The organism is Clostridium sp. D5, assembly GCF_000190355.1.
GTDB lineage: Bacteria > Bacillota > Clostridia > Lachnospirales > Lachnospiraceae > Faecalicatena > Faecalicatena fissicatena_A.
Genome location: NZ_GL870811.1, coordinates 194,514 through 235,154 on the forward strand (window position 1 = coordinate 194,514; position 40,641 = coordinate 235,154).

Consider the following 40,641-nt stretch of genomic DNA (forward strand, 5'->3'; position numbering starts at 1 on the left):
GAATAGAAAATATGAATGTGGATTCGACCATGAATCAATCTATAAAGTTGCAAACTCAAGACTTGGATGGTACAGACAGAGTGGAATGAACGTAGTTAATTTTATCATTAGCCCAATGGTGCTTGAAACAAAAATAAAGGACGGAGCTGGTTTGCTCAATCCTTTAAATTATTATCTAAGATAAGTTGGAATATAAGTTGTAGAGCCGTATACGAGACCCGTACGTACGGTTCAATGAGAGGGAAATAATGCTAGCCATTATTTCCCTACTCTATTAACCAGATTCTGTTTCGGACCGTTTCCGTACAGTGATTACACCGAAAAAAATAAAATTTTATGATAGACTATCCCCGTGTTTATACGTAATAATAGGTGTAACAATATTTTGTAAGCTTACAATTACAGAAAAGGACGCAGATTATGAAAATTAACGATGAAAATTATATCAGGGAGCTAAAGCAGCATAATGAATCCGCCCTGGCCTATATTATTGAAAGGTATGGAGGGCTTGTGAAATCAGTTGTCAGAAAGCATCTTTACGCTTTGCCGCAGTATCAGGAGGAGTGTATGAATGATATTTTCTTCCAGGTGTGGAATAATATCCAGTATTTTGACTGTATGAAGAACTCTTTCAAGAACTGGATTGCGGGTGTGTCGCGGTACCGTGCTATTGACTGCCTGCGCAAACATCGCAGGGAGCTGGAAGTGGAGAATATTGAGGACATACCTGCGGCAAAAGAGGAGGTGGCTTATCAGGAGCTGATCGGAAAGGAGATATCCGAGGAGCTGGAACAGATGCTTTCCTGCCTGACACCGCGGGATCAGGAGCTTTTCAGGCGGCTGTATATCGAGGAACAGGATATCAGCCAGGTAAGCAGGGAAATGGGGATGCAGGAATCTGCAGTTTATAACCATGTATCCCGCGGAAAACGTAAAATCAGAAATCTGTATCCGAGAGAGCAGAAGGAGAGATGAATATGAAGAGTAATATTTATATGATGTTAAATGATATAGATTCCGAGGCCGATGAATATCAGGAGGAGTGGACGGAACTGGAAGCAAAAAGGCTGAAGAAGAAGGTACTTGGCAGGGTTCACAAAAAGAGCAGGAAGAAAATCGCAATAGCAGGTGTCTGCGCGGCAGCAACTTTTGCTCTGCTGGCAGCGGTGCCTTTCAGGGGTGCGGTGGCGGATGCGGTTGAACAATTGTCCTACCGGATCGGGGATTTTCTTGGAATTGACAAAAATCTGGCACCATATGAACAGATTGTCAACCAGTCTGTAACGGAGGGCGGGATTACGGTTACTCTGAATTCGGTGGTACTGGACGTGGACGAACTGATCGTTTCCACAACGGAGGTTTATGAAGAGGCTATTACAGAAGGCGGGCCGGGTCTGATGGGAAATGTTTACATTAATGGTGTGCGTGCATCCGGCGGCGCTGGCGGCGGTTCCTATACGTCAGATGAACATACGAGAGAGGTTGTGATGAAATATTATCTGGATCAGGTAGATATGGCTGATTTGGAACAGGAGGTAAACTTCGCTGTCCGTTTCAATGATTATGAGGAAAACAGGGGCAGCTGGGAGTTTAAATTTAGTGCCAGCGGAGAGCAGCTCTCAGCAGATACGCAGACCATTGATCTCACATATCAGTGTCAGCTTCCGGATGGTTCCAATATCACATTTACAAAATATACGAGTAATGCTATAGGGCAGAAAATATTTTATACAACCGATGGGAATAAGAATGACTATGATATGAAGCTGGAGGGCACGGATAATCTGGGGAATCCGGTAAGCTTTTATGTGAGTTCATCCAATAAAGAGGGGGGGAGATTCGTGATTGATAATTCTGCTGAAAATTTGAGCGATGATGCAGAAACACTGACATTAACTCCTTATGCGGTAAAATTCCCGGAAGAAAGCGGTAGAATGAGTAACGATTATGAGCAGGTTGGGGAACCCTTCACGATTGAGGTTCGATGAAGGAGGGGCGCTCCGTGTAATGTGGGGCGGTAAGCCCTTCACATACACACATGGCGGTTTGAAGGGCGGTCGCTTGTTAAGCAGCAGTATGGCGGAAAAGAGCAGAATTGCATGACACCACGGACATTCAGCGTGTAAGCCGATGCTTACATGCCTCAGGTCCGCTTGAATCCTGATTCGGAATCAGGGTTCAGTCACGCAATTCTGCTCTTTCCCGCCTTACTGCTGCTAAACGTGCTGGGAGCTCTTCAAACCGTCATGTGTGTATGTGAAGGGCTTACCGCCCCACATTTCACGTCGCTTATGTGCATCCGGGCGGGAGGACAGAATTATGGAGTATTGTTGCTATTGGAGGGCAGTCTGATTATAATGGGGGATAGATGGGAGGGATTGGGAAGACGGTGAGTGATGGGTATCCTTTGAAATCTAATTATTTTCTTACGGATCGTGGAGAAAAGATTTTTGAAGCTGTTTCTATTATGCAGAGTGTTGGGATTGAGATGATGCTTGAGGATAATAGGGAGGAGTTCCTGAAGGAGAAAGGGCTGCTATAGTTACAAAAAAGTAACTGATTTACTGTGCCGCCGGATTCACTTATAATAGGAGTTAGGACAAGGAGGTGCTAAGATGAGAGATTCAGTGAAAACAATTGGTAATTTGATTGATAAGCAAGGTGTGTCATTTATCAGTTCTGTGGATGAGGAGGGATTTCCGAATACGAAGGCTATGCTGCCGCCGCGGAAAAGAGAGGGGATAAAGGTATTCTATTTTACTACGAATACATCTTCCATGAGGGTAAGGCAGTATAGGGATCGTCCTCAGGCGTGTATTTATTTTTGTGACAGAAGATTTTTCAGGGGGGTTATGTTAACTGGGACGATGGAGGTGCTGGAAGATCCTGTGTATAAAGAAATGATATGGCAGGAAGGGGATACTATGTATTATCCAGAAGGTGTGACCGACCCGGACTATTGTGTTCTTCGTTTTACCGCCAGTCAGGGGAGATACTACAGCAATTTCAGTTCTGAAACTTTTGATATTGAATAATATTCTTTTACACTTGCTATGGTCTATGCGGTATGTAAATGTGCGAATGAGATTGAAGCCTTCAGATATCGGTTTTTAGATGGGAAGATCGTTTTGTTTGATAAAATAGATACCGCATTTACCTATTTAAATACCGGGAGTGAATTATTCAAAGTGGTCAATGTTCCAATGCAGAAAAACATAAAGGAATATGTGGAACTGGCTGCCAAAACGGCGGTTGAGCAGAAAGAATATTTTACAGGTCCTTTAGGAAATGATGTTTTTCAATGCTCCCCTATGCCGTGGATCACATATACCCATATTTCCCACACGAATTCGGGCAGGAAAGACAATGCCACTCCTTTGTTTGACTGGGGAAAATATTATGAAAAGGATGGAAGGATCGTTATGCCATTGTCCGTTCAGGCTCACCATTCATTTGTCGACGGCATACACATCGGAAAATTTGCAGATATACTACAAAAATATCTGGAAGAATCATAAAAAGAGTCACTTCGTTTGAATGTGCAGGCATATATAGATGAAGGGGAGGGAATGCTATGAGAATTTTACTTGCGGAGGATGAGCCTGATTTGAACCGGCTGATTATGGATAAGCTGCGGGCGGAGCATTACAGTATGGATTCCTGCCGGGACGGGCGGGCCGCCTTGGACTATCTGGCGGCTGCGGAGTATGATGCGGTGATTCTGGATATTATGATGCCGGTTGTGGACGGGCTTACGGTTCTGAAAAAACTCCGGGCACAGGGGAAGAACATACCGGTTCTGCTGCTGACAGCCAGGGACAGTATTGAGGATCGGGTGGCGGGTCTGGATGCCGGTGCCAATGATTATCTGATCAAGCCCTTTGCTTTTGAGGAGCTGCTGGCCAGAATCAGGGTACTGCTCAGAACGCCCCGGGATACGGGTGGAGTATGCTGCCGGGTGGATGATCTGGAAGTACGTCTGGATACCCATGAGGTAAGCCGGGGCGGGAAGCAGATCACGCTTTCCGGGAAAGAATTTGCGCTGCTGAGGTATATGATCCAGAACGAAGGGATCGTTCTGTCACGGGAAAAGATGGAGCAGCATCTCTGGAACTATGACTATCCGGGCGGCTCAAATGTAATTGATGTGTATATCCGTTACCTGAGAAAGAAAGTAGACGAGGGATATGAAACAAAACTGATCCATACGGTGCGCGGAACCGGGTATGTGCTGAAGGTGAAAAACTGAAAGCTTATGCCGGCTTTACTGGATAATCTGCATTTTTCAGTTGGTATGATATCTTTAAAGACAGGCGGCCGGATTAATTAGGAGGTAACTATGAGAAGATTCTCCCTGAAAATGAAGCTGACTCTTTTATATTCTTCTTTTCTGGTCATTATAATAGGCACGGTTCTGGCGATCCTGTTTTCTCTCAGCAGCAGGGAAGTTCTTCTCTCTGCCCAGGAAACGCTGAAAAGACAGGTGCAGAAGGGTGTAAGAGATATCAGCTATAAGAACTGGGAACTGGAAGTGGATGCAGATTTTTATGATCTGGATCAGAATGTCTATCTTTCACTCTATGACGGTGCAGGCGGATTTCTTTACGGAAAGATTCCCTATGAATTTGAGAAACAGCCAGAATTTCAGGAGCAGAAGCTCCAGACTGTGACCCAGAGCGGACAGGATTGGTATGTTTATGATATGCTGCACAATGATGGAATCCATGGGGATGTATATGTAAGAGGTATTACCTCTGTGGATAAAGTGAAGTACAGCTTCCGCATTACGCAGCGGTTTGCAGCAGTGCTTCTGCCTCTGCTGGCCGTGATCACAGCGGCGGCATGTTATTATTTTACGAGACGGACGCTGCTTCCAGTGAGAAGGATAACTGATACCGTACAGCAGATACAAAAGGACAGGGATATGTCAAGGCGGATTGGACTTGATTCAGAATACAAGAATAGAAACCAGGACGAAATCCACACATTGGCGGTTACTTTTGATCAGACACTGGATCGCCTGGAAGATTCCTTTGAGAGAGAAAAGCAGTTTACTTCTGATGTCTCCCATGAACTCAGAACTCCGGTCACCGTCATACTTGCACAGTGCGAAGAACTTCTGCAGAACGGGGAAATGCCCCAAGATCAGCGCGTCAGAATCCAGGTTGTGGAGCGGAAGGCTAAAGAGATGGCCGCCATGATTTCACGGCTGCTGCTTTTATCGCGCGGTGAGCGCGGGATGCTGGAACTGAACAGGGAATACCTGAATCTGAGTGAGCTGACCTGGATGTGTGTACAGGAGCAGCAGTGTTCTGCCGAGGAACAGGGGATTGTGACGGAAGCGGAAATCGAGCCTGAAGTATATGGCTGGGTGGATGAGACATTATATATACATATGTTGGATAATCTACTTTCAAATGCGGCAGCGTACGGGAGACAGGGCGGATATATCCGGGTTTCCCTCTCTAAAAAGGACGGGCAGATTATTGGTTCGGTGAAGGATAATGGAATTGGAATCCCGGAAGCGGAACTACCCCATATCTGGACGAGATTCTACCGCGCCGATTCTTCGAGGGCGGCAGACGGGCATGTGGGGCTGGGGCTTCCTATGGTGAAGTGGATTCTCGAGGCACACGGCGGGGGCATAGGGGCGGAGAGTAAAGCCGGGGAAGGCAGCACATTTAAATTTTTCTTTCCCGATGGAATAATAAATTGAAAGGTTAGTAACAGATTTAGCGCAGGGGCAGTTTTTATTTATTGTGGTGGCTGGCATACTCTACAGGGTTCGTAAACTCCCGAACTTCTGATAGATGTGTCTCCATTTGTGAATTTAATGCTCGGCATCCAGCGCTTTCTGTTCAGCATTGATTCGCTCTTCTTCAGCCCTTTGTTTAGCCTCTTCAGCAGCTTTATCAATAATCGTTATATTCTTAGTATAGCTTTGTACATTACCATTCGCCCTAAAGAATAATGCTGCGTTGCCAGCTTGCTTAAATGTAATCACGGCTTTACCATCCGAGTAATCTAGGTCGGCAATACTATTTTTGGAAAGCTCAAGAGTTTTTATTTTAGCATCTGATGGTGATGGAGTTATTTTTACTTCGGTAGTTTCCCCAACCGAAAACTCTTCTTTTCCCCAATCGACAGATATAGAATCTAATGTCTTCGGACCATTAAGCCACACATAAACAAGTAAAGATGTCACTATGACTAAACCGCATATGATGGAATTTGTTATTCTATATTGTCTTAATTTCTTAGACGAAAGACAATATATTAAAAAGGGTATGGCTGGTATCCAGCAGTAGGAATATAATGCAATGGCAATAGATATTAGTATAATAATACCAATCCATTTATGACGTACGATACTTCTTCCTTCAAAATTATGATTACTCACTTTATTTCCCTCTTTTCTCATTTTTGAAATTCCTTCCTCTGTTTCTGCGTAATGCAAACCAGTTCCGGAAACCCCAAATATTCTTTACTTTAGAATCTTTACAGTATCCGAACAAATCAAATTTCACTAATTAATTTATTTCGGACAAGAGTTTAATCAAACGCATTTTTTGTTCTGTAGAAAAATTTTTACCGCTGCGTGCTATAAGCAGTTCAACATCCGCGTAGGACGGATCGGATTTTGCCCGCGTTCCTTTTTTCATATTTTCAAGTTCTTCTATTGTAATACCCAGAGTCTTACAAATCTGAATAACATTATCAACACTTGCTCTACCAACACCGTTTTTCGTAATTCCATACAGAGTGGTATATGGAATGCCACATTTTTCGGCAAATGCTTTTAAACTATATCCCTGTTCCTTAATCAGTCTTTCAAGTATTTTGGCTTTTTTCAAACAATTCCACCTCTCTTTTTAAATATGATCTTATTATATACGAAGAAGGATATTATGTAAATGAAAAATATTCGGAAAAACGAATATCAACCTATTCGGTTAGTAACAGATCAATACAAGAAACGCCGTAATTGCGTGGGAAATTATAAGCGGTTTTAATCTTCCTTTAATCTAAGACAGCTATACTGAGAATATCAAAAGAGGAATGCGGAGAAACTAGTACTGTCATAGTGTTTCACGGAGGAGGAGAGAAGATGAAGAAAAAGATTGGCTTGAAATTATATGCCACAGTGCTGTGCACGGTATCAGTGATTTTGATATCCGGATGTTCTGGAAAAGGGATTGGAGAAGAGAAGGCAAAGGAAATCGCTTTTGCGGATGCACAGACCGCGGCGGAAGATGCTTCCAGGATTCAGGTTTCCAGAGAAAGAGAGGATGGGAAAACTGTCTATGAAGTTTATTTTATGAATATGGAAGACAAGATGGAATATGAGTATGAGATTCTGGCCAACGACGGAACTATTCTAAAGTCTGAAAGTGAGAGCACGCATGCGCGCCAGCAGGATGCACAATACAGGCTGGATATACAGACCCAGATTGAGGAGGCTCAGGACCTGATAGAAGGGCTTGAGAAACAGAAACAGCGGCTGGAAGGCCTGCTGGCGCTGAATGAAAAAGATCTGGATAATGAAGAGCTTCAGGAAAATCTGGACAAAATAAATAGCGAGCTGGAATCGGCCTCAAATCATCTGGGGGAACTGCAGACTTACAGGGAGAATAATAAGGAACAGCTTATCAGTGTCGGCCTGGAAGAGGCGCAGAAGATGGCTCTGGAGCGCGTGGAAGGCGCGGGGAAGGACGATATTGTGATTGCGCTGGAGTATGATGATGGTGAGTATAAGTACGAGGGAGACATCGTATACGGCAGCAGTAAATACGATTTTGAGATTCATGCCATGACCGGAGCATTTCTGGAATGGAGAAAAGAATAATGTAAAGCAGAGAATATGATAAAGTGAGGGCTCCTGTCATATAAATAGAGTGATATCCGTTTATGGGGTTATGGCATGGAGACATTATCACAGATCATGAAATCTATCTACGGGTACCTGTGGGGAATGCCAATGCTGGTGGTTCTTCTGGGTACCCACTTGTATTTTACCGTCAGGCTTGGATTTATCCAGCGGAAGATCCCACTGGGAATCCGGCTCAGTTTTTCGAAAAAAGAGGCCGGTGAAGACGGGATTTCGCCCTTTTCGGCGTTGGCGACGGCGCTGGCGGCTACGATCGGCACCGGCAACATCGTGGGAATCTCGGCCGCGATTGCCATCGGCGGTCCAGGGGCGGTGTTCTGGTGCTGGCTGACCGGGGTGTTCGGCATAGCAACCTGTTATGCCGAGTGTTTCCTTTCCGCAAAATACAAAATAAGAAGGCCGGACGGTTCATATACCGGCGGGCCTATGTACGTGATGGAAAAGGTGTTGCATCAGAAAAGCGCTGCGGTGGTGTTCGCCGTAAGTACAATTTTGGCGTCTCTGGGGATGGGCAGCAGTGTACAGTCGCATTCGATCTGTGCGGCGGTGCGGGTGGAATATCCAATTTCCCCGTCCGTGATCGGGATAATTGCGGCAGTCCTGGTGGGGGCCGTGATGCTCGGCGGTGCAAAACAGATCTCAAAAGTGTGTACATATCTGGTTCCTTTTATGAGTGTTTTTTATTTCGGCGGCTGTCTGTTCCTGATCTGGATGAACCGGGCATATCTGGGAGCGGCGCTTGCTGTTATTGTAGAGTCTGCATTTACCTCAAAATCAGTGTTTGGAGGGCTTGCCGGTACGGCTGTGATGGTGGGAATGCGCACAGGGATCTCAAAGGGGCTGTTTACGAATGAGGCGGGCCTGGGTTCTATCCCCATGACTGCGGCTGCGTCCAGAACCAGTTCCCCGGCAAGGCAGGGGATCATATCTATGACGGGGCCATTCTGGGATACGGTAGTGATGTGTGCGATCACCGGTATTGCGATTGTGAGCAGTATGCTGAGTGATCCTGGGATTTATGCCGGTGCTGCGGATGACCAGCTGTGCTTTCTGGCTTTTGAAAAACTGCCTGTGGGCGGGAGCCTGATGCTGTCGGTGTCACTGGTGCTTTTTGCCTATGCATCTATCATTGGGTGGAGTTACTACGGGGAATGTGCGGTACAGTATCTGTGGGGGAGCCGAAAAATACTTCCTTATAGAATCGCCTATATAGCGGCGGTATATCTGGGCGCTGTGATGTCACTGGACCTTGTATGGACGGTATCGGATCTGTTTAACTCATTTATGGCCATACCGAATATACTGTGCATCTGGATGCTGCGGAAAGTGGTAATCAATGAAACGAGGAAAAGCCGCTTTTAAGAGTTACGGGCTCATGTTATAATAGATCCAGATTCTATGAGAAATCGAATGATAGAAAGAAGCATATTAAAATACAAAACAAGGAGCAAAAAAGATGGCAGGAAAATGGAAGACAGCAATTATCACGCTAAGTGATAAAGGATATGCAGGGGAGCGGGAGGACAAAAGCGGGCCGTTGATCCGGGAGATGATAGAGCAGGAAGGATATGAGACAACGGCGATGATTCTGCTGCCGGATGAGCAGAAAATGATTGAGGAGAAACTGAAAGAACTCTGCGACGAGGGCGGGACAGATTTGATCCTTACCACCGGCGGGACAGGATTTTCACCGAGGGACTGTACGCCGGAGGCAACCCTGGCCGTGGCGGAGAAGAATGCGCCGGGAATTGCCGAGGCGATGCGTTACGCTTCCCTCCAGATTACTCCCCGTGCTATGCTGAGCAGGGGAGCCTCCGTGATCAGAGGAAAGACCCTGATCATTAATCTGCCGGGCAGCCCGAAAGCGGTGAAAGAAAATCTGGAATACGTCTTATCTTCCCTTCCCCATGGTCTGGAGATTATGAAAGGCCTGTCAGGCGAGTGCGGAAGCGATGTGAAGAAACATGAAAAATGATATCTGCGGAAATAGAGAGGGCGGAAGCATCCGGGCTATTTATACAAGGCAGGAGGAAAATTCTGCACACAGCACAGAGAAAAAGAGAACCGGTCTGGCAAAGGCTGCTGCGAGCGTAATGCTCACTGTCGGAGAGGGAATAGAAGGAGACCGGCATGGAAAGAATCGGGAGCGTCAGTTGACGCTTCTGGATGAGGGCACCAGGGATTGGATGCAGGTACAGATGACTGAGGGACTGTGCTTTCAGCGGTTCCAGGAGAATTTTCTGACGCGTGGGCTGGACTATGCAGTGCTTCATGCGGGAACCCGAATCTGCATCGGATCTGCCGAGATTGAGATAACGCAGAAAGGCAAGAAATGCTTTCCGGAATGTGGGCGCAGGCAGTTGGGAATGGAGTGTATGCTCTGCGGCAACGCCTGTTTTGCCAAGGTGGTCCAAGGTGGAACCGTGAAGACTGGAGATGAAATCCGATTATCGGATATATCAGTCTGCGGATACACTGCTGAAGGGGAATCCAGGTACAGCCGTCAGCTGCCTATACTGGGGCTGGGTGAAAGGGGTCAGACCCTTTTGAGAAAATCCTCCGTGCTGGTTGCCGGGGCAGGCGGACTGGGCTGCCCTGCTATCACTGCTCTTGCCGCCGCCGGTGTGGGGCGGATCGGTATCGCGGACGGAGACAGGATCGCCATGACGAATTTGAACCGGCAGTTTCTTTATACGCCGGAGGACATCGGAAAAAGCAAAGCAAAAGCAGCCGGAGAATGGGTGAAGAGATTCCGGCCGGACTGCAGTGTGGATATCTATGAGTTTGAAATGACCGGAGAAAATGTGGACAGGCTGGCGGCGGGATACGATATGATCCTTCTGGCACTGGACACTGTGAAGGCCAGGATGGTTCTGAACGCAGCCGCCCGCAGGCTTAGTCTGCCGCTGGTGGACGGGGCTGTGGATGGATTTTATGGCACGGTAACGGCAGTATTCAGCGGCCTGGACCCCTGCCTGGCCTGTCTGAATCCGCAGGGAAAAGAACCGGAAAGGGAGAGCCTTTCCTTTGGCCCTGTAACAATGCAGGTGGGAGCAGCCGAGGCACAGACAGCCCTGCTGTATCTGGCGGGCATGAAAAAGACAGGCGGAGTCTGGAATTTTGACGGGAAAGCCGGAAGCATGGAGAAAATTCCGGTAAAAAAGAACCCGGATTGTAAAGTGTGCGGTAATCCCGTATAATGGACTACAGGAAAACGAGAAAAGGAAACCGGAGGCTGACATATGACAGACCAGTATGGACGGAAAATAGAATATCTGAGGGTATCTGTGACAGACAGATGCAATCTGCGGTGCGGCTATTGTATGCCCGAAGAGGGGGTGGAACAGGTTACCCACAGTGAGATTCTGACTTACGCAGAGATTGTCAGGGTCTGCCGTATCTGTGCGGACGAGGGGATATCCAGGATTAAGCTGACAGGCGGGGAGCCTCTGGTTAGAAAAGGGATCAGCAGTCTTCTGTATGAACTCAGGCAGATAAACGGTATTGAAGAGGTGACTCTGACGACCAACGGAGTGCTCTTGGCAGAACAGATCGATTCGCTTGCAAAAGCAGGACTGGATGCGGTGAATATCAGTCTGGATACGCTGGAGAGGGAGCAATACGCGCAGATTACCAGACGGGATGAACTTGAAAGAGCACTGGAGGGGCTGGAAGCAGCGCTGCAGTATCCGAATATTCGGGTAAAGGTAAATTGTGTTGCACTTCACGGTGTCAATGAGGCACAGTGGGTACCCCTGGCAGGGCTGGCAAAGCGTGCATCGGTGGATGTGCGTTTCATAGAGATGATGCCCATCGGACTTGGAAAAGCCAGCACCGGCAGCAGCCAGGCGGAGGTGTGCAGAGTACTTAAGGAGGCGTACGGTGAACCCCGGTTTTTATCCGGAAGGTTTGGAAACGGACCAGCAGTGTATGCGGCTTTTCCTGGATTCTGCGGGAAAATTGGTTTCATCAGTGCCATTTCACATCAGTTCTGCGGGGACTGCAACAGAGTCCGTCTGACCGCGGAAGGATTTTTGAAACCATGTCTGCAGTATTCGTACGGAGCGGATTTAAGAGAGCTGCTGAGACGAGAAACGGATGATGCAGGGCTGCAAGCAGTCATTCAAAAGGTTATATTTGAAAAGCCGCGGTGCCATCAGTTTACAACAGAAAAAGAAGCCGGACAGGATATCTTGGATGACAGTGCATTGGAAGAAAAACAAATGTCAAGGATTGGGGGATAATGATGGGGAAAGTAATTGCGGTCTGTACAAGCCCTGCCAAGGGAACGCAGAAGACCAATGTAGGAGAAGCTGTATTTATAGAAGATTTCGGAATAGAGGGGGATGCCCACGCTGGTAAATGGCACAGGCAGGTGAGCCTTCTTTCTTATGATAAGATAGAGGATTTCAGGAAACGCGGGGCGGAAGTAGTCGACGGTGCTTTTGGCGAAAATCTGGTGGTCGCGGGGATTGATTTTAAATCACTTCCTGTGGGAACCCGTTTTCAGTGCAATGAGGTGATTCTGGAGATGACCCAGATTGGAAAAGAGTGCCATCACGGCTGTGAGATTTTCCAGAAAATGGGAGACTGCATTATGCCCAGGGAGGGCGTCTTCGCAATCGTGATTAAAGGCGGAAAAATCCGGGTGGGAGATCAACTGGAAATGTTGTAGCCGCGTCAGGAAAAGGAAGGTTGTCAGAGATGGAACTGCTCAAAGTTGACACGCTGGAAGAGGCAAGGCAGAAAGTAAAGGCAGCGCTTGCGGACATACAAATGAAGAAGGAAAAACTGCCGCTTCTGGAATCAGGCGGTTATACACTGGCGGAAGATATTTTTGCGCCGGTGCCTGTCCCCGCATTCTGTCGGTCTACTGTGGATGGATATGCTGTGAAAGCTTCCAATACCGGTGGCGCTACAGAGAGCCTTCCGGTGCTGTTAAAGTGTATCGGTGAGGTAAAGATGGGCGAACGGGCCGATTTTACACTGCAGGACGGGCAATGCGTTTATGTGCCCACAGGAGGAATGATTCCGGAGGGGGCGGATGCATGTGTGATGATCGAATACTGCGAGGAGTTCTCGGACTTAGAGATCGCCGTTTATCATACGGCGGCTTTGAAAGAAAACGTGGTGTATATCGGCGAGGACATGGAGTCCGGGGAGAAAGTGCTTTCCCGGGGGGAGAGGATCCGGCCCCAGACAGTCGGTGTTCTGGCGTCCCTTGGAATAACAGAGGTTCCGGTGTATGTGCCGTGGAATCTGACAATTATTTCTACCGGGGATGAACTGGTTTCACCGGTGGCGGATCCACTGCCCGGACAGGTCAGAGATATTAATACATACGGGATATGCGCGCAGGCACAGAGCCTGCATTTTAAAATAATTGGATCTTTTGTACTGAAAGACAGCAGAGAACTGATTGAAAGCAGAGTGAAAAGGGCGATGTGTGAAAGCGATATTGTTGTAATATCCGGAGGGAGCTCTAAGGGAAAGATGGATGCGACCGCAGAGGTGATTGAAAATGCCGCTGCCGGAGGGATACTCACCCATGGACTTGCTCTGAAGCCGGGAAAACCGACTATCCTTGGATATGACAAAACATCGCAGACCTTTCTGGCAGGACTCCCCGGTCATCCCGCTGCGGCAATGCTTGTCTTTGAACTGCTGATAAAATGGCTGTGGACGGAAAAGACCGGCGGCAGAGAGGCAATCCCTTTCAGAGCGGAGTTGTCCACGAATATACCGGGGGCACCCGGAAAGAGAACATGCCAGCTTGTAAGCCTGAATGCTGCAGGGAGAGATGGGGGATACCAGGCGGTTCCCATATGGGGAAAGTCGGGGCTCATTCACACACTGGCGGCTGCGGACGGATATGTGATGCTGGAGGAAGATGCGGAAGGCCTGAAGAAGGGGGAGACCGTCAGCGTCTATCTGCTGGAGAGGAGGCAGTATTGAGGTGGAAAAGAGGAATTTGTATCTGAAGACAACGCCTGTAGAAGAGGCCTGGAAGCAGTATAGAGATTTGTTGAGTATAGAGAAACAAGTAGAGTATATCTGTCCGGAAAACAGCCTGGGGCGTGTCACTGCTCAGGCTGTCTATGCGAAATGCAGTTCACCGCTGTATAATTCGGCGGCAATGGACGGTATCGCTGTTATTGCCCACAATACGCAGGAAGCATCGGAGAAGTCACCGAAGATGTTATATCAGGGCAGGGATTATATGGTTGTGGATACGGGGGATCCCGTAAAGTTTCCCTACGATGCCGTTATCATGGCGGAAGATCTGCTGGAGACAGACGGAGGAGAAGAAGGGGCTTTGCAGATCACAGCACCCGTGCCTGCCTGGAATCATGTGCGTCCTGTGGGAGAGGACATTGTGCAGGGAGAGATGCTCCTCTCCAGCCGGCATACTGTCAGGCCCGTGGACATTGGCGCCCTTCTGGCCGGCGGAATCCGGGAGATCGGAGTCTACAGGCAGCCGCGGGTGGGAATCATTCCAACGGGTACCGAGATCATTGAACCGGATATGATTCCGGGCGAGGGCGATATCATAGAGTCCAACTCCAGAATGTTTGAGGCTCTGGTACAGGACTGTAGAGGAATTCCTTCCCGGTATCCGATTGTAGAAGATGATTATGATAAAATCAGGTCGGCGGTATTAAAAGCGGCCGAGGAGAATGATGTTGTTCTGGTCAGCGCAGGGTCCAGCGCGGGAACCGAGGATTACACCGTCCATATCCTGCGGGAGATCGGTACCGTTGCGGTACATGGCGTGGCTATGAAACCGGGCAAGCCGGTGATCCTCGCAGTTGTGCAGGGGCGTCCGGTGATCGGACTGCCGGGATATCCCGTGTCGGCATATCTGGCTTTTGAGAATTTTGTGAAACCGGTGCTGGAACTTTATGCCGGTGATGTCAGGCACATAGCGGATACGGTGGAGGCCGTGCTTTCCAGAAGGCTGGTATCCTCCCTGAAACACCGGGAGTATGTGCGGGTCAAAGTGGGAAAGGTGAAGGACCGCTATGTGGCGGCGCCTCTGGCGAGAGGCGCGGGGGCTGCCATGAGCCTTGTCCGGGCGGACGGGTTCTGTGTGATTGAAAAAAACAGCGAAGGGTATGAGGCAGGGGAAACAGTTCGGGTTGACCTCTGTCGGGATATCCGGGAAGTAGAGCATACGGCCGTGTCTATCGGAAGCCATGACCTGATCCTGGATGTGCTCGCGGACCTGCTGCCGCTGCATTTCCCCGGTCATTTCCTTTCCAGCACCCATGTGGGAAGTATGGGAGGCCTTATGGCCCTCAGGCGGGGAGAGGCACATCTGGCTCCGACACATCTGCTGGACGAGGAGACAGGTATTTATAATATTTCTTATATAAAGAGGTTGTTTCCAGGGAAAGAAATGATTCTGATCCGGGGTGTAAAGCGGATTCAGGGAATTCTTGTAAAAAAAGGAAATCCGCTCCGGATCCGGGGTGTAGAAGATCTGACCCGCTGCTGCTATGTGAACCGCCAGAGAGGAGCCGGGACAAGGGTGCTGTTTGACTATAAACTGAAACAGGCGGGAATCTCTCCGGAGGAGATTGACGGATATGACACCGAAGCCGCCACACATATGGCGGTAGCCGCCAGAGTGAAAGAGGGCGGCGTGGATGCAGGCATGGGCATCCTTTCAGCGGCAAAGGCGATGGACCTGGATTTCATCGAGGTGGGAGAAGAAGAATATGATTTTGCAGCAGAAGCTGCCAGTCTTGAGCTGCCGGAAGTACAGATGTTTATAGCGATTCTGAAAAGCCGGGAATTCCAGGAGAAGGTTACTGGTCTCGGCGGCTATGGCCTGAAAGGCACGGGGGAAATCATACGGATCTGAAAAAAATTAAGAAATATGGGGAATGAGAAGAATGACGCAGGTTAAGAGCGTAAAGTTAAAGGGGTGCCTGTATGCTTTTTTGGCAGGTGCCCTCTGGGGTGTTACAAGCCCGGCGGCACAATACTTGTTTGAAAGAAAAAATATAGTGTCTGAATGGCTTGTGCCGTTCCGTCTGATATCGGCTGGTCTGCTCCTGCTGATCTATGCGGGTATCCGGGGGCAGGATATTACGAGTATCTGGAAGGAAAAGAAGGATGCATGCAGGCTGGTTTTGTTCGGGATACTCGGCATGATGGGAATGCAGTTTACCTTCTTTTCAGCTGTGCAGGAGATGGATGCTGGTACGGCAACGATCTTTCAGTATCTGAATCCCGCGATGCTGATTCTGTTTTTTGCGGTGGTGCATAAGATTATGCCCGGCAGGAAAGAAATCCTGGCAGTAATGGCGGCGGTCTCGGGGATTGCGATTGTTGCAACCCATGGGAACTTTTCCACCCTGTCCATATCACCAAAGGGCTTCGTACTCGGCATGCTTGTAGCTGTAACCACCTGTTTTTACGGGGTGCTTCCAGCACCTCTGGTAAAACGGTACAGTGCGGAGGCAGTCAGTGCTTGGGGTATGATTGCCGGGGGACTGGTTCTGATGGCTGTTACGAGGCCGTGGAGGATTCCTGTGGTGATAGACCTTCAGGTAGCAGCGGCCTTTTTTATGATTATTACGGTCGGAACGATACTGCCCTTCTGTTTTTATCTTTCATCGGTAAAGTATACAGGCTCTGTTTATGCCGGGCTGTTTTCCAGCGTAGAGCCGGTTGCGGCTACTGTCGTAGCGGCAGTGTGCCTGGGTACCAGGTTTATGAAAATGGATATTCTGGGGTTTGCGCTGGTCCTGTCTACGCTGTTTATACTGGCAATCCCTGAGAAAGTGCGGTAAAATCAGAAAAGGCTTACTGTTTACACGCCGGTCTGTAAGCAGTAACGGAAAAGGCAGATTCCGCCTGTCTCTGAAAAATTTCTTGCATGTGTGTCTGAAACGTTATATAGTGGACAATGGATTGCCAAAAAGCAGCCAGATTATGATGAAGAAATACAGAGGCAAAAAGATGGAAAGTACAGTAAAAAAGAAAACATTGATGAAAGACATGACGCAGGGAAGTCCGATCAGGCTGATTCTGGAATTTACCCTGCCCATGATATTTGGATTTTTGTTCCAGCAGTTTTACAATATGGCAGATACCGTGATTGTTGGCCGGTTCCTGGGAGTGAAAGCGCTTGCCGCCGTGGGCGCTACGGGTTCCGTGAACTTCTGCGTCATCGGATTCTGCATGGGAATCTGCAATGGATTTGCAATACCTGTTGCGCAGAAATTCGGAGCGAAGGACGAGCGGGGACTTCGTAAATCCGCGGGAAACGGGGCAACCTTAAGCGTAATTTTTGCGGCGGTTATGACAATCATAACGGTGGTGCTGTGCCGTCAGATTCTGGAGTTTATGAATACCCCGTCCGACATTATCGACGGGGCCTATCAGTATATCGTAGTGATATTTGCAGGCATTCCGGCCATATTTTTATATAATCTGCTCTCGGGCTATATCCGCTCACTGGGAGATGCGAGAACACCGGTAATTTTCCTTACCATATCGTCTCTGCTGAATATTGTTCTGGATGTGCTGTTTATCGTAGTGTTTAAGATGGGAGTGGCGGGGGCCGCCTATGCAACGGTTGCGTCCCAGGCCGTTTCGGGGATATTGTGTCTTTTCTATATGATAAAGCATTTCCCGATTTTGAGGCTTCAGAAGGATGACTGGAAACTGAACCGAAGATATGTAAGTTCACTTTGCAGGATGGGAATTCCAATGGGTCTGCAGTATTCCATCACTGCAATAGGCAGCGTGATTCTTCAGGTTGCGGTGAATTCCCTGGGATCCATGGCGGTCGCCTCAGTTACGGCGGCATCTAAGATCCAGATGCTGGTGTGCTGTCCCTACGATGCGATGGGAGCCACCATGGCGACTTACGGCGGGCAGAATGTGGGAGCGAAGCGGCTGGACCGGATTAGCAAAGGGTTAAAAAGCTGTCTGATCATCGGGGCGGTCTATTCTGCCGTGGCACTGGGAATTACTGTTTTGTTCGGAAAGCAGATTGCCTGGCTGTTTATTGATCAGGGAGAAAAACAGATTCTGGGGCAGGTATATCTGTATCTGCTTGGCTCCGGAGTCTGCTATATGCTTCTTGCGGTGGTGAATATTGTTCGCTTTCTCATCCAGGGGATGGGATACAGTATGTTTGCCATACTTGCAGGTGTGTGTGAAATGGTGGCGAGAGGTTTTGCGGGATTCATCCTGGTGCCGGCATTCGGATACGGGGCGGTGTGCCTTGGAAACGGACTTGCATGGCTGGCGGCGGATTTGTTTTTGATTCCGGCATATTTTCATGTGATGAAGAGATTAAGAAGATTGTTTCAGGAGGAAAAAGAAAGATGAAATGGAATAGTTTCCGGTTAAAGACGACGACAGAGGCGGAAGACATTGTCAGTAGTATGCTGGCGGATCTGGGGATACAGGGGGTTGAGATTGTGGACAAGGTTCCCTTGACTCAGGCAGACAAGGAGCAGATGTTTGTGGACATTCTTCCGGAGGGGGAGGCCGATGACGGAGTGGCTTACCTGAACTTTTATCTGGAAGAGGAGGAAGACAAAGAAAAGATTCTTGGCAACGTCAGAAGAGAGCTGGAAGAGATGGCCTCTTATCTGGATGTTGGAGAATGCCTTATAGAAGAGTCTCAGACAGAGGATGTGGACTGGGTGAACAACTGGAAGCAGTATTTCCACCAGTTTTATGTAGATGACATCCTGATTATTCCATCCTGGGAGGACGTGAAGCCGGAGGACAGTGATAAACTGGTAATCCATATCGATCCGGGGACTGCATTTGGCACAGGCATGCATGAGACGACACAACTGTGCATACGCCAGCTGCGCAAATACGTGACTCCCAAGACTCAGATCCTGGATGTGGGCTGCGGAAGCGGTATCCTTGGGATGCTGGCGCTGAAGTTCGGGGCATCGTACTCTGTGGGAACGGACCTGGATCCCTGTGCGATTAATGCCACCAATGAGAACATGGAAGTAAACGGCATCGGCCGGGAACAATATGAAGTGATGATTGGAAATATCATTGATGATAAGGCAGTGCAGGAAAAAGCGGGATATGCACGGTATGATATTGTTGTGGCAAATATTCTGGCTGATGTGCTGGTAGGACTGACACCGGTCATTGTGAATCAGATGAAATCCGGAGGAATTTATATTACCAGCGGTATCATTGACGACAAGGAACAGACCGTGATCCGTGCTGTAGAGGAAGCTGGACTGGAAGTGCTGGAAGTGACATATCAGGGAGAATGGGTCTCTGTAACCGCAAGAAAGAATTAATCAGAGGAAAGAAGGAGTTGTGAGATGCATCGTTTTTTTACAGAACCGTCCCGCGTCCATGATCAGGTGATTGAGATCGGCGGGCCGGACGTAAACCATATGAAAAATGTGCTCCGCATGAAGCCCGGAGAAAAGGCGGAGATCAGTGACGGAGCGGGGATAGAGTATCTCTGTGAAATCGACAGGTATGAAGAAGACGCTGTGATCCTTCGGATTCTGTCTTCGGCGGGGGAACCTGCCGAACTGCCCTCTAAGATTTTCCTGTTTCAGGGGCTGCCCAAAAGTGATAAGATGGAACTGATCATTCAGAAAGCGGTGGAGCTGGGTGTGCATGAGATTATTCCGGTGGCGACGAACCGTGCGGTTGTAAAGCTGGACGAAAAGAAAGCCGCAAAAAAGACGGAGCGGTGGAATTCCATTGCCCTGAGCGCTGCGAAGCAGTGTGGGAGGAGCATCATTCCGCAGGTGGCACAGGTGAAAAATTTCGGCGGTGCCCTGGAGTATGCGGACGGGCTGGACGTGGTGCTGATCCCCTATGAACTGGCAAAAGGGATGGAAGAGACAAAGCGGATTATTTCCTCCATTGAGCCTGGAAAGAGCGTCGGAATCTTCATCGGGCCGGAAGGCGGATTCGAGGAGGAAGAGATCCAAAAGGCCATGGGAATGGGTGCGCTGCCTGTTACGCTGGGCAGAAGGATCCTGCGGACGGAGACGGCGGGCTTCACGATCCTGTCTGTTCTGATGTATCATTTTGAGAGATAAATGCTGCACTTCGGCTAAGCCGGAGGGTTTTCGGCTATTTCCCTGCAGCGGTACAAACCGGTTCCTGAACATTAAGGGTTCAGAAAGCATAATGTAATAATAAGAAACAGTAAAGGAATGATATCATGGAAGTATATTTGGATAATTCAGCAACGACCAGATGCTATCCGGAAGTTGGGGATTTGGTTTATAAAGTAATGTGCCAGGACTACGGCAATCCTTCCTCCATGCACCGAAAAGGAGTGGAAGCGGAACGCTATGTAAAAGAGTCAAAGGAAAGACTGGCCAGAATTCTGAAGGTGAACACAAAAGAAATCTTTTTTACTTCAGGAGGAACAGAGAGTGACAACCTCGCTCTTATCGGTGCTGCGCGGGCCAATAAGAGGGCTGGTAACCATCTGATTACAACAGCAATCGAACATCCTGCCATCCTGAACACAATGCGGTATCTCGAAGAGGAAGAAGGCTTCCGTGTCACATACCTGCCGGTGGATGCAAACGGAAGGGCAAAGCTGGAGGCCCTGAAGGAAGCTCTGTGTGAAGATACGATTCTGGTTTCAATTATGTATGTGAACAACGAAATGGGTTCGGTCCAGCCTGTGGACGAGGCGGCACAGATTGTAAAGAAATACAATCCAAACATTTTAGTACACTCAGATGCCGTGCAGGGATTCGGCAAATATCACATATATCCAAAAAGGCAGGGAATTGACATGCTGACTGCCAGTGGTCATAAGATTCATGGCCCGAAGGGGACAGGATTTATTTATATTAATGAAAAAGTAAAGATTAAACCGATTGTGTTCGGTGGAGAGCAGCAGAAGAATATCCGTTCGGGTACGGAAAATGTTCCTGGTATCGCGGGGCTTGGCCTGGCGGCACAGATGATTTACAAAGATCTGGACATGAAGGTGGCTCTGATGCGTGAGCTGAAGGCATATTTCCTGGAGGGAATCTCCGGGATCGGGAATATTGCCGTGCACGGTCTGACTGATGAGAACAGTGCACCCCATATTATCAGTGTGGGGATCGCGGGCATCCGCAGCGAAGTGCTTCTGCATGCGCTGGAGGACAAGGGAATCTATGTTTCATCCGGTTCCGCATGCGCTTCCAACCACCCGGCTGTCAGCGGTGTGCTCAAAGGAATAGGGGCTCCCAAAGAGTATCTGGATGCAACCTTAAGGTTCAGTATGTCTGAGTTTACTACAAAAGAAGAAATTGACTATACGCTTGAGACGTTATATAATTGTGTTCCAATGCTTCGGAAATATACAAGACACTGAAAAACAGGTGCTTCCGGCAGCAATGCGGGGAGCATAACACGTTACTGTTTACGGGCTTGCCTGTGAACAGTAACTATAACACAAAGGAGATAGATATGAGATTTCATTCATTCTTGATTAAATACGGAGAAATCGGTATTAAAGGAAAAAACAGATATCTGTTTGAGGACGCCCTTGTCCGCCAGATGCGCTTTGCTTTAAAAGGGGTGGACGGAGATTTTTATGTTCACAAAGCCCAGGGCAGGGTCTATGTTGAATGCGAGGGTGAGTATGATTATGAAGAGACTGTAGAGAGCCTGAAAAGGGTATTTGGAATCGTGGGAATCTGTCCGGTCGTGCGTGTGGAAGACCGCGGATTTGAGCAGCTTTCCAGGGATGTCACAGCCTATATGGATGAGATGTATCCTGACAAAAACCAGACTTTTAAGGTAGAAGCCAGGAGAAGCAGGAAACAGTACCCCATGACTTCTATGGAGCTTAACTGCGAGCTGGGCGGTGTGATACTGGATGCGTTCCCGGAGATGAAGGTAGATGTGCACAATCCGGATATTCGGCTGAATGTGGAGGTTCGGGAAGAAATCTATCTTTATTCCGAGATCATACCGGGACCAGGCGGTATGCCTGTAGGAACCAACGGCAACGCCATGCTTCTTCTGTCCGGCGGGATTGACAGCCCGGTTGCAGGGTATATGATCTCTAAAAGAGGTGTGGGGCTGCACGCCACATATTTCCATGCGCCGCCGTACACCAGTGAGCGGGCAAAAGAGAAGGTCATCGATCTGGCCAGACTGGTTTCCAGGTATGCGGGACCGGTTCAGCTGCATGTTGTCAATTTTACAGATATCCAGCTCTATATCTATGAAAAATGTCCGCATGAAGAACTGACGATCATTATGCGCCGTTATATGATGAAGATTGCGGAGCATTTTGCAAAGGAGAATGGCTGCCTGGGCCTGATTACCGGAGAGAGCATCGGGCAGGTTGCAAGCCAGACCATGCAGAGCCTTGCGGCAACAAATGCGGTGTGTACACTGCCTGTTTACCGTCCGCTTATTGGATTCGATAAACGGGAAATCGTGGAAATAGCCGAGAAGATAGACACCTATGAGACATCGATTCAGCCGTTCGAGGACTGCTGTACTATCTTTGTGGCAAAGCATCCGGTTACAAAACCGAACCTGGAGAGGATTGAAAAGTCAGAGCTCAATCTGACAGAAAAGATAGATGAGCTTGTAAAGACAGCGATAGAAACGACAGAGATACTGACTGTGAAGTAGGAATATCGTGAAAAGAGCTGTCTCCTGTGAGACAGCTCTTATAATGCAGATGTGTGCCAATCCGGCATTCTGTATTTTGTGCCCGGGCCGGACACTCTTTTTGTGATTATGGTTATGCCGCCGGACATTACTGGATAATGTATGGAGCCAGTGCGCTGAGAATATCATCTGTTACACTTCCCTCAGCGTGTACATTCAGTTCGATCGGTTTAGAAAGATCTAAACTGAAAATACCCATGATTGATTTGGCATCTATTACATATCTTCCTGATACTAAATCAAAGTCATTATCAAATTTTGTAATTTCATTTACAAATGATTTTACTTTGTCGATAGAGTTTAAAGAAATCTGTACTGTTTTCATCGTGAAATACCTCCTTATTATACGTTTACAGGGCTTTTGCCCTACGTCTATTCTACGAGATGACAGTTTAAAAGTCAAGAAACAAAGAAGGAAAAACCAGGAAATAGGAGAATTATTTTATGAAAAAGGTTGCGCTGCATAATTTGGGGTGTAAAGTGAATGCATATGAGACAGAAGCGATGCAGGAAATGCTGGAGAAGGCAGGGTATGAGATTGTTCCGTTCAAAGAAGGGGCGGATATCTATATCATTAATACCTGTACTGTGACAAACATTGCGGACCGCAAGTCCAGGCAGATGCTCCACCGGGCCAGAAGGATGAACCCGGCTGCTGTGGTGGTTGCTGCGGGCTGCTATGTGCAGGCGCAGGAAGAAAAACAGGAGGTGGATCCATGCATTGATATTGTAATCGGCAATAATAAGAAACAGGATCTGCTTAAGATCCTGCAGGAATATGAAAATGAGCATGCTGAAAAAGAAGCTGCAAGGCCCAACGCTGTATCTGTCAGGGAAATGCTGGATATCAACCATACAAAGGAATATGAACCCCTGCGCCTGTCTAAGACAGGGGAGCATACGAGGGCTTATATTAAAGTGCAGGACGGCTGCAATCAGTTTTGTTCTTACTGCATCATTCCCTTTGCAAGGGGACGTGTCAGAAGCCGTGCAAAGGCGGATGTACTGGAAGAAGTAAGGCGTCTGGCTGAAAACGGGTACCAGGAAGTTGTCCTTACGGGAATTCATCTGAGTTCCTACGGGATTGATCTTGAGGAAACAGAAAGCCTGCTGTCCCTGATCCGGGCGGTACACGAAGTCAGGGGAATCAGAAGAATCCGCCTGGGTTCTCTGGAGCCGCGTATTATTACAGAAGAGTTTGTGCAGGAGCTTGCGTCACTGGAGAAGATCTGTCCACATTTTCACCTGTCCCTTCAGAGCGGCTGTGACACTACCCTGAAAAGGATGAACAGGCGGTACAGCAGTGAAGAGTATTTTGAGAAATGTCTGCTGCTGAGAAAGTATTTTGACAATCCGGCGTTGACAACGGATGTAATCGTGGGCTTCCCGGGAGAGACGGAGGAAGAATTCGAACAGTCCAGGGCTTTTGTGGACAAGGTGGATTTTTACGAGACTCATATTTTTAAATATTCAAAACGTCAGGGCACGAAGGCTGCAGTCATGGAGAATCAGGTGCCGGAACAGGTAAAAGCGCAGCGCAGCGATAACCTGCTGGCTTTAAACGAGAAAAAAAGACGGGCCTACGAGAAAAGTTTTATCGGAAAAGAAGTGGAAGTCCTGTTTGAGGAAGAAACAGAAGTGAACGGCAGTAAAAAACAGACGGGCTATACAAAAGAATATATGAAAATTGCACTAGACACGGATGAAAATCTGCAGAATTGTATCGTAAAAGTTGAAATTGAAAATGATTTACAAATTATACATTGAATTTTGGCAGTGTTTATATTAAAATTGTAAATAGGGTATTAGGCATGAAAGCCGGATTTTTCAACAAGATAAACGTGGATTGTAACAAAAGAATGTTGGAAAATACAGATAACACTAAAATAACAGGATACACAAAAATGGAGGAGAAGAAATGAGCGATTTAAGCAACACCCAATTCTTTCAGGTAGAGCCTGGTCCGCAGATTTCCGCAAGGGATATTCTGGAGATTGTATATAAAGCTCTGAAAGAAAAGGGGTATAACCCAGTGAATCAGATTGTCGGCTATATCATGTCAGGCGATCCGACTTACATCACAAGTTATAACGGCGCCAGAAGCCTGGTGATGAAAGTGGAGAGGGATGAACTGGTAGAAGAATTGTTAAAAGCGTATATTACGCATAATTCCTGGGAATAATCAATATGCGGATCATGGGGCTTGATTATGGCACGAAGACTGTCGGCGTAGCGATCAGCGATGCGCTTGGTTTTACTGCCCAGGGAATAGAGACAATTCAAAGAAAAGAGGAGAACAAGCTGAGGCGGACTCTGGCGCGTATAGAAGAACTGGTTTCTGAATACGAGGTGGAGAAGATCGTGCTTGGTTTTCCAAAACATATGAACAACGATATTGGGGAACGTGCGGAGAAATCTTTAGAGTTTCGGGATATGCTTGTGCGGCGCACCGGGCTGGAAGTCATCATGTGGGATGAACGCCTGACAACTGTGGAAGCAGAACGGACTTTGATCGAGAGCAATGTGAGACGTGAGAATCGGAAAAAGTATATTGACAAGATTGCGGCAATATTCATTCTGCAGGGCTATCTGGATTCTGTTTATTTACAGAGGCAGGCAGGTCAGGAAGAATAGGGACTTAGCCTGCGGGCTGAAGCGGATGCCGCGGAAATAAGGGGACATTTGTATGGAAAAGATTAAATTTACATTTGAGGATACAAGTGAAACAGTAGAATTTTTTGTATTGGAACAGACAAAGATCAATGGGGCTGTATACATACTGGTCACAGACTCAGAAGAAGATGATGCAGAATGTCTCATTTTGAAAGACACAAGCTCTGCAGAGGATGCAGAGAGTGTATATGAGGTTGTCGAAGATGACACTGAGCTTCTGGCGGTTTCCAAGGTTTTTGAGGAACTGCTGGAGGACGTAGATATTGAAATGTAAGATCTGAATTCGCCGTGCAGCGCCCATTTGAAGGGACTGGACTGTGGAAAGGCCAGAAGTGGCCGAGGATTTTTACAATAGATGTACCTGTTCACAACGATGGACAGATACACCGCAAGCCCATGAAAACCGCCTTTGGCGATGGGGCCTGTATCGCATGTTCAGCGTTTGTGCAGTGAATGCACAGTCTGGAACTGAACAGTTACTAAAAGATTTACTTACTGCTAATGAATCGGAGTATGGCAATGGAACAGGAAAAAGTGCAGGAACTGCTAAAAGTAAAACTGAGAGAAAAAGGTTTAAAAGTAACCCAGCAGAGAATGCTTGTTTTACAGACGCTGTCCAAAAACAGCGGCAGCCATATGGCGGCTGAAGACATATATGAAGTGATAAAGGAGGGCTATCCTGAGATTGGACTGGCCACAGTTTATCGTACTTTGCAGCTGCTCCTTGAAATGCAGTTGGTGGACCGCATTAACTTAGATGACGGGTGTGTCAGATATGAGATCGGACATATTTTTGAAGGTGATACAAAGCACAGCCATCATCACTTGATATGCAGGACGTGTGGAAAAGTTCTGCCTTTTGAAGATGACCTTCTGGAAGAACTGGAGCGTCACATTGAGGAGGACACAGGATTCCACGTGCTGGACCACGAACTGAAATTTTACGGACTTTGTAAAGAATGCCTCAGTAAAAGCAAATAATCCGCTGATATTGTACGGTGGAGGCTTGCTGTTATTTTCATGCGCGGAAGTAGGTACATAAAAACACATGGAGGTGTAAAATTATTGAAAAAAACAAGTAATGGTAAATTAAGGATTATCCCTCTCGGCGGTCTTGAGCAGATAGGGATGAATATTACTGCCTTTGAATTTGAGGACAGTATTATTGTAGTGGACTGCGGACTCGCATTCCCGGAAGACGATATGCTCGGTATAGATCTTGTAATACCGGATGTGACATATCTTAAGGACAATATTGACAAGGTAAAGGGATTTGTTATTACTCATGGACATGAGGATCATATCGGGGCCCTGCCCTATGTACTGAAGGAGATCAATCTCCCGATTTACACGACAAAGCTCACCATGGGTATTATTGAAAATAAACTGAAAGAGCATAATCTGCTCCGCGGCACAAAACGGAAAGTCGTACGCCACGGACAGTCAATCAATCTTGGAAAGTTCAGAATTGAATTTATTAAGACAAACCACAGTATTCAGGATGCATCTGCGCTGGCGATCTATTCTCCGGCAGGAATCGTAGTGCATACCGGTGACTTTAAAGTGGATTACACACCTGTATTCGGCGATGTGATTGACCTGCAGCGTATTGCGGAGATTGGAAAAAAGGGTGTACTGGCACTGATGTCAGACAGTACAAACGCAGAACGGAAAGGATTTACCCAGTCTGAGAGGACTGTGGGAATCACTTTCGATCATATTTTTGCGGAGCATCAGAATACGAGAATCATCATAGCGACATTCGCATCCAACGTAGACCGTGTGCAGCAGGCAATCAACTCGGCATATAAATACGGGCGCAAGGTTATTGTGGAAGGCCGTAGCATGGTAAATATTATCTCAACGGCATCGGAACTGGGATATCTGAATATCCCGGATAATACGCTGATTGAGATCGACCAGATGAAGAAATATCCGCCGGAGAAGATGGTGCTGATCACAACAGGAAGCCAGGGAGAATCCATGGCGGCTCTGTCCAGAATGGCGGCAGATGTACACCGTAAGGTAACAATCCAGCCGAATGATACGATTATCTTCAGCTCGAACCCAATACCGGGAAATGAAAAGTCCGTATCACGTGTGATCAATGAACTATCCGCAAAGGGTGCAAATGTAATTTTCCAGGATGCCCATGTATCCGGACATGCCTGCCAGGAAGAGCTCAAGCTGATCTATTCCCTTGTTAAGCCCAAATATGCCATTCCGGTGCACGGTGAATACCGCCACCTCAAGGCAAACGCGGCGATTGCAAGTTCTTTGGGGATACCAAAAGAAAACATCTTTATTATACAGTCCGGAGATGTCATGGAACTGTGCGAGGATGAGGCTAAAATTGTTGATAAAGTACACACAGGAGCAATCCTTGTGGACGGCCTTGGCGTCGGGGATGTAGGCAACATCGTACTCAGAGACAGACAGCATCTGGCAGAGGACGGTATTCTGATCGTGGTACTGACCCTGGAGAAGGGAACCAACCGCCTGCTCGCAGGACCGGATATCGTATCAAGGGGATTTGTCTATGTGCGCGAGTCAGAAGGGCTGATGGAGGAAGCACGCCAGGTTGTAACAGAAGGTCTGGAGCGCTGTCTTTCCAATAAGCACGCAGACTGGAATAAGATCAAGCTGGCCATCCGTGACACCATGAATGACTATATCTGGAAGAAGACAAAGAGACGCCCGATGATTATTCCGATAATAATGGATGTGGATGTGTAAGATATGATAGTAGATGAACGTATCGTTACATTCATCAATTCCATGGAGACAGAGAACAGTGAAATACTGGAAGCCATTGAGAGGGAAGCTCTGGAGACTCAAGTTCCGATCATAAGAAAAGAAATGCAGAGCTTCCTCAAGGTGCTTATCACCATACAAAAACCTATGCGCATTCTCGAAGTAGGGACTGCCGTAGGTTTCTCTGCGTTATTGATGAGTGAATATGCCCCGGACGGGTGCGAAATTACGACAATTGAAAAGTATGAAAAAAGAATCCCGATTGCACGCGGGAACTTTAGAAGAGCCGGGAAGGAAAATCAGATCACTCTTCTGGAGGGAGATGCCCTCGAGGTGCTGAAAAGCCTGGAGGGAAGCTTTGACTTTATTTTTATGGATGCGGCCAAGGGACAATACATTCACTTTATGCCCGAGGTTCTGAGACTTCTGGCAGACGGCGGCACTCTTGTATCTGACAACGTGCTGCAGGACGGGGATATCATAGAATCCCGTTTTGCCGTGGAACGCAGAAACCGCACCATCCACGCGAGGATGCGGGAATATCTGTATGAACTGAAGCATAAGGAAGAGCTGATAACATCTGTCCTGCCGTTGGGTGACGGGGTAGCAGTCAGCACAAAAAAGAGTATGGTAAAACAATGAGATGAGAAATTGTATGACAGTCGCGTCGCAGACGTTTGATACTGGAAATGATACGGAAGGGAAAATGAAATGGGAAGACATCCTGAACTTTTGATTCCGGCGAGCAGTCTGGAAGTGTTAAAAACAGCAGTAATATTCGGGGCAGATGCCGTATACATCGGTGGAGAGGCGTTTGGGCTCCGTGCAAAGGCGAAGAATTTCTCCATGGAAGATATGAGGCAGGGGATCGCTTTTGCCCATGAGCATGGCGTAAAAGTCTATGTGACAGCAAATATACTGGCTCATAACAGCGATCTGGCCGGAGTAAGGGAGTATTTTGAGGAGCTGAAAGATATAAAGCCGGACGGCCTGATTATAGCCGATCCTGGTGTGTTTGAGATTGCCAAAGAAGTGTGTCCCGAGATCGAACGTCACATCAGCACCCAGGCAAACAACACGAACTATGGCACCTATAATTTTTGGCACAAACAGGGGGCAAGCCGTGTTGTTTCTGCAAGAGAGCTTTCTCTGGAAGAACTTAAGGAACTGCGCGCCAATATCCCGGAAGATCTGGAAATAGAGACCTTCATCCACGGCGCCATGTGTATCTCTTATTCCGGCAGATGCCTGCTCAGCAATTATTTCACCGGCCGGGATGCCAACCAGGGTTCCTGTACCCACCCCTGCCGCTGGAAATACGCAGTCGTGGAGGAAACAAGGCCCGGAGAGTATATGCCGGTCTATGAGAACGAGAGAGGCACCTATATCTTCAACTCAAAAGACCTGTGTATGATAGAACACATCCCGGAACTTCTGGAAGCAGGTATAGACAGCCTGAAGATAGAAGGCCGCATGAAAACCGCCCTGTACGTGGCAACTGTAGCCAGAACCTACCGCAAAGCCATCGACGACTACCAGAAAGACCCGGAACTGTACCGCAAAAACATGCCATGGTATCTGGAGCAGATCTCAAACTGCACATACCGTCAGTTTACCACCGGTTTCTTCTTCGGAAAATCGGATGAGACAACTCAGATCTACGACAGCAACACCTATGTAAAAGAGTACACCTATCTCGGAATCATCGGTCCGGAGAAAGATGGCCTGTACAGAATAGAACAGAGAAACAAATTTTCCGTAGGCGAAACAATAGAAATCATGAAGCCAAACGGAGAGAATATAGAAACAACCGTACTTCAGATCATAAACGAAGAGGGGGAGGAACAGGAGAGCGCACCACACTCCAAACAAGTACTCCATATCAAGCTGAGCCAAACCCCCCAACAGTTTGATATTCTTCGGCGTCGGGAGTAGAGGGGCCGCTCCGCGAAATGAGCACCGTGAAGCACCGGGGACACGCCTTCTTCCTTTTTAGAATTTCTAAACGCGCTCTACGCTTCCCGAAACAGCAGGCGTGTCCCCGGTGCTTCACGGTGCTCATTTCGCGTCGCTAGTGTATTCAAGGCGGGACGAAGACCGCGGGGGACTGTGTTCGAATACGAGGTGGGGACGGGGATGGGCGGAGAGGCAGTTCACATACGCTGTCACCGTTCCGGCGGCGCAGCCAAAAGCTGCTTCCGATTTTTTGGAGCGCATGCGATTGTAATGTCCGGTCGGATGAAACAGCTGCTGACGCAGGGACAGGCGGATTCGGAGGCGTTAAGGGGCGTGTTAGCCTTGCTTGAATAAAAAGTGAAGGGGATACGGAATAGAATCGTGATTCCGAATCACGATTCTAAGCAGACCCGCAGGGGGAAATTATCAAATTTCCCCCGAGTGTCTGTGGTTTCCGTATCCCCTTCACTTTTTATTCTAGCAAGGCTTACACGCCCTGCCCGTCACCGAATCCGCCTGTCCCTGCGTCAGCGGCGTCCCCTTCTGAACAACATTCCCCTTTGCATCCCCCTAAAAAAATTCCCGCAGCTTCTCCACCGCACTTTTTTCGATGCGGGAGACGTAGGAGCGGGAGATTCCCAGCTGCCTGGCAATTTCCCGCTGTGTGTATTCTTCTCCGTTGTAGAGGCCGTACCGCATCTTCAGGACGAGCCTTTCGCGCTGGGAGAGTTCATTTTCTACTTTGTCATAAAGCTTTTGGATATTTTCTTTGAGGTGGATTTTTTCGGGGACGTCTGCTTCGTCGGTTTCGATGATATCATAGAGTTTGATTTCGTTTCCTTCTCTGTCGGTACCGATGGGCTCATACAGGGAGATTTCCTTGCTTGTTTTCTTTTTGGCGCGCAGGTACATCAGAATTTCGTTTTCTACACATTTGGATGCGTAGGCCGCCAGCCGGTTGCCTTTATCGGGATTGAATGTGACGACGGCTTTGATCAGGCCGATGGTTCCTATAGATATGAGATCCTCAGGGTCCTCGTCAAGATACTGGTATTTTTTAATGACATGTGCAACGAGCCGCAGATTTCGTTCGATTAAGACATGTTTTGCCTGAAGGTCGCCCTCTGTATATTTTTGCATGTAATATTTTTCTTCCGATGGAGTGAGGGGATTTGGAAAAGATTTCAAGAACAGCACCTCTAAGCACATTTGATATAGTCTATGTGAAAAAAGTCAAAATTGTGCTTTTCCCATCAAAATAAATAGAAGATTGAGGAAGGGCCGCCTGTCCGGAAGGGGGCTTCTGCCGCAGGCCGGGAAACTTCCATGTCCCTTTTCGGATGCGGCCGTTTGCTTAGTCTCGCTAGATAAAAACCGCATCGGATGAGGAGGCACCAGCGGCATTCACCCCGCAATTCTGAAGAATTGCGCGGCTCAGGCCGCTTTGAAATCTGCTTCGGAAGCAGATTTCAGCCTCCCCATCCGATGCGGTTTTTATCAAACGAGACTATGCGCACTCTAAGCATCCGAAAAGGGACATGGAAGTTTCCCGGCCTGCGGCAGAAGCCCCCTCCCGGACAGGCTGGACGCATCCGGCCGGTTGGTTATTTTGTGTGAGGGGAAAGTTGCGGGGGAGGCGGATTGTGGTGGATATGCGGGAGTTTTATGTGAGCGTAGGCAGTTAAATAAAACTGGAGGAAATCTGGCAGGGTTGTTAACTATAGAATTGATCTAACTAAACAAAAATAAATACATCTCTCAAGCCATAGAAATCCCGCTTACCCACATCAAATCCGCCGCTCCCGAAACGTCTCCACCCAACGGGTTTCCCTTCCGCCCGGATGCGCCCAGCTGAGTGAGAGGTGCGCCTGGTTTCCGGCGGGGAGGTGTGTGCCATTTCAAAATCCATAGAGTGCGTCTTAGAATCCGTTGGAGAAAAAACAGGGATCAGGGAGGGTAAGATTTGATTTACAAAATCAAATCTTATTGCCGCCGGCGGCGCGAATGCATCGGCATTCGGGCCAACTGCGGCATGTCCCTCCATGATCCCTGTTTTTTCTCCTACGGATTCTTAACGCACGGGCAGGATATTGAAATGGCACACACCTCCCCGCCGGAAACCAGGTGCACCTCTCACTCAGCGGACCTCCCCCCTCTTGACACCCCGCCCCAAGTAAGCTATGATGTAGTCACCAGTTCCGGGGATTTCTTCCCTGGTTGTCAATTCAGGCTGTTTCGGCCATTGTTTCTTTTTATTTTTATTCAGAACGTGAAAGGAGTGTGTGAATGAGTTTCAGCACAGTTTTATCAGCGTCTATTCAGGGGCTGAAAGTGGAGTTTGTGCATGTGGAGGCGGATGTCAGTAATGGACTGCCTGCTTTTCATATGGTTGGGTATCTTTCTTCGGAGGTGAAGGAGGCTGCGGAGCGGGTTCGGACGGCGATCCGCAATTCGGGGCTGGATTTTCCGGCTAAGAAGACGGTGATTAACCTGTCACCGGCAACGATGAGAAAGAGGGGCGCGGCTTTTGATCTGCCGATTGCAGTGGCTATACTTGTATCCTTAGGGGTGATACCGGAGGAAAAGGTGCGGAATATGCTGATTATCGGGGAATTGAGCCTTGACGGGTGTCTGCAGAAAGTTCCGGGAATTTTGCCGGTGATACTGGAGGCACGGGAGGCGGGGGTTCCGGTCTGTATCGTGCCGAAAGCGAATGCTTCGGAAGGGGCGCTCGTGGAAGGCGTAGAAGTACTTGGAGTCCGAAACCTTCAGGAAGCCTTTGCTTTTCTGGCGGGAAATGAAAAACTGGAAGCAGAGCCGTATCCGGAAGAAAGAGCAGACGAACCTGCAGAGAACTTTCTGGATTACAGTGATATACAGGGGCAGGAAGGCGTGAAACGGGCCGCGGAAGTAGCGGTTGCGGGCGGGCATAATCTGCTCCTGGTTGGGCCGCCGGGAAGCGGCAAAACTATGGCAGCCAGACGAATTCCGGGAATTCTGCCTCCGATGACTCTGGAGGAAAGCATGGAGATTACGAAGATATACAGCATTATGGGGCTGGTGGATAAAGAATCACCGCTGATACGGCAGAGGCCTTTCCGCAGTGTACATCATACGGCAACTAAGGCGGCGCTGATCGGGGGTGGTTTGATACCTTCTCCGGGGGAGATCAGCCTGGCTCACGGCGGGGTACTGTTTCTGGATGAATTACCGGAATTCCAGAAGGCAGTGCTGGAAGTACTGCGGCAGCCGTTGGAGGAACATCAGGTCAGGATAACGAGAACACACGGTAACTATGTATTTCCGGCTAATTTTATACTGATAGCGGCTATGAATCCCTGTCCCTGTGGATGCTATCCGGATTTTGAACGGTGCACCTGCACTCCCGGCCAGATTCAGCACTATCTTGGTAAAATCAGCCAGCCTTTTTTGGACCGCGTCGACATTTGCGTGGAGGCGCCAAAAGTAAAATATGAATCCCTTCTGGGAAAAAGAAAAGGAGAAAGTTCCGCAGATATACGCAGGCGGGTGTGTGATGCCCGTGAAATTCAGAACCGGCGTTACGCAGGGACGGGAATTGTTTCCAATGCTATGCTTGGGGTAAAAGAACTGGATAGATACTGTGGGCTTGGAAAAGCGGAAAACAGGCTGATGGAGCAGGCATTTACTTCGCTGAGGCTTACTGCGAGAACCTATCATAAGATTTTGAAGGTGGCCAGGACAATTGCTGATCTGGAAGGACAGGAAGAGATTGGAGAAAGACACATAAAAGAGGCCATAGGATACCGCACCATGGATAAAAAATACTGGGGGAGATGAATAGATGAAATATGAATACTGGTTTGCTGAGATTACATCTTTGAGCGACAGAAAAAAATATATGCTGAGAAAACAGATAGGATCAGGTGAACGTATATTTTATATAGAAGAAACAAAACTAAAAGAAATGGGGTTCTTAAATGAAAAAGATATCCATACAATTATGCAGGCGCAGAAAGCAGGGAAACTGGACGAAAAAGCTGCAAAAATAGTTGAGATGGCGATTCACTTTGTACCGCATTTTGCCCAAGAATTTCCTGGGAGGCTGCGGAATATACCAGATCCCCCCTATGCACTTTATGTAAAGGGAAAACTGCCGCATGAGGAGAAAAAAGCGGTAGCTATTGTAGGGGCAAGGCGCAGTACGCCTTACGGGGAAAAGTATGCCCTGGAATTTGGAGAGAAACTTGCGGAATACGGTATTTCTGTTATCAGCGGAATGGCAAGAGGAATTGACGGGACGGCCCAGAGGGGTGCTCTGATGGGAAAAGGTAAGACATACGCGGTATTGGGCTGCGGGGTGAATATCTGTTATCCGCGGGAACATATTGGGCTGTATGCAGATATTTTAGAGAACGGAGGAGGGATTCTGTCTGAATTTCCACCGGGAACCCCTCCGGCGCCCCAGAATTTTCCCCGGAGAAACCGGATCATCAGCGGGCTTTCGGATCTGGTGCTTGTGATGGAGGCGAGATCGAAGAGCGGCTCGCTGATTACAGCGGATCTTGCATTGGAGCAGGGGAGGGATGTTTATGCACTGCCTGGGCCTGTAAACAGCAGCCTGAGTCAGGGGTGCAACGAGCTGATCAGGCAGGGAGCGGGCATTCTTTTGTCTCCTGAAATGGTGCTGGAAGTGCTGAATATTGACTGCCTTGAAGGAAGTGAAAAAATAACCAAAAATAAAAAAGTGCTTGAAAGTGGGGAAAATATGGTGTATAGTCGACTTGGTTTGTATCCCAAGAATCTCAGCCAGCTCACAGAAGAGACAATGCTGCCTGCAAACGAAGTGCTTGAGCGGCTTGTGTCATTGGAATTGAAAGGATACATCAGAGAAGTTTCAAAAAATTATTATATTAAGATGAAATGATAAATAGGGGCGTGAAAGCCTAGTGGAGGAAGTTTTATGGCACATTATCTGGTTATTGTGGAGTCACCTGCCAAGGTGAAAACAATTAAAAAGTTCCTGGGAAGCAACTATTCGGTTGCTGCATCGAACGGACATGTCCGTGATCTGCCCAAGAGCCAGCTGGGCATAGATATAGAGAATGACTATGAGCCCAAATATATTACGATAAGGGGAAAAGGCGATATCCTTGCGAATCTACGTAAGGAAGCCAAGAAGGCTGACAAAGTTTATCTTGCAACTGACCCTGACCGTGAGGGAGAGGCAATATCCTGGCATCTGGCAACGGCTCTGAAATTAGATGATAAGAAAATGCGCCGTATTACATTTAACGAGATTACCAAAAATGCTGTAAAGGCATCTTTAAAGGCACCCAGGGATATCGATATGACTCTGGTTGATGCCCAGCAGGCGCGCCGCATTCTGGACAGAATGGTGGGGTACCGCATCAGCCCGGTTCTCTGGGCAAAAGTAAAAAGGGGACTCAGCGCAGGCCGTGTGCAGTCTGTTGCCCTCCGCCTGATCGCGGACAGAGAAGCCGATATCGATGCATTTATACCGGAAGAATACTGGTCACTGGATGCTATTTTAAAGGTAAAAGGTGAAAAACGTCCGCTTGTTGCCAAGTTCTATGGCACGGAAAAACAGAAGATGACAATCGGTTCAGAGGAAGAACTGAATCAGATTATTAAGGCCGTGGACAATGAAGATTATAAGATCACGGATATTAAAAAGGGCGAGCGCATCCGTAAGGCACCGCTTCCTTTCACAACCAGTACTCTGCAGCAGGAAGCAGCGAAAGTATTGAACTTTGGAACACAGAAAACAATGCGTATTGCACAGCAGCTGTATGAAGGAATTGATATTAAGGGGAACGGTACTGTCGGCGTCATTACCTATCTGCGTACGGACTCCACCAGAATCTCCGAGGAGGCAGATGCAAGTGCAAGAGAGTATATCCAGGCAACCTACGGAAAAGAATATGTTGCGGCAGGTGTACAGGCTAAAAAGACTGAGAAAAAGATCCAGGATGCCCATGAGGCCATCAGACCGACCGATATCACCAGGACGCCGGCTTCTTTGAAGGAATCTCTTTCCAGGGACCAGATGCGCCTGTACCAGCTGATCTGGAAACGTTTTGCGGCCAGCAGAATGCAGCCCGCGAAGTATGAGTCCATTTCAGTGAAAATCGGGGCAGGAGAGTACCGGTTTACCGTATCGACTTCCAAAGTCGTATTCGATGGATTCAAAAGCGTCTATACAGAGGCAGATGAAGAGAAAGAGGAGAGCAATGTCCTGGTAAATGGCCTGAACATGGAAACTCAGCTGAATAAGGATAGTTTTGATACAAAACAGCATTTTACACAGCCGCCGGCTCACTATACGGAGGCAACACTTGTCAAGATGCTGGAAGAGCTGGGGATAGGACGACCAAGTACGTATGCACCTACGATCTCCACCATCCTCGGACGCCGTTATGTTACGAAGGAGGCAAAGAACCTCTATATAACAGAAATCGGTGAGGTCGTGAATAATATCATGAAGCAGTCCTTCCCGAGCATTGTGGATGAGAATTTTACTGCCAACATGGAAGGTCTTCTGGATATGGTGGAGGAAGGCAAGGTTCCGTGGAAAGAAGTCATCCGCAATTTCTATCCGGATCTGGACGAAGCGGTGAAGATTGCAGAGAAAGAGCTGGAAAGCGTAAAGATTGAAGATGAAGTGACGGATGTGATCTGCGAAGAATGCGGACGCAATATGGTGGTCAAATACGGGCCTCACGGAAAGTTCCTGGCATGTCCCGGTTTTCCGGAGTGCAAGAATACAAAACCATATTTGGAAAAGATCGGAGTACCATGTCCGGTCTGCGGTAAAGAAGTGGTCATCCGCAAGACGAAGAAGGGCAGAAAATACTTTGGCTGCGAAAACAATCCGGAATGTGAATTCATGTCCTGGCAGAAGCCATCCAAAGAAAAGTGCCCAGAATGCGGTAATTATATGGTAGAAAAAGGCAATAAACTTGTATGTGCAGATGAAAAATGTGGATATGTCCGAAATTTGAAAAAAAATTAGATAAATGACGTTGATATTTCGTGAGTTGTATGATAGCATAACTATATCGAACGAATTGGAACGAGTTGTATACACAATTAAATCTGGAGGAAATCAATGAGCGTACAGTTATTGGATAAAACAAGAAAAATTAATAAGCTGCTGCATAACAACAATTCCAGTAAGGTGGTTTTTAACGATATTTGTGCCGTCCTTACGGAGATTCTGAATTCTAATGTTCTTGTTGTAAGTAAGAAGGGCAAGATACTGGGAGTGAGCAAAAGCGGTCAGGTAGAAGGTATCGGGGAACTTGTCGGTGAATCGGTTGGTGCACATATTGATGAGATGCTGAATGAGCGCCTGCTTAATATCCTGTCTACAAAAGAGAATGTGAACCTGGAGACACTTGGTTTTTCACCGGAAGCAGTGAAAGGATATCAGGCGATTATCACCCCCATTGACATAGCGGGAGAGCGTCTGGGAACGCTGTTTATCTACAAGCAGGATTCGGTATATGAGATTGATGATATTATTTTAAGCGAGTATGGCACAGCGGTTGTAGGACTGGAGATGCTCCGTTCTGTCAACGAAGAGAGTGCGGAAGAGACAAGAAAAGAGCATATCGTGCAGTCAGCGATCAGCACGCTGTCCTTTTCTGAGCTGGAAGCAATCATCCATATTTTTGAGGAGCTGGACGGAACAGAAGGTATCCTTGTAGCAAGTAAGATTGCAGACCGCGTGGGCATTACAAGATCTGTAATTGTCAATGCACTCAGGAAGTTTGAGAGTGCAGGAGTTATAGAGTCCCGTTCATCAGGAATGAAAGGGACATATATCAAGGTTCTGAATGATTATGTATTCACAGAACTGGAGAAAATAAAAAAAGAGCGTCTGTAAATATTCAGATGATTTTATCTTTTACAGTGCATAGTTAATTAGAGAGGGTATCAGGCTGCTGATGCCCTTTCTTGGGATAACAGACAGTGTTTTGCCAATAGCTTTAGCAGAAAACATGATAGTATAGGAGGCAGTGAGAAAATGTATGAAGGAAACCCGGTAGATTTACAGATGGAAAAAGTGATTTCGGCAGATGTGATTTTTGATGATGCAACGCATCATTGCCAGGTTTTTAAGTATGATCTGGAGGAAGATTACATATACTTGCAGCTGAAAGAAGATGACTTGACGGCAATCTCGCTGGATGCGAAGTACCAGTGCTATATTTCCACCAAGAAGGAACTCCTTTTTTGTACAGGCGCAGTAAAGGAACGTTATCAGTGCGAGAACGAAAATATGCTTGTTTTTAAGATAGAAAATGGCTTCTACAATGTGGCAAGCGTAAAACGGCCGATCAAAAGGAAGTAACACCTGGTTAAGAAAAAATAGGTTTATAAACTAAGTATAAATTTTACAAACTCTGTTGACAAATTAAGAACAGAGTGCTATTTTATATTCATGAGGTTAGCACTCAAAAGAAATGAGTGCTAATAATATGTAAAATCAATTAAGGAGGAGTTACAATGAAATTAGTACCATTAGGTGACAAGATTGTATTAAAACAATTGGAAGCGGAAGAAACAACAAAGTCAGGTATCGTCCTGCCAGGTCAGGCAAAAGAGAAGCCGCAGGAGGCAGAAGTTATTGCAGTTGGACCTGGTGGAATTATAGACGGAAAAGAAGTAACAATGCAGGTAAAAGTCGGCGATAAAGTAATCTACTCCAAATATGCAGGTACAGAAGTAGAACTTGAAAAAGAAGAATATATCATTGTTAAGCAGAGCGACATTCTGGCAATTGTTGAATAGGGTGTTCGTTAAGGGCTTTATATTTATTGATCATTTAATTTCAGTAAGACTATAATAAAGATGAACTTGAAAAAAGAATCTAATCAGATTAAGAGGAGTGACAGACATGGCAAAGGAAATTAAACACGGAACAGAAGCCAGAGCAGCATTAGAAAAAGGCGTTAACCAGCTGGCGAATACAGTAAGAGTAACACTGGGACCAAAAGGAAGAAACGTAGTTCTTGACAAATCATTCGGAGCACCGCTTATTACAAACGATGGTGTGACGATCGCAAAAGAGATCGAACTGGAAGATGGTTTTGAAAACATGGGAGCTCAGCTCATTAAAGAAGTTGCTTCCAAGACAAACGATGTAGCCGGAGACGGTACAACAACTGCTACTGTACTTGCACAGGCAATGGTGCATGAAGGAATGAAGAACCTGGAAGCAGGCGCTAATCCAATTATTCTGCGTAAAGGTATGAAAAAAGCTACCGATGCGGCAGTGGATGCTATTGCAAAGATGAGCAGTAAAGTAAAAGACAAAGAGCAGATTGCAAGAGTTGCAGCTGTATCTTCAGGAGATGACTTTGTAGGTCAGATGGTAGCAGATGCTATGGAGAAAGTTTCCAATGACGGAGTTATCACAATCGAAGAGTCCAAGACAATGATGACAGAGCTGGATTTAGTAGAAGGTATGCAGTTCGACCGTGGATATATTTCCGCATACATGGCAACAGATATGGAAAAAATGGAAGCAAAACTGGATGACCCATATATTCTGATTACAGACAAGAAGATCGCCAATATTCAGGACATCCTTCCGCTGTTAGAGCAGATTGTACAGTCTGGAGCAAGACTTCTTATCATTGCTGAGGATATCGAGGGCGAAGCTCTTACAACACTGATTGTCAATAAACTGCGCGGAACATTCAACGTAGTAGCAGTAAAAGCACCGGGATATGGTGACAGAAGAAAAGAGATGCTTCAGGATATCGCAATCCTGACAGGCGGACAGGTGATTTCCGAAGAACTGGGAATGGATCTGAAGGAAGCTACACTGGATCAGCTTGGACGTGCAAAATCCGTAAAAGTTCAGAAAGAGAACACCGTAATCGTTGACGGATGCGGAGACAAAAAAGCAATTGAGGACAGAGTTGCTCAGATCAAAAAAGGTATTGAAGAGACAACATCTGATTTTGACAGAGAAAAATTACAGGAAAGACTTGCTAAACTGGCTGGCGGCGTAGCAGTTATCCGTGTAGGTGCTGCAACAGAGACAGAGATGAAGGAAGCAAAACTCCGCATGGAAGATGCTCTGAACGCTACAAGAGCAGCAGTAGAAGAAGGAATCATCGCAGGCGGCGGTTCTGCATACATCCACGCAGCAAAAGAAGTTGAAAAACTGGCTGAGGAACTGGAAGGCGATGAGAAGACAGGCGCGAAAGTAGTCCTGAAAGCTCTGGAGTCACCACTGTACCACATCGCATCAAACGCAGGTCTTGAGGGAGCTGTTATCATCAATAAAGTAAGAGAATCCGAACCGGGAGTTGGATTTGACGCTTACAAAGAAGAGTATGTAGACATGGTAAAAGAAGGAATCCTGGATCCTGCAAAAGTTACCAGAAGTGCATTACAGAATGCAACAAGCGTAGCATCTACACTGCTGACAACAGAATCAGTTGTAGCTACAATCAAAGAAGATGCACCAGCAATGCCAGCCGGAGCAGGCGGCGGAATGGGAATGATGTAATCTGCGAAACGGGGAGGTTGGCGGCGAAGGGGCCGCCTGCCGGGAGCGGTCAGCGAAATGGCCGGCGGAGTGCATCTGTCAGGTCTTTGCGGCAACCCGTTTACGGGGAAACACTAACGCAAAAAGAGCAGCCCACTGAGGGCACAGACAACAATCGACGGGAAGCCTGATGCTTTCC

At 47.5% G+C, this 40,641-nt stretch carries 41 protein-coding genes and 1 pseudogene; 38 read left to right on the forward strand and 4 right to left on the reverse strand.

Annotation, left to right across the window (positions count from 1 at the left end; translation table 11 throughout):
- From HMPREF0240_RS24805 to HMPREF0240_RS09200, 8 genes and pseudogenes are all read left to right on the forward strand, one after another.
- Positions 1 to 184: pseudogene (locus HMPREF0240_RS24805) on the forward strand (group II intron reverse transcriptase/maturase); the annotation flags it as partial.
- A gap of 236 nt (positions 185 to 420) precedes the next feature.
- Positions 421 to 975 (forward strand): sigma-70 family RNA polymerase sigma factor, encoded by a 555-nt coding sequence (locus HMPREF0240_RS09170; protein WP_009003160.1) that lies wholly within the window; start codon positions 421 to 423, stop codon positions 973 to 975.
- Positions 976 to 977: 2 nt separating this feature from the next.
- Positions 978 to 1,988: a DUF4179 domain-containing protein gene (locus tag HMPREF0240_RS09175; protein ID WP_009003161.1), complete on the forward strand. Its 1,011-nt coding sequence runs from the start codon at positions 978 to 980 to the stop codon at positions 1,986 to 1,988.
- Positions 1,989 to 2,368: 380 nt separating this feature from the next.
- Complete coding sequence (locus HMPREF0240_RS24610; protein ID WP_009003162.1) at positions 2,369 to 2,542, forward strand: hypothetical protein; 174 nt, start codon at positions 2,369 to 2,371, stop codon at positions 2,540 to 2,542.
- Positions 2,543 to 2,615: 73 nt separating this feature from the next.
- The gene (locus HMPREF0240_RS09185) at positions 2,616 to 3,035 is read left to right on the forward strand and encodes a pyridoxamine 5'-phosphate oxidase family protein (RefSeq protein WP_009003163.1); all 420 of its coding nucleotides are present in this window, start codon (positions 2,616 to 2,618) and stop codon (positions 3,033 to 3,035) included.
- 18 nt (positions 3,036 to 3,053) lie between these two features.
- Positions 3,054 to 3,518 carry a CatA-like O-acetyltransferase gene (locus tag HMPREF0240_RS09190; RefSeq protein ID WP_050794514.1) on the forward strand — a complete coding sequence of 155 codons (465 nt, stop codon included), beginning with the start codon at positions 3,054 to 3,056 and terminating at the stop codon, positions 3,516 to 3,518.
- Between the two features lie 56 nt (positions 3,519 to 3,574).
- Positions 3,575 to 4,249, forward strand: coding sequence for a response regulator transcription factor (locus HMPREF0240_RS09195; RefSeq protein WP_009003164.1), 675 nt, complete (start codon positions 3,575 to 3,577; stop codon positions 4,247 to 4,249).
- 90 nt (positions 4,250 to 4,339) lie between these two features.
- A complete protein-coding gene (locus tag HMPREF0240_RS09200; RefSeq protein WP_009003165.1) occupies positions 4,340 to 5,716 on the forward strand; it encodes a HAMP domain-containing sensor histidine kinase in 1,377 nt (458 codons plus the stop codon).
- Between the two features lie 114 nt (positions 5,717 to 5,830).
- Here HMPREF0240_RS09200 and HMPREF0240_RS09205 read toward each other — a convergent pair whose 3' ends face one another.
- The gene (locus HMPREF0240_RS09205; protein ID WP_035312838.1) at positions 5,831 to 6,421 is read right to left on the reverse strand and encodes a hypothetical protein; all 591 of its coding nucleotides are present in this window, start codon (positions 6,419 to 6,421) and stop codon (positions 5,831 to 5,833) included.
- 109 nt (positions 6,422 to 6,530) lie between these two features.
- The gene (locus tag HMPREF0240_RS09210) at positions 6,531 to 6,854 is read right to left on the reverse strand and encodes a helix-turn-helix transcriptional regulator (RefSeq protein WP_009003167.1); all 324 of its coding nucleotides are present in this window, start codon (positions 6,852 to 6,854) and stop codon (positions 6,531 to 6,533) included.
- Between the two features lie 254 nt (positions 6,855 to 7,108).
- Here HMPREF0240_RS09210 and HMPREF0240_RS23405 point away from each other — a divergent pair, with 254 nt between their 5' ends.
- The 14 genes from HMPREF0240_RS23405 (at position 7,109) to thiI (ending at position 22,510) form a co-directional block, all read left to right on the forward strand.
- Complete coding sequence (locus tag HMPREF0240_RS23405) at positions 7,109 to 7,846, forward strand: PepSY domain-containing protein (protein WP_009003168.1); 738 nt, start codon at positions 7,109 to 7,111, stop codon at positions 7,844 to 7,846.
- A gap of 75 nt (positions 7,847 to 7,921) precedes the next feature.
- Positions 7,922 to 9,250 (forward strand): sodium:alanine symporter family protein, encoded by a 1,329-nt coding sequence (locus tag HMPREF0240_RS09220; protein WP_009003169.1) that lies wholly within the window; start codon positions 7,922 to 7,924, stop codon positions 9,248 to 9,250.
- Between the two features lie 94 nt (positions 9,251 to 9,344).
- Positions 9,345 to 9,863: a MogA/MoaB family molybdenum cofactor biosynthesis protein gene (locus HMPREF0240_RS09225; protein ID WP_009003170.1), complete on the forward strand. Its 519-nt coding sequence runs from the start codon at positions 9,345 to 9,347 to the stop codon at positions 9,861 to 9,863.
- Positions 9,853 to 11,088: a ThiF family adenylyltransferase gene (locus tag HMPREF0240_RS23410; RefSeq protein ID WP_009003171.1), complete on the forward strand. Its 1,236-nt coding sequence runs from the start codon at positions 9,853 to 9,855 to the stop codon at positions 11,086 to 11,088. Before HMPREF0240_RS09225 ends, HMPREF0240_RS23410 begins: the two co-directional genes overlap by 11 nt.
- Positions 11,089 to 11,130: 42 nt before the next feature.
- On the forward strand, positions 11,131 to 12,132 hold the full coding sequence (gene moaA / locus HMPREF0240_RS09235; RefSeq protein WP_035312840.1) for a GTP 3',8-cyclase MoaA: 1,002 nt from the start codon (positions 11,131 to 11,133) through the stop codon (positions 12,130 to 12,132).
- 2 nt (positions 12,133 to 12,134) lie between these two features.
- Positions 12,135 to 12,563, forward strand: coding sequence for an MOSC domain-containing protein (locus tag HMPREF0240_RS09240; RefSeq protein ID WP_035312842.1), 429 nt, complete (start codon positions 12,135 to 12,137; stop codon positions 12,561 to 12,563).
- 29 nt (positions 12,564 to 12,592) lie between these two features.
- Entirely contained in the window at positions 12,593 to 13,843 is a 1,251-nt protein-coding gene (locus HMPREF0240_RS09245) for a molybdopterin molybdotransferase MoeA (RefSeq protein ID WP_009003174.1), read from the forward strand.
- 1 nt (position 13,844) lies between these two features.
- Positions 13,845 to 15,755, forward strand: a complete 1,911-nt coding sequence (locus HMPREF0240_RS09250; protein ID WP_009003175.1) for a molybdopterin biosynthesis protein — start codon at positions 13,845 to 13,847, stop codon at positions 15,753 to 15,755.
- A 22-nt stretch (positions 15,756 to 15,777) separates the two neighbouring features.
- Positions 15,778 to 16,689 carry a DMT family transporter gene (locus HMPREF0240_RS09255; protein WP_009003176.1) on the forward strand — a complete coding sequence of 304 codons (912 nt, stop codon included), beginning with the start codon at positions 15,778 to 15,780 and terminating at the stop codon, positions 16,687 to 16,689.
- Between the two features lie 169 nt (positions 16,690 to 16,858).
- Positions 16,859 to 18,238: an MATE family efflux transporter gene (locus HMPREF0240_RS09260; RefSeq protein WP_035312961.1), complete on the forward strand. Its 1,380-nt coding sequence runs from the start codon at positions 16,859 to 16,861 to the stop codon at positions 18,236 to 18,238.
- Positions 18,235 to 19,188: a 50S ribosomal protein L11 methyltransferase gene (prmA, locus tag HMPREF0240_RS09265; protein WP_009003178.1), complete on the forward strand. Its 954-nt coding sequence runs from the start codon at positions 18,235 to 18,237 to the stop codon at positions 19,186 to 19,188. Before HMPREF0240_RS09260 ends, prmA begins: the two co-directional genes overlap by 4 nt.
- Positions 19,189 to 19,212: 24 nt before the next feature.
- Positions 19,213 to 19,950, forward strand: coding sequence for a 16S rRNA (uracil(1498)-N(3))-methyltransferase (locus tag HMPREF0240_RS09270; RefSeq protein ID WP_009003179.1), 738 nt, complete (start codon positions 19,213 to 19,215; stop codon positions 19,948 to 19,950).
- Between the two features lie 125 nt (positions 19,951 to 20,075).
- Positions 20,076 to 21,233, forward strand: a complete 1,158-nt coding sequence (locus HMPREF0240_RS09275; protein ID WP_009003180.1) for a cysteine desulfurase family protein — start codon at positions 20,076 to 20,078, stop codon at positions 21,231 to 21,233.
- 95 nt (positions 21,234 to 21,328) lie between these two features.
- Positions 21,329 to 22,510, forward strand: a complete 1,182-nt coding sequence (gene thiI, locus HMPREF0240_RS09280) for a tRNA uracil 4-sulfurtransferase ThiI (RefSeq protein WP_035312847.1) — start codon at positions 21,329 to 21,331, stop codon at positions 22,508 to 22,510.
- 127 nt (positions 22,511 to 22,637) lie between these two features.
- On the opposite strand, the gene HMPREF0240_RS09285 is transcribed toward thiI, so the two are convergent.
- Positions 22,638 to 22,874 (reverse strand): HPr family phosphocarrier protein, encoded by a 237-nt coding sequence (locus tag HMPREF0240_RS09285; protein WP_009003182.1) that lies wholly within the window; start codon positions 22,872 to 22,874, stop codon positions 22,638 to 22,640.
- Between the two features lie 119 nt (positions 22,875 to 22,993).
- Here HMPREF0240_RS09285 and mtaB point away from each other — a divergent pair, with 119 nt between their 5' ends.
- The 9 genes from mtaB (at position 22,994) to HMPREF0240_RS24285 (ending at position 30,286) form a co-directional block, all read left to right on the forward strand.
- Positions 22,994 to 24,316 carry a tRNA (N(6)-L-threonylcarbamoyladenosine(37)-C(2))-methylthiotransferase MtaB gene (gene mtaB, locus HMPREF0240_RS09290; RefSeq protein ID WP_009003183.1) on the forward strand — a complete coding sequence of 441 codons (1,323 nt, stop codon included), beginning with the start codon at positions 22,994 to 22,996 and terminating at the stop codon, positions 24,314 to 24,316.
- 151 nt (positions 24,317 to 24,467) lie between these two features.
- Complete coding sequence (locus tag HMPREF0240_RS09295; protein ID WP_009003184.1) at positions 24,468 to 24,731, forward strand: IreB family regulatory phosphoprotein; 264 nt, start codon at positions 24,468 to 24,470, stop codon at positions 24,729 to 24,731.
- Positions 24,732 to 24,736: 5 nt separating this feature from the next.
- The gene (ruvX, locus tag HMPREF0240_RS09300; RefSeq protein ID WP_009003185.1) at positions 24,737 to 25,183 is read left to right on the forward strand and encodes a Holliday junction resolvase RuvX; all 447 of its coding nucleotides are present in this window, start codon (positions 24,737 to 24,739) and stop codon (positions 25,181 to 25,183) included.
- A gap of 52 nt (positions 25,184 to 25,235) precedes the next feature.
- Positions 25,236 to 25,496 (forward strand): DUF1292 domain-containing protein, encoded by a 261-nt coding sequence (locus tag HMPREF0240_RS09305; RefSeq protein ID WP_009003186.1) that lies wholly within the window; start codon positions 25,236 to 25,238, stop codon positions 25,494 to 25,496.
- Positions 25,497 to 25,735: 239 nt separating this feature from the next.
- Entirely contained in the window at positions 25,736 to 26,203 is a 468-nt protein-coding gene (locus HMPREF0240_RS09310; protein ID WP_035312850.1) for a Fur family transcriptional regulator, read from the forward strand.
- An 84-nt stretch (positions 26,204 to 26,287) separates the two neighbouring features.
- Positions 26,288 to 27,958: a ribonuclease J gene (locus HMPREF0240_RS09315; RefSeq protein WP_009003188.1), complete on the forward strand. Its 1,671-nt coding sequence runs from the start codon at positions 26,288 to 26,290 to the stop codon at positions 27,956 to 27,958.
- A gap of 3 nt (positions 27,959 to 27,961) precedes the next feature.
- Complete coding sequence (locus HMPREF0240_RS09320) at positions 27,962 to 28,618, forward strand: O-methyltransferase (protein WP_009003189.1); 657 nt, start codon at positions 27,962 to 27,964, stop codon at positions 28,616 to 28,618.
- 69 nt (positions 28,619 to 28,687) lie between these two features.
- On the forward strand, positions 28,688 to 29,911 hold the full coding sequence (locus tag HMPREF0240_RS09325; protein WP_009003190.1) for a U32 family peptidase: 1,224 nt from the start codon (positions 28,688 to 28,690) through the stop codon (positions 29,909 to 29,911).
- A 201-nt stretch (positions 29,912 to 30,112) separates the two neighbouring features.
- Positions 30,113 to 30,286, forward strand: coding sequence for a hypothetical protein (locus HMPREF0240_RS24285; protein WP_157134232.1), 174 nt, complete (start codon positions 30,113 to 30,115; stop codon positions 30,284 to 30,286).
- A gap of 216 nt (positions 30,287 to 30,502) precedes the next feature.
- On the opposite strand, the gene sigK is transcribed toward HMPREF0240_RS24285, so the two are convergent.
- A complete protein-coding gene (sigK, locus tag HMPREF0240_RS09330) occupies positions 30,503 to 31,141 on the reverse strand; it encodes an RNA polymerase sporulation sigma factor SigK (RefSeq protein WP_009003191.1) in 639 nt (212 codons plus the stop codon).
- 1,077 nt (positions 31,142 to 32,218) lie between these two features.
- Between sigK and HMPREF0240_RS09340 the strand changes: the two genes are divergently transcribed.
- The 7 genes from HMPREF0240_RS09340 to groL all read left to right on the forward strand — a co-directional run bounded on the left by HMPREF0240_RS09340 (position 32,219) and on the right by groL (position 40,463).
- The gene (locus HMPREF0240_RS09340; protein WP_009003192.1) at positions 32,219 to 33,751 is read left to right on the forward strand and encodes a YifB family Mg chelatase-like AAA ATPase; all 1,533 of its coding nucleotides are present in this window, start codon (positions 32,219 to 32,221) and stop codon (positions 33,749 to 33,751) included.
- 4 nt (positions 33,752 to 33,755) lie between these two features.
- Positions 33,756 to 34,838 (forward strand): DNA-processing protein DprA, encoded by a 1,083-nt coding sequence (gene dprA, locus HMPREF0240_RS09345; RefSeq protein WP_009003193.1) that lies wholly within the window; start codon positions 33,756 to 33,758, stop codon positions 34,836 to 34,838.
- Between the two features lie 36 nt (positions 34,839 to 34,874).
- Entirely contained in the window at positions 34,875 to 36,947 is a 2,073-nt protein-coding gene (topA, locus tag HMPREF0240_RS09350) for a type I DNA topoisomerase (RefSeq protein ID WP_009003194.1), read from the forward strand.
- 96 nt (positions 36,948 to 37,043) lie between these two features.
- Positions 37,044 to 37,823, forward strand: a complete 780-nt coding sequence (gene codY / locus HMPREF0240_RS09355) for a GTP-sensing pleiotropic transcriptional regulator CodY (RefSeq protein WP_009003195.1) — start codon at positions 37,044 to 37,046, stop codon at positions 37,821 to 37,823.
- A gap of 141 nt (positions 37,824 to 37,964) precedes the next feature.
- Positions 37,965 to 38,291, forward strand: coding sequence for a hypothetical protein (locus HMPREF0240_RS09360; protein ID WP_009003196.1), 327 nt, complete (start codon positions 37,965 to 37,967; stop codon positions 38,289 to 38,291).
- 155 nt (positions 38,292 to 38,446) lie between these two features.
- A complete protein-coding gene (locus HMPREF0240_RS09365; RefSeq protein ID WP_009003197.1) occupies positions 38,447 to 38,731 on the forward strand; it encodes a co-chaperone GroES in 285 nt (94 codons plus the stop codon).
- Between the two features lie 106 nt (positions 38,732 to 38,837).
- A complete protein-coding gene (gene groL, locus HMPREF0240_RS09370) occupies positions 38,838 to 40,463 on the forward strand; it encodes a chaperonin GroEL (RefSeq protein WP_035312857.1) in 1,626 nt (541 codons plus the stop codon).
- The last annotated feature ends 178 nt before the right edge of the window (positions 40,464 to 40,641 follow it).

What these genes read in the sequence shown, in the direction of transcription:
- HMPREF0240_RS09170 (WP_009003160.1), top strand. Translation starts at nt 421, where the DNA reads ATGAAAATTAACGATGAAAATTATATCAGGGAGCTAAAGCAGCATAAT.
- HMPREF0240_RS09175 (WP_009003161.1), top strand. Translation starts at nt 978, where the DNA reads ATGAAGAGTAATATTTATATGATGTTAAATGATATAGATTCCGAGGCC.
- HMPREF0240_RS24610 (WP_009003162.1), top strand. Translation starts at nt 2,369, where the DNA reads ATGGGAGGGATTGGGAAGACGGTGAGTGATGGGTATCCTTTGAAATCT.
- HMPREF0240_RS09185 (WP_009003163.1), top strand. Translation starts at nt 2,616, where the DNA reads ATGAGAGATTCAGTGAAAACAATTGGTAATTTGATTGATAAGCAAGGT.
- HMPREF0240_RS09190 (WP_050794514.1), top strand. Translation starts at nt 3,054, where the DNA reads ATGGTCTATGCGGTATGTAAATGTGCGAATGAGATTGAAGCCTTCAGA.
- HMPREF0240_RS09195 (WP_009003164.1), top strand. Translation starts at nt 3,575, where the DNA reads ATGAGAATTTTACTTGCGGAGGATGAGCCTGATTTGAACCGGCTGATT.
- HMPREF0240_RS09200 (WP_009003165.1), top strand. Translation starts at nt 4,340, where the DNA reads ATGAGAAGATTCTCCCTGAAAATGAAGCTGACTCTTTTATATTCTTCT.
- HMPREF0240_RS09205 (WP_035312838.1), bottom strand. Translation starts at nt 6,421, where the DNA reads ATGAGAAAAGAGGGAAATAAAGTGAGTAATCATAATTTTGAAGGAAGA.
- HMPREF0240_RS23405 (WP_009003168.1), top strand. Translation starts at nt 7,109, where the DNA reads ATGAAGAAAAAGATTGGCTTGAAATTATATGCCACAGTGCTGTGCACG.
- HMPREF0240_RS09220 (WP_009003169.1), top strand. Translation starts at nt 7,922, where the DNA reads ATGGAGACATTATCACAGATCATGAAATCTATCTACGGGTACCTGTGG.
- HMPREF0240_RS09225 (WP_009003170.1), top strand. Translation starts at nt 9,345, where the DNA reads ATGGCAGGAAAATGGAAGACAGCAATTATCACGCTAAGTGATAAAGGA.
- HMPREF0240_RS23410 (WP_009003171.1), top strand. Translation starts at nt 9,853, where the DNA reads ATGAAAAATGATATCTGCGGAAATAGAGAGGGCGGAAGCATCCGGGCT.
- moaA (WP_035312840.1), top strand. Translation starts at nt 11,131, where the DNA reads ATGACAGACCAGTATGGACGGAAAATAGAATATCTGAGGGTATCTGTG.
- HMPREF0240_RS09240 (WP_035312842.1), top strand. Translation starts at nt 12,135, where the DNA reads ATGGGGAAAGTAATTGCGGTCTGTACAAGCCCTGCCAAGGGAACGCAG.
- HMPREF0240_RS09245 (WP_009003174.1), top strand. Translation starts at nt 12,593, where the DNA reads ATGGAACTGCTCAAAGTTGACACGCTGGAAGAGGCAAGGCAGAAAGTA.
- HMPREF0240_RS09255 (WP_009003176.1), top strand. Translation starts at nt 15,778, where the DNA reads ATGAGAAGAATGACGCAGGTTAAGAGCGTAAAGTTAAAGGGGTGCCTG.
- HMPREF0240_RS09260 (WP_035312961.1), top strand. Translation starts at nt 16,859, where the DNA reads ATGGAAAGTACAGTAAAAAAGAAAACATTGATGAAAGACATGACGCAG.
- prmA (WP_009003178.1), top strand. Translation starts at nt 18,235, where the DNA reads ATGAAATGGAATAGTTTCCGGTTAAAGACGACGACAGAGGCGGAAGAC.
- HMPREF0240_RS09270 (WP_009003179.1), top strand. Translation starts at nt 19,213, where the DNA reads ATGCATCGTTTTTTTACAGAACCGTCCCGCGTCCATGATCAGGTGATT.
- HMPREF0240_RS09275 (WP_009003180.1), top strand. Translation starts at nt 20,076, where the DNA reads ATGGAAGTATATTTGGATAATTCAGCAACGACCAGATGCTATCCGGAA.
- thiI (WP_035312847.1), top strand. Translation starts at nt 21,329, where the DNA reads ATGAGATTTCATTCATTCTTGATTAAATACGGAGAAATCGGTATTAAA.
- HMPREF0240_RS09285 (WP_009003182.1), bottom strand. Translation starts at nt 22,874, where the DNA reads ATGAAAACAGTACAGATTTCTTTAAACTCTATCGACAAAGTAAAATCA.
- mtaB (WP_009003183.1), top strand. Translation starts at nt 22,994, where the DNA reads ATGAAAAAGGTTGCGCTGCATAATTTGGGGTGTAAAGTGAATGCATAT.
- HMPREF0240_RS09295 (WP_009003184.1), top strand. Translation starts at nt 24,468, where the DNA reads ATGAGCGATTTAAGCAACACCCAATTCTTTCAGGTAGAGCCTGGTCCG.
- ruvX (WP_009003185.1), top strand. Translation starts at nt 24,737, where the DNA reads ATGCGGATCATGGGGCTTGATTATGGCACGAAGACTGTCGGCGTAGCG.
- HMPREF0240_RS09305 (WP_009003186.1), top strand. Translation starts at nt 25,236, where the DNA reads ATGGAAAAGATTAAATTTACATTTGAGGATACAAGTGAAACAGTAGAA.
- HMPREF0240_RS09310 (WP_035312850.1), top strand. Translation starts at nt 25,736, where the DNA reads ATGGCAATGGAACAGGAAAAAGTGCAGGAACTGCTAAAAGTAAAACTG.
- HMPREF0240_RS09320 (WP_009003189.1), top strand. Translation starts at nt 27,962, where the DNA reads ATGATAGTAGATGAACGTATCGTTACATTCATCAATTCCATGGAGACA.
- HMPREF0240_RS09325 (WP_009003190.1), top strand. Translation starts at nt 28,688, where the DNA reads ATGGGAAGACATCCTGAACTTTTGATTCCGGCGAGCAGTCTGGAAGTG.
- HMPREF0240_RS24285 (WP_157134232.1), top strand. Translation starts at nt 30,113, where the DNA reads ATGGGCGGAGAGGCAGTTCACATACGCTGTCACCGTTCCGGCGGCGCA.
- sigK (WP_009003191.1), bottom strand. Translation starts at nt 31,141, where the DNA reads ATGTGCTTAGAGGTGCTGTTCTTGAAATCTTTTCCAAATCCCCTCACT.
- HMPREF0240_RS09340 (WP_009003192.1), top strand. Translation starts at nt 32,219, where the DNA reads ATGAGTTTCAGCACAGTTTTATCAGCGTCTATTCAGGGGCTGAAAGTG.
- dprA (WP_009003193.1), top strand. Translation starts at nt 33,756, where the DNA reads ATGAAATATGAATACTGGTTTGCTGAGATTACATCTTTGAGCGACAGA.
- topA (WP_009003194.1), top strand. Translation starts at nt 34,875, where the DNA reads ATGGCACATTATCTGGTTATTGTGGAGTCACCTGCCAAGGTGAAAACA.
- codY (WP_009003195.1), top strand. Translation starts at nt 37,044, where the DNA reads ATGAGCGTACAGTTATTGGATAAAACAAGAAAAATTAATAAGCTGCTG.
- HMPREF0240_RS09360 (WP_009003196.1), top strand. Translation starts at nt 37,965, where the DNA reads ATGTATGAAGGAAACCCGGTAGATTTACAGATGGAAAAAGTGATTTCG.
- HMPREF0240_RS09365 (WP_009003197.1), top strand. Translation starts at nt 38,447, where the DNA reads ATGAAATTAGTACCATTAGGTGACAAGATTGTATTAAAACAATTGGAA.
- groL (WP_035312857.1), top strand. Translation starts at nt 38,838, where the DNA reads ATGGCAAAGGAAATTAAACACGGAACAGAAGCCAGAGCAGCATTAGAA.